This is a genomic window from Devosia sp. Root413D1 (assembly GCF_001425235.1).
Classification (GTDB): domain Bacteria; phylum Pseudomonadota; class Alphaproteobacteria; order Rhizobiales; family Devosiaceae; genus Devosia_A.
The window spans coordinates 1-56,753 of the sequence record NZ_LMEA01000014.1 but is presented as its reverse complement, the minus strand read 5'-3'; the positions used below and the strand labels follow the sequence as shown (position 1 = coordinate 56,753).

General features: G+C 66.3%; 51 protein-coding genes. 26 read left to right on the top strand and 25 right to left on the bottom strand.

Annotated features, from left to right (window positions below):
* Positions 1–69 precede the first annotated feature (69 nt).
* The 10 genes from ASC89_RS27210 to ASC89_RS27165 form a co-directional block, all read right to left on the bottom strand.
* Positions 70–1,134 carry an LLM class flavin-dependent oxidoreductase gene (locus tag ASC89_RS27210; RefSeq protein WP_056004049.1) on the bottom strand — a complete coding sequence of 355 codons (1,065 nt, stop codon included), beginning with the start codon at positions 1,132–1,134 and terminating at the stop codon, positions 70–72.
* Positions 1,131–2,204 carry an NAD(P)-dependent oxidoreductase gene (locus tag ASC89_RS27205; RefSeq protein WP_056004047.1) on the bottom strand — a complete coding sequence of 358 codons (1,074 nt, stop codon included), beginning with the start codon at positions 2,202–2,204 and terminating at the stop codon, positions 1,131–1,133. The genes ASC89_RS27210 and ASC89_RS27205 overlap by 4 nt, the downstream gene beginning before the upstream one ends.
* Positions 2,205–2,216: 12 nt before the next feature.
* Complete coding sequence (locus ASC89_RS27200; protein ID WP_244488574.1) at positions 2,217–3,605, bottom strand: NAD-dependent succinate-semialdehyde dehydrogenase; 1,389 nt, start codon at positions 3,603–3,605, stop codon at positions 2,217–2,219.
* Positions 3,605–4,459, bottom strand: a complete 855-nt coding sequence (locus tag ASC89_RS27195) for an amidohydrolase (RefSeq protein WP_056004044.1) — start codon at positions 4,457–4,459, stop codon at positions 3,605–3,607. Before ASC89_RS27195 ends, ASC89_RS27200 begins: the two co-directional genes overlap by 1 nt.
* Before the next feature lie 6 nt (positions 4,460–4,465).
* Complete coding sequence (locus tag ASC89_RS27190; protein WP_056004041.1) at positions 4,466–5,590, bottom strand: mandelate racemase/muconate lactonizing enzyme family protein; 1,125 nt, start codon at positions 5,588–5,590, stop codon at positions 4,466–4,468.
* Positions 5,587–6,120 (bottom strand): VOC family protein, encoded by a 534-nt coding sequence (locus tag ASC89_RS27185; RefSeq protein ID WP_056004038.1) that lies wholly within the window; start codon positions 6,118–6,120, stop codon positions 5,587–5,589. The genes ASC89_RS27190 and ASC89_RS27185 overlap by 4 nt, the downstream gene beginning before the upstream one ends.
* An 11-nt stretch (positions 6,121–6,131) precedes the next feature.
* Complete coding sequence (locus tag ASC89_RS27180) at positions 6,132–7,388, bottom strand: Gfo/Idh/MocA family protein (protein WP_156384799.1); 1,257 nt, start codon at positions 7,386–7,388, stop codon at positions 6,132–6,134.
* 26 nt (positions 7,389–7,414) lie between these two features.
* Positions 7,415–8,242 (bottom strand): carbohydrate ABC transporter permease, encoded by an 828-nt coding sequence (locus tag ASC89_RS27175; RefSeq protein WP_056004032.1) that lies wholly within the window; start codon positions 8,240–8,242, stop codon positions 7,415–7,417.
* Positions 8,239–9,189: a carbohydrate ABC transporter permease gene (locus ASC89_RS27170; protein WP_056004031.1), complete on the bottom strand. Its 951-nt coding sequence runs from the start codon at positions 9,187–9,189 to the stop codon at positions 8,239–8,241. The genes ASC89_RS27175 and ASC89_RS27170 overlap by 4 nt, the downstream gene beginning before the upstream one ends.
* A gap of 102 nt (positions 9,190–9,291) precedes the next feature.
* A complete protein-coding gene (locus tag ASC89_RS27165; RefSeq protein WP_056004027.1) occupies positions 9,292–10,641 on the bottom strand; it encodes an extracellular solute-binding protein in 1,350 nt (449 codons plus the stop codon).
* A 506-nt stretch (positions 10,642–11,147) separates the two neighbouring features.
* On the opposite strand from ASC89_RS27165, the gene ASC89_RS27160 reads away from it, so the two are divergent.
* Positions 11,148–11,468 carry a nuclear transport factor 2 family protein gene (locus ASC89_RS27160; protein ID WP_056004024.1) on the top strand — a complete coding sequence of 107 codons (321 nt, stop codon included), beginning with the start codon at positions 11,148–11,150 and terminating at the stop codon, positions 11,466–11,468.
* Between the two features lie 11 nt (positions 11,469–11,479).
* Here the strand turns inward: ASC89_RS27160 and ASC89_RS27155 are convergent, their stop codons facing one another.
* The 5 genes from ASC89_RS27155 to ASC89_RS27135 all read right to left on the bottom strand — a co-directional run bounded on the left by ASC89_RS27155 (position 11,480) and on the right by ASC89_RS27135 (position 16,543).
* Entirely contained in the window at positions 11,480–12,643 is a 1,164-nt protein-coding gene (locus tag ASC89_RS27155; RefSeq protein ID WP_056004021.1) for a serine hydrolase, read from the bottom strand.
* A gap of 202 nt (positions 12,644–12,845) precedes the next feature.
* Entirely contained in the window at positions 12,846–13,613 is a 768-nt protein-coding gene (locus ASC89_RS27150) for an ATP-binding cassette domain-containing protein (RefSeq protein WP_244488572.1), read from the bottom strand.
* Complete coding sequence (locus tag ASC89_RS27145) at positions 13,613–14,656, bottom strand: ABC transporter permease (protein WP_244488571.1); 1,044 nt, start codon at positions 14,654–14,656, stop codon at positions 13,613–13,615. The genes ASC89_RS27150 and ASC89_RS27145 overlap by 1 nt, the downstream gene beginning before the upstream one ends.
* A gap of 132 nt (positions 14,657–14,788) precedes the next feature.
* Complete coding sequence (locus tag ASC89_RS27140) at positions 14,789–15,781, bottom strand: substrate-binding domain-containing protein (protein WP_056004014.1); 993 nt, start codon at positions 15,779–15,781, stop codon at positions 14,789–14,791.
* Positions 15,782–15,892: 111 nt separating this feature from the next.
* Complete coding sequence (locus ASC89_RS27135; RefSeq protein WP_055877595.1) at positions 15,893–16,543, bottom strand: GDSL-type esterase/lipase family protein; 651 nt, start codon at positions 16,541–16,543, stop codon at positions 15,893–15,895.
* Positions 16,544–16,694: 151 nt separating this feature from the next.
* Here ASC89_RS27135 and ASC89_RS27130 point away from each other — a divergent pair, with 151 nt between their 5' ends.
* The 3 genes from ASC89_RS27130 to ASC89_RS27120 are packed head-to-tail and all read left to right on the top strand — an operon-like array spanning position 16,695 to position 19,013.
* Positions 16,695–17,435, top strand: a complete 741-nt coding sequence (locus ASC89_RS27130; RefSeq protein WP_055877593.1) for a FadR/GntR family transcriptional regulator — start codon at positions 16,695–16,697, stop codon at positions 17,433–17,435.
* Positions 17,436–17,467: 32 nt separating this feature from the next.
* On the top strand, positions 17,468–18,460 hold the full coding sequence (locus ASC89_RS27125) for an XdhC family protein (RefSeq protein ID WP_056004011.1): 993 nt from the start codon (positions 17,468–17,470) through the stop codon (positions 18,458–18,460).
* Positions 18,453–19,013, top strand: a complete 561-nt coding sequence (locus ASC89_RS27120) for a nucleotidyltransferase family protein (RefSeq protein WP_162248004.1) — start codon at positions 18,453–18,455, stop codon at positions 19,011–19,013. The genes ASC89_RS27125 and ASC89_RS27120 overlap by 8 nt, the downstream gene beginning before the upstream one ends.
* A gap of 184 nt (positions 19,014–19,197) precedes the next feature.
* Here ASC89_RS27120 and ASC89_RS27115 read toward each other — a convergent pair whose 3' ends face one another.
* From ASC89_RS27115 to ASC89_RS27105, 3 genes are read right to left on the bottom strand one after another with little or no spacing between them, the layout of a single operon-like run.
* A complete protein-coding gene (locus tag ASC89_RS27115) occupies positions 19,198–21,315 on the bottom strand; it encodes a xanthine dehydrogenase family protein molybdopterin-binding subunit (protein ID WP_056004005.1) in 2,118 nt (705 codons plus the stop codon).
* Positions 21,312–22,265 (bottom strand): xanthine dehydrogenase family protein subunit M, encoded by a 954-nt coding sequence (locus ASC89_RS27110; RefSeq protein ID WP_056004002.1) that lies wholly within the window; start codon positions 22,263–22,265, stop codon positions 21,312–21,314. The genes ASC89_RS27115 and ASC89_RS27110 overlap by 4 nt, the downstream gene beginning before the upstream one ends.
* Positions 22,262–22,786, bottom strand: a complete 525-nt coding sequence (locus ASC89_RS27105) for a 2Fe-2S iron-sulfur cluster-binding protein (protein WP_082533643.1) — start codon at positions 22,784–22,786, stop codon at positions 22,262–22,264. Before ASC89_RS27105 ends, ASC89_RS27110 begins: the two co-directional genes overlap by 4 nt.
* A gap of 311 nt (positions 22,787–23,097) precedes the next feature.
* On the opposite strand from ASC89_RS27105, the gene ASC89_RS27100 reads away from it, so the two are divergent.
* Genes ASC89_RS27100 through ASC89_RS27085 form a run of 4 tightly spaced genes read left to right on the top strand, consistent with a single transcriptional unit; the run spans position 23,098 to position 29,292 of the window.
* Positions 23,098–25,098 carry a DUF5107 domain-containing protein gene (locus ASC89_RS27100; RefSeq protein ID WP_056003996.1) on the top strand — a complete coding sequence of 667 codons (2,001 nt, stop codon included), beginning with the start codon at positions 23,098–23,100 and terminating at the stop codon, positions 25,096–25,098.
* Positions 25,098–25,958 carry a hypothetical protein gene (locus ASC89_RS27095; RefSeq protein ID WP_056003993.1) on the top strand — a complete coding sequence of 287 codons (861 nt, stop codon included), beginning with the start codon at positions 25,098–25,100 and terminating at the stop codon, positions 25,956–25,958. The genes ASC89_RS27100 and ASC89_RS27095 overlap by 1 nt, the downstream gene beginning before the upstream one ends.
* Complete coding sequence (locus tag ASC89_RS28300) at positions 25,958–28,003, top strand: ROK family protein (protein ID WP_082533640.1); 2,046 nt, start codon at positions 25,958–25,960, stop codon at positions 28,001–28,003. Before ASC89_RS27095 ends, ASC89_RS28300 begins: the two co-directional genes overlap by 1 nt.
* Positions 28,000–29,292 (top strand): class II D-tagatose-bisphosphate aldolase non-catalytic subunit, encoded by a 1,293-nt coding sequence (locus tag ASC89_RS27085; protein WP_056003988.1) that lies wholly within the window; start codon positions 28,000–28,002, stop codon positions 29,290–29,292. The genes ASC89_RS28300 and ASC89_RS27085 overlap by 4 nt, the downstream gene beginning before the upstream one ends.
* A 163-nt stretch (positions 29,293–29,455) precedes the next feature.
* Here the strand turns inward: ASC89_RS27085 and ASC89_RS27080 are convergent, their stop codons facing one another.
* Positions 29,456–30,394, bottom strand: coding sequence for a threonine/serine dehydratase (locus ASC89_RS27080; protein WP_056003985.1), 939 nt, complete (start codon positions 30,392–30,394; stop codon positions 29,456–29,458).
* Positions 30,391–31,413 carry a succinylglutamate desuccinylase/aspartoacylase family protein gene (locus ASC89_RS27075; protein ID WP_056003981.1) on the bottom strand — a complete coding sequence of 341 codons (1,023 nt, stop codon included), beginning with the start codon at positions 31,411–31,413 and terminating at the stop codon, positions 30,391–30,393. Before ASC89_RS27075 ends, ASC89_RS27080 begins: the two co-directional genes overlap by 4 nt.
* A gap of 174 nt (positions 31,414–31,587) precedes the next feature.
* On the opposite strand from ASC89_RS27075, the gene ASC89_RS27070 reads away from it, so the two are divergent.
* Complete coding sequence (locus ASC89_RS27070; protein ID WP_056003977.1) at positions 31,588–32,514, top strand: IclR family transcriptional regulator; 927 nt, start codon at positions 31,588–31,590, stop codon at positions 32,512–32,514.
* A gap of 188 nt (positions 32,515–32,702) precedes the next feature.
* Here ASC89_RS27070 and ASC89_RS27065 read toward each other — a convergent pair whose 3' ends face one another.
* The 5 genes from ASC89_RS27065 to ASC89_RS27045 form a co-directional block, all read right to left on the bottom strand.
* Positions 32,703–33,059: an L-rhamnose mutarotase gene (locus tag ASC89_RS27065; protein WP_055877047.1), complete on the bottom strand. Its 357-nt coding sequence runs from the start codon at positions 33,057–33,059 to the stop codon at positions 32,703–32,705.
* Complete coding sequence (locus ASC89_RS27060) at positions 33,056–33,931, bottom strand: carbohydrate ABC transporter permease (protein ID WP_055877045.1); 876 nt, start codon at positions 33,929–33,931, stop codon at positions 33,056–33,058. The genes ASC89_RS27065 and ASC89_RS27060 overlap by 4 nt, the downstream gene beginning before the upstream one ends.
* Positions 33,928–34,857 carry a carbohydrate ABC transporter permease gene (locus ASC89_RS27055; RefSeq protein ID WP_055877041.1) on the bottom strand — a complete coding sequence of 310 codons (930 nt, stop codon included), beginning with the start codon at positions 34,855–34,857 and terminating at the stop codon, positions 33,928–33,930. Before ASC89_RS27055 ends, ASC89_RS27060 begins: the two co-directional genes overlap by 4 nt.
* 245 nt (positions 34,858–35,102) lie before the next feature.
* A complete protein-coding gene (locus tag ASC89_RS27050; RefSeq protein ID WP_055877038.1) occupies positions 35,103–36,389 on the bottom strand; it encodes an ABC transporter substrate-binding protein in 1,287 nt (428 codons plus the stop codon).
* 367 nt (positions 36,390–36,756) lie between these two features.
* The gene (locus tag ASC89_RS27045) at positions 36,757–37,848 is read right to left on the bottom strand and encodes a Gfo/Idh/MocA family protein (RefSeq protein WP_055877036.1); all 1,092 of its coding nucleotides are present in this window, start codon (positions 37,846–37,848) and stop codon (positions 36,757–36,759) included.
* Between the two features lie 175 nt (positions 37,849–38,023).
* Between ASC89_RS27045 and ASC89_RS27040 the strand changes: the two genes are divergently transcribed.
* The 17 genes from ASC89_RS27040 to ASC89_RS26960 all read left to right on the top strand — a co-directional run bounded on the left by ASC89_RS27040 (position 38,024) and on the right by ASC89_RS26960 (position 56,613).
* Positions 38,024–39,613 carry a hypothetical protein gene (locus ASC89_RS27040; protein ID WP_056003974.1) on the top strand — a complete coding sequence of 530 codons (1,590 nt, stop codon included), beginning with the start codon at positions 38,024–38,026 and terminating at the stop codon, positions 39,611–39,613.
* 8 nt (positions 39,614–39,621) lie between these two features.
* Entirely contained in the window at positions 39,622–40,518 is an 897-nt protein-coding gene (locus tag ASC89_RS27035) for an amidohydrolase (protein ID WP_056003971.1), read from the top strand.
* Between the two features lie 44 nt (positions 40,519–40,562).
* Positions 40,563–41,600 (top strand): LacI family DNA-binding transcriptional regulator, encoded by a 1,038-nt coding sequence (locus ASC89_RS27030; RefSeq protein ID WP_056003969.1) that lies wholly within the window; start codon positions 40,563–40,565, stop codon positions 41,598–41,600.
* 414 nt (positions 41,601–42,014) lie between these two features.
* Complete coding sequence (locus ASC89_RS27025; protein ID WP_244488570.1) at positions 42,015–42,695, top strand: RraA family protein; 681 nt, start codon at positions 42,015–42,017, stop codon at positions 42,693–42,695.
* A complete protein-coding gene (locus tag ASC89_RS27020) occupies positions 42,695–43,726 on the top strand; it encodes an ABC transporter permease (protein WP_056003966.1) in 1,032 nt (343 codons plus the stop codon). The genes ASC89_RS27025 and ASC89_RS27020 overlap by 1 nt, the downstream gene beginning before the upstream one ends.
* Positions 43,727–43,793: 67 nt before the next feature.
* On the top strand, positions 43,794–44,774 hold the full coding sequence (locus ASC89_RS27015) for a substrate-binding domain-containing protein (RefSeq protein ID WP_056003963.1): 981 nt from the start codon (positions 43,794–43,796) through the stop codon (positions 44,772–44,774).
* Positions 44,775–44,841: 67 nt separating this feature from the next.
* Positions 44,842–45,609, top strand: coding sequence for an ATP-binding cassette domain-containing protein (locus ASC89_RS27010; RefSeq protein ID WP_056003960.1), 768 nt, complete (start codon positions 44,842–44,844; stop codon positions 45,607–45,609).
* Between the two features lie 429 nt (positions 45,610–46,038).
* Positions 46,039–46,830 carry an IclR family transcriptional regulator gene (locus ASC89_RS27005; RefSeq protein ID WP_056003957.1) on the top strand — a complete coding sequence of 264 codons (792 nt, stop codon included), beginning with the start codon at positions 46,039–46,041 and terminating at the stop codon, positions 46,828–46,830.
* Between the two features lie 17 nt (positions 46,831–46,847).
* Positions 46,848–47,153, top strand: a complete 306-nt coding sequence (locus tag ASC89_RS27000; RefSeq protein WP_082533639.1) for an L-rhamnose mutarotase — start codon at positions 46,848–46,850, stop codon at positions 47,151–47,153.
* A gap of 7 nt (positions 47,154–47,160) precedes the next feature.
* Complete coding sequence (locus ASC89_RS26995) at positions 47,161–48,042, top strand: amidohydrolase (RefSeq protein WP_200940493.1); 882 nt, start codon at positions 47,161–47,163, stop codon at positions 48,040–48,042.
* Between the two features lie 42 nt (positions 48,043–48,084).
* A complete protein-coding gene (locus ASC89_RS26990; RefSeq protein WP_056003948.1) occupies positions 48,085–49,269 on the top strand; it encodes an enolase C-terminal domain-like protein in 1,185 nt (394 codons plus the stop codon).
* A 222-nt stretch (positions 49,270–49,491) separates the two neighbouring features.
* Complete coding sequence (locus tag ASC89_RS26985) at positions 49,492–51,273, top strand: ABC transporter substrate-binding protein (RefSeq protein WP_056003945.1); 1,782 nt, start codon at positions 49,492–49,494, stop codon at positions 51,271–51,273.
* Positions 51,274–51,644: 371 nt separating this feature from the next.
* Entirely contained in the window at positions 51,645–52,649 is a 1,005-nt protein-coding gene (locus tag ASC89_RS26980) for an ABC transporter permease (RefSeq protein WP_056004442.1), read from the top strand.
* Positions 52,646–53,506: an ABC transporter permease gene (locus ASC89_RS26975; RefSeq protein ID WP_056003943.1), complete on the top strand. Its 861-nt coding sequence runs from the start codon at positions 52,646–52,648 to the stop codon at positions 53,504–53,506. The genes ASC89_RS26980 and ASC89_RS26975 overlap by 4 nt, the downstream gene beginning before the upstream one ends.
* Complete coding sequence (locus tag ASC89_RS26970; protein ID WP_200940492.1) at positions 53,506–54,540, top strand: ABC transporter ATP-binding protein; 1,035 nt, start codon at positions 53,506–53,508, stop codon at positions 54,538–54,540. Before ASC89_RS26975 ends, ASC89_RS26970 begins: the two co-directional genes overlap by 1 nt.
* Positions 54,537–55,559 carry an ABC transporter ATP-binding protein gene (locus ASC89_RS26965; RefSeq protein ID WP_200940491.1) on the top strand — a complete coding sequence of 341 codons (1,023 nt, stop codon included), beginning with the start codon at positions 54,537–54,539 and terminating at the stop codon, positions 55,557–55,559. The genes ASC89_RS26970 and ASC89_RS26965 overlap by 4 nt, the downstream gene beginning before the upstream one ends.
* 28 nt (positions 55,560–55,587) lie before the next feature.
* The gene (locus ASC89_RS26960) at positions 55,588–56,613 is read left to right on the top strand and encodes an aldo/keto reductase (protein WP_056003940.1); all 1,026 of its coding nucleotides are present in this window, start codon (positions 55,588–55,590) and stop codon (positions 56,611–56,613) included.
* Positions 56,614–56,753 lie beyond the last annotated feature (140 nt).

The following is a 56,753-nucleotide window of genomic DNA, read 5'->3' as shown; positions in this document are numbered from 1 at the left end:
CCTCCACCAGCTTCGCTGGTCCCCCTCCCCCGCCACGCGGGGGAGGATTGCCGCACCGCCCGTGCACAGTCACCGAAACCCCGGCGCGACCTCCTCCATGAAATACGCCATCCCATCCGTCTCCGGGGCATCCATGAACCACAGCATCAGGTGATCGACCCCCTGCCCGCGCAATTCGGTGATCCGTGCCTTCGCCTCTTCGGCGGTGCCGATGATCCACGGCCCGGTCATCGCCTCGGGCAGCCGGTCGACCCGGCCGGCGACGAAGTCCACCACCTCCGGCTGCGGCTCGCCCGACCTGGTCTCGACCATCCGCTCGACCAGCCCCGCCACCTTGCGGCGCAGCGTTGTGAGATCGGGTGCGACGAGGATCTGCGTCTCGAAGCTGATTTCCACCTCGGCGCGCGAGCGGCCGGCCTTCGCCAGCGACGCGTCCAGCAACGCCAGGCGGCGGGCCAGCTCGGTCAGCGTCACCGGCGTCGAGTTCCAGCCATCGGCGATGCGGCCGCTGAGTTCGATTACCGGATCGAACGCTTCGCCCAGCCAGACCGGGATCTGCGCCTGTACCGGCTTCGGCGCCAGTTGCGCCCCCTTCAGCTGGTAGAACTTGCCGTCGAAATCGATCGGTTTATCCGCGGCGTAGAGCGCCTTGATCAGGGTTATTGCCTCTTCGAGCCGCTCGACCCGCGCATCGTGGTTGTCGTCCCAGTCGAGGCCATAGGCCACCTGCTCGGGGCGGCCCATGCCGGCTTCGAAGAAATGGATGAAGCGCCCGCCCGAGAGGAGGTCGAGCGTCGACATCATCTTGGCGGCGATCTGCGGGGGGCGGAACAGGTTGGCCTGGTGGATCAGCCCGAGCTGCGCCCTGCTGGTGGCGCCGGCAATCATTGCCAGCGTGGTCCAGCCCTCGAGCACCGCCTGCTCGCGCCCCAGCATCAGGTGGTCGCACACCCACAGCGAGTCAAAGCCCAGCCGCTCTGCTTCGCGGGCATTGCCGAGCACGTCGACATCCTCGATCCGCGCCACATTGGGCACCCGGAACAGCCCCGGGCTCGGCATGGCGAAGGCCGGCACGCAGTAGCCCATCTTGAGCGTCCCCGCCTTGCGGCGGGCGGCAAGCTCGGCCGAAATCATGGTTTCACTCCGGCGCGCGGCACCAGGTCATGCCGGGTGCGATGCCCGGCGAATTTGCGGGCGATCTCATCGGCGGCAAGCGTCAGGAAGCGCGGACCGCAGGGCGCCGTGACCCCAGCGATATGCGGGGTGAGGAACACATTGTGCATGGTCCGGAGCGGCGAATCCGCCTCGAGCGGCTCGGGGTCGAACACGTCGAGCGAGGCAACCACGTCGCCCCGCACCAGCCGGCGGATCAGCGCTGCCTGGTCGACCACCGCCCCGCGCGACACGTTGACGAACACCGAGCGCGGCCGGAGGAGGTTCAATTCCTTCTCGCCGATCATTTGCTTCGTCTCCGGCGTCAGCGGCACCAGAGAGATCACCACGTCGCATGCCATCACCTGCTCCAGCGAGGTCAGCGTGATGTCGTAGATGTCGGCGAGGACGCGCGGCGCATAGGGGTCGAACGCATAGATATCGGCCTGGAACGGCTGCAGCAGCTCGATCAGCCGGCGGCCGATATAGCCGGCGCCGATCAGCCCGACGCTGCGGCCGGTGAGCTCACCGTTGAAGCCGGGGTCGGCGACGCGCTCTGCCCATTTCTGGAACAGCACTTCGCCATCGATCATCCGGCGGAACAGCGCCCCGGCATTGCGGAGCCCGATCATCGCCATGGCCAGCGCCCATTCGGCTACCGGATAGGACGAGCCATTGGTGGTATCGACCACGGTGACGCCGCGCTCGGAGGCGGCGTTGACGTCGATACGCTGGCTGAAACGATCGCCTTCGACTTCGGCAATGAACTTCAGGTTCGGTAGCCGATCGAGAATGGCGCCGGTGAGCCGGGGCGAGCCGTGGCAGACCAGGAGCGCATCGAGGTTGCTGGCAAAGGCCACCAGCTTGTCGATCGCCGCGGAATTCTCCGGCGGCGCCTCGTCCCAGCTCGAGGGCTCGTCGCACAAATGATGCTCGAAACTGCCGAGGCTCGACAGCGCTTCGATCGCCTCGGCATCGGCCATCCGCGCAAAAGTATCGGCGTTGCAGGCAAAGCCGACGCGCAAGGGTCTCGGCAGGTTGTAGATCGTCATAGTATTGCCTCGTCAGCCAATCCACACGGTCTTGGCGTTGGTGAATTCGGTGATGCCGACCTGCCCCAGCTCTCGGCCATAGCCGGAGGACTTGATGCCGCCGAACGAGATATGCGCGTCCGAGCGCACCATGTCGTTGATGAACACCGCGCCCGCTTCGACCGCCTGCTCCATGCGGCGCGCCCGATCCTCGTCGCGCGTCCACACCGCCGCGGCCAGCCCGAACTCGGTGCCGTTGGCGATGCGCAGGGCTTCGGCCTCGTCGGCGAACGGGAAGATCGGCGCCACCGGCCCGAACAGTTCTTCACGCGCCGCGACATTGTCGTCCGCGACATTGGTGAGCACGGTCGGCGCGAAGAAGAAGCCCGGCCCATCGACGGTGCCGCCCGCCAGCGCCACCCGCGCCCCACCGGCGACGCTGCGATCGAGCTGATCCTGCAGCCCGGCCCTGAGGTCGGCGCGCGCCAGGGGACCGAGCCCATGCTTTTCGTCCAGCGGATCGCCATAGCTCAGCTTGCGGGTGCCCTCGACGAAGGCCTCGGTGAAATCGGCGGCGATCGATTGCTCGACCAGGAAGCGCTTGGCGCAGACGCAGCTCTGCCCCGAATTATTGTGCCGCGCCGCCACCGCCAGCTTCACCGCGGCGTTGAAATCGGCATCGGCAAAGACGATGAACGGATCGGAGCCGCCGAGCTCCAGCACCGCTTTCTTTCCCGCCGCGCCGGCGAGCCCGGCAATGGTCCGCCCTGCCCTGACGCTGCCGGTCACAGTGACGCTGCGGATGCGGCTGTCGGCGATGAGCTTTCCCACCGTCGGGTGATCGACGCGCAGGTTAACCAGCACGCCATCGGGCATGCCGGCTTCGGCGAACACCTTTTCCAGCGCCTCGGCCGAAGCGGGCACGTTCTCGGCGTGCTTGACGATGGTGGTGTTGCCCGCGAGGAAGGCCGGGGCGAAGAAGCGGATCACCTGCCAGAACGGGAAGTTCCACGGCATGATCGCGAGGATCGGCCCCAGCCCCTCATAGCGCACCCGGCTGCCGCGCGCCGGGCTCTGGACCTCGAGCGGCTCAAGCCAGCCCGGCCCGAGCTCGGCCGTGGTGCGGCAGGTTGCGGCGCACTTCCTGATCTCGCCGCGCGCCTCGTTGATGGGCTTGCCCATCTCCAGCGTCATCAGCCGCGCGAAGGCTTCGAGATTGGCGTCGAGCCGCTCGGCCAAGGCGAGCAGCAGCTGGGCACGTTTTTCGACCCCTGCGTCGCGAACCCTGCCCCAGGCGACGAAGCTGCGCTCGAGCGCCGCTTCGACTTCCGAGCCGTTATGCAGGCGATAGCTGCCGAACTGCTCGCCGGTGGCCGGGTTGAGCGAACGGAACATGGTCTCGGGGCGCGCGGGCGCGTTCATCAGAAAGTCCTCGTTGGCGCGGCACTATCGAGCAGCCGCTTGAGCGTGCCGCCGAGGATCGGCTCGAGATCCCCCGGTTGCAGGAAACGGCAATGGAGGCGCACGATTTCGAGCGCCTGCTTGTAGGTCATGGCACGGCTCAGCGCCGGGAAGTCCGAGCCCCAGCACAGCCGGTTGGCGCCGAACGCGGCATAGAGCCCCTCGGCGATCCACATGGCGCTCGGGTGCGGATAGTCCCAGCCATTCTCGAGCCCCACCGCATAGTGAAAGCCGGAGAGCTTGATGTGGACATTGGGGTGCTTGCTGAGCGTCGCAATCGCTTCGAGGTCGGAGCGCGGCGCACCCGAGCCAATGCCGCCCATATGGTGCAGCAGCACCACGAGATCGGGGTTCTCGGCACACACGGCCCCGAGGTCTGCCGCCCAGGCCGGGCCCATGGCGATCGAGGCGATCAGCTTCCGCTCGGCGGCGAACTTGAAGAACGCCCGGCCCTCGTCGGAGCGGAACCAGCCGTCATTATCGCCCACATAGTGGGTAAAGCCCGTTATTGGCAGCGTCTCCGCCGCCGTGCGCAAGCGCTCGACTGCACCCGCCGTGTGATACTCGGGCGACCACACACAATCGACATCGGCAAACTGGTAGAGGCGCCTGGGGTAACGGCGCACCGCCGCCGCCCCATAGGCGTTATTGTCGGGGTTCTTTTCGATCCGCGCCGAGACGATCACCGCCTCGGCGACGCCGTTCTGATCCATCTCGTGGATCAGGTGCTCGACGGCGCCCCTGGTGGCCTCGTCGGGCACTGGGGGCTCGTAGGGCCAGCGCGCCCAGGCGTGAGTGTGGCTGTCGACGATCACGGGCGCCTACCGGAATGCCACCGAGCCATCGGTCTTCAGCGAGGTCGGCGGCACCTTGTTGATGACAGGGATGGTCTTCAGCCCCTCGTGGTCGAGTTCGACGCCGAGGCCGGGAGTCTCGTTGGGCAGCCAATGGCCGTTGATGACCGGGACGATCGCCTTCACTGCCTTGGTCCAGGGCGCACGGTCCTGCAGCATATGCTCGGTCACTTCCCAGTTCGGCACGGCAAAGCCGAGCTGCACCTGCGCCGCGGTCGCCACCGGGCCGGAGGGCACGGCGTGCGGGATGATGCCCTGGTGATGCGCCTCGGCCAGCGCGCAGATCTTGCGGGTTTGGGTGATGCCGCCGGCAATGCCGACATCGGGGCGGATATGGTGCACCCCGCCATGCTCGACATACTCGCGGAATTCCCAGATCGAGGTGTTGCGCTCGCCCGCCGCCATCGGCACGCGCGACTTCTGCGACACCTCGCCGAAGCTCAGCACGCTGTCGGGCGGAATCGGGTCTTCGACGAACAGCGGCCGGAACTGCTCGAACTCGCGGATCGCCGCAATGGATTCGCCCAGCGCCATGTTGCGGTGCAGCTCGATGCCGATCTCGACATCCCAGCCCACCACGTCGCGGATCAGCGCCAGGCGCTCGACCATGTCCTTCACCTTGGCGCCGAACGCCATCAGGTGGTGCTCGGGCTGGTAGACCATCACCTTGAGCGCGGTATAGCCGTCCTCAGCGGCGGCCTTGCAGCTCGCCGCGACTTCTTCGGCCGTGCCATAGGGGATCACCAGCATGGCGCGCACCTTGTCGCGCACCCGGCCACCCAGCAGGTCCCAGACCGGCGCCTGGTAGTGCTTGCCCTTGATGTCCCACAGCGCCTGGTCGATCGCCGAGATGGCGCCGCCAATGGCCATGCCGCGCATCGAATAGGCCCGATAGAGGCTGAGATTGTGGTACTCGATGCGCAACGGATCTTCGCCGATCAGCCGCTCGCCAAAGCCCTTGGCCACCGATGCCGTCGCCTCGGGAAAGCCGAAGAAGGTGGATTCGCCCACGCCTTTCAGCCCGCTATCCGTCGTCACTTCGACGAACATCCAGTTATGCGCGACGTAGGTATCGATACGCTCGATCTTCACTTTGCTTCCTCAGGGTAGACGAATAGCGGTGTGCGGCGGGTCGCCGGCGGGCTGATCAGCTCGAGCACGAGGCCGTTGAGCTTCTCGGAGGTGAAATAGACGAAGGCGCCGCTGCCATCGCCGCCAAAGCCCCGGGCGGACTGCAGGCGGGTGAAGCCGGCAGCTTCGAGCTCGGCAACCGCCTCGGCATGGTTCTCCATCACGTGGATGCCGATGTGGTTGAGGCCTTCGCCGGAGCTCGCCAGCTGATCGGCAAAGAACGATGGGCCGGTGGTGGGTTCGACCAGTTCGAACTGCACGCCATCCTTCCAGGCGAGCGCGTGCTTCAGCCCGAACTGGGCCGGAGCACCCTTGTAGGTCATATCCTTCAGGATCTCCGGCGTGTATTCCCACGCCGTCCAAGGTCCGATGCGCAACAGGTCCCACCATTGCCTCGTCGCGGCCTCGAGGTCGCGCACCACGAAGGCGATCTGCTTGGGGCCGAGCTTCTGGACGATCAGCGGGATAGCGGCAAAAGCTGCGTCGGTCATGGCGTTCCCCTTCAGGCCGCGTTCGACTTGGGCAACAGCCCGAGATCGGCGTCAATCTCATCCTGGTAGGTCGAGACGGCGCTGGTCAGCACCTCGTCCATGCTCACCGCGCGACCGGCAATGCCGCTCTCATAGGCGGCGAGCACCGAGGCGACGGCGGTGAGGCCGCCCTCTCCATCAACTTCCGGCGGCCGGCCTTCCATGATGGCGGCGGCGAAATCGTGGATCTCGATGGCGAGAAGGCCCGAGTCCGTCTCGGCCCAGTCGAGTTCGTAGGACACCCCGCCATAGAGCGTTTGGGTCAGCTCATCGAGGGCAAAACCGACCTTGTCGGCCAGCGCCTGTCCGGTGAGGTCGCCCTCCGCCGTGTGGAGGATCGGCGCCTTGCCGGTGCGATCGTTGAAGATTTCGAGCGAGCCGCGCTGTCCGTGCACGGTGCGCTGGTTGTAGCCCTTGCCCGGGCCCGAGGCGACGTACGACATCTGCACCATCAGGCCCGACTGCATGGTGAAGGTCGCGGCGAACGAGTCCTCGCCCGTCGCGGTAATCTGCTCCGGGATTTCGAGGAAGCGCTTCAGGTAGGCCTCGGTCTGCATCTCCGGCTTTTCCTGCCGGCGGCGGATCGGCTCGGCGATGAAGCCCTTGCCGAACGCCGAGTGGAACGGCCCGAAATAATACTGCACGATGTCGGTGAGGTGCGCGCCCATGTCGAGCCCGATGGCGCCCTTGTCCTTGAAGTGCCGCCACGGCGTGATGATGATCCGGTCATTGCCGCCGATCATCGTCTGCACCATCAGATGAACAGGCCCCAGCACGCCGGAGTCGATCACCGCCTTGGCCAGCCGGTTGGTCGGATCGCGCCGATAGTTCTCGGCCGTCGCCAGCACCGCCCCACCCGCCTTCGCCGCATCGATCAGCGCCTGGCAGGAGCGCACCGTCAGCGCCAGCGGCTTCTCGCAGAGCACATGCTTGCCGGCCCGCAGCGCCGGCAGCACCACCGAGAGGTGACTGAACGCCTCGGTCACCACGTCGAACGCCGCGATCTCCGGATCAGCCACCGCGTCGTCGATGGCGAGGTGGATCTTCGGCCGGTAGCCGAGCAGCTTTTCGGCTTCGCCGGCCACCCGCTCGGCATTGTCCTGCCGCACGTCGCACACCGCGACGAGCCGGACATTGCTGAGGCCCGAGCGCTGCAGCCGGGCAAAGCCCTGCACATGCCGGCTCCCCATGCCCCCGCACCCGACGAGGCAGACTGGTACTGTAGTCACGTTTAGCTCTCCAGCGAGATGGACGGCTATTCCTTCAACGAGCCGCCGAGGCCGTTGATGAAATAGCGTTGGCAGAGAATAAAGAAGATGATGATCGGCAGCGTCGAGAGCAGCACCGCCATCATGGCGATGTTGGGCGGCGTCTGCGAGAAGGATTGGCCGAGCCCGGCCAGCGCCAATGGCAGAACCCGCATGTCCCGCTCGGTCGTCGAGATCAGCGGCCAGGCATACATGTTCCAGGCGGTGAGCACCGTCACCGCGGTATAGGCGGCGATCGGCGGGCCGGAGAGCGGCAGCACGATCCTGACGAAGATCTGCCCCCAGTTGGCGCCGTCGATCTTGGCCGCATCGAGAATCTCGTTGGGCATCGAGATGTAGAACTGCCGGAAGATGAACACCCCGAAGCTGGTCTGCGCGATGATGGGGACGCAGAGCCCCATGAAGGTGTCGATCCAGTTGAGGTTGCGCACCAGGATGAAGGTCGGGATCGTCGCTACCTGCCCCGGCACGAACAGCGTCATGATGAACAGGCCCAGCAGCGCGCCGCGGCCGAAGAACTGCATCTTGGCGAGCGCGAAGCCGGTCATCACCACCAGGGTCAGCTGGGTGATGGTGATGACAGCGGTGAAGATCACCGAGTTCACGATGGCGGTGCTATCAAGGAAGGTGAGCGCCGCGAAGACGTTCTCGAAGTGCCACTCGGTCGGCCACCAGGTTGGCGGATAGGCGACCACCTCGCGGCTCGATTTGAACGAGTTGATCACCATCCAGTAGAACGGCGCGGCCATCAGCAGGCCGAAAAAGACCACCGTGGAAACATGGAAGCGGCGGCGCCAGTGGTGTCCTGCACTCATAGCGGGTCTCCGTTGGTCGGGCGCCGGCGCGGCGGGTTGAAGATCAGCGCGAGGATGGTGACGATGACGAACAGCACGGTCGAGAGCGCCGAGGCATAGCCGAGCCGCAGCTGGGCAAAGGCCAGGTCGTAGATGTAGACCGCGAGAATATCGGTCGAGTTGAGCGGCCCGCCCTTGGTCATCACGAAGGCAATGTCGAAACTGTCGAAGATGATGCCGCGCAGCGTCAGTACCAGGATCAGCAGTGTCACCGGCATGACGTTGGGCCAGATGATGTGGCGGAGCTTCTGCCACGGGCCGGCCCCGTCGATCTCGGCGGCTTCCAGCAATTGCGGGTTAATCTGCTGCAGCGCCGCGAGATAAAGGATGATGCCGAGCGGCAGCCGCAGCCAGACGATCACCAGTGACAAAGCGGGCATCGCCCAGGTGGTATCCTGCAGCCAGTTGGGCCCGGAAACCCCAAAGAAGCTGAGCAATTGCGCGATCGGGCCGACACGCGGATCGTACATGAAACGCCAGAGCACCGCCGAGGCGACGAGCGAAATGACGATCGGCAGCAGGTACATCGTGCGGAACACGCTGTAGCCGGGGAAATTGGTGTTGATCAGCGCCGCGAGGATGAACGACAGGAACACCGTCGGCACCACGCCGAGGACCAGCAGATAGGCGGTCTTCCACACCGAGTTCACAGCGCGGGCGTCGTTCAGCAGCGCAACGTAATTGTCGAGCCCGACGAAGCGCGGCTCGTAGATCAGGTTCCAGTCGAACAGGCTGAGCGCCAGCCCCCAGACGATGGGGATGACCATGAAGGCGGTGAACAGGACCACGTTGGGCCCGACGAACAGGGCGGCCCAGAACGGGGAGTCGGTGCGGCTCGTCCTGCGGCGCGGCGCGGGCCGCGCCATCGCAGACATGCCGGCCTCGTCGGCGGTGTCGGTCTTGCTCAAAAGGGTCGATCCCGTTGTGGAAAGGAGAACCGGCTGCGGGAGGACACAGCCGGTTCCTGATTGCCGCCGCTGAAGGAGTGCGGCGGCATGTCTTGTCGGTGATCAGCCGCCAGCGGCCAGAACGCGGGCCATCGCCTCGTTGATCACCGCCTCGGCGGCCTTCAGCGCGTCGGCCACCGGGACGTTGTTAAGGACGACCGACTCTTCGGCTTTCGCCAGTTCGGTATCGACCACCACCTGCACGTCGGCCGGGATCGAAGTCGGGTTCATCGCGCCATATTGGATGGACTCGGCGAACACGCGGTTGTCGTAGGGTGGGCCCGGCAGTTCGGTCCAGATCGGGCTGTTGTAGAGCGCCTCGACCGGCGGCACCGTGCCGTAGCCCGCGGCAAGGATCTTCATGCCGCCGTCTTCGGAATAGAACCAGTTGAGGTAGTCGTAGGCGAGCTCCTGGTTGTTCGCCATGCCCTGCGGGGTGATTGCCTGGGCGATCGAGCCCATGCCGGTCTTGCGCACGCCGTTGATCTTGGGCTCGAGCGCCACATCCCAATCGTCGGTGGTGACCGAGCGGATCAGCGGGGTCAGCGCCCGCACCGACTGCAGCATCGACACCGTGCCGGCGCCGAAGGCCTGGTAGCCGCCGCCGAGCTGGGTCTGCTGCGGCGAGGAGGCGATGATGCCGGCCTTCACCTGGTCCCAGTACATGGTGAAGACCTTGATCGCCGCTTCGGTCTGCAGCTTGTACATGTTGTTTTCGTCGAGCAGCGTATCGCCGAAGGCTTCGATGCCCGGCACGTAGGTGGCGTGCCACGGCACCGAGGCGGCGAGGCCGTAACGGGTGGTGACGTTGCCGTTCTTCTGGGTCAGCTGGGTCGCGACCTCGATCTGCTTTTCAAACGTCCAGTCGTCGTTCGGGTACGGGATGCCGGCGTCGTCGAAGTGCTTCTTGTTGTAGTAGAGCACCACGGTATCGGCGCCGATCGGCAGGCCGAAAATGCCGTCCTTGTTCGGGCCCGAGGTGACCAGGTACTGGTCGAGGAAGGGCTTCGCGAGCGAGGTCATGGTGATCGGGCCGCCCGAGGTCAGGAACGGCCGCATGTCGGCGGTGACCTGCGCATTGGCGAACTGCGTGGCGAAGATATCGGCCAGGTAGGTGATATCGGGCAGCTTGTTGGCGAGGCGGCGCGACAGCAGCGCCTGGCGCAGGCCCGGGCCATCGCCGGGCAGGATCGAGTAGTCGATCTTGACGCCCGGACGGGCGGCCTCATAGGCGGCAAACACCGGCTTGATGCCGGTTTCGGCCCAATCGAGAATGCCGATCGACAGCGTGCCGCTGGTCGGCTGCGCCATAGCGAAATGGCTGCCGGCGGCAAGCGCGAACGGCGAGGCGGCGAGACCGGCAAGAACAGCACGCCGGCTGGGCGTGAACTGCGTTAGGGTGGTCTTGGACACGTTGTTTTCCTCCCAAGGAACACGAGCGGGTCATCGCTTCCCGGGCATCGGGAGGCGTGATGATCGGTCGGGGACAGGCGAGACTTCGTGGCCGGCGTCTTGTGCGCCGTCGTTCACTATGTTGAACGCCTATCCATAGGCTGAACGATGACACGGGTAGCGACACCCGGTCAAGCGGCACGCTGGGACTCGCCGTTGCGCAAAAAGTCGTAGGGATTTGGGACCGACGGTCGGTCGGTTATGGGGGTGTGGTGCGAGGCCGGTGCGCTTGGCGCCCCTCACCCCGCGGTGAGGCCTTTGGCCTCATCCGCTGCCCTCTCCCCAGAGGGGCGAGGGCGCGTTGTGGCACCGGCGGTACAAAGTGCGTCCCCTCGCCCCTCTGGGGAGAGGGTCAGGGTGAGGGGCGCCAAGCACGCCGACGCAGACGGCCAGCCCGTCGCACGACTGGCCTGTCGCTCACCAACGCCGGGCGCTACAAATCCAGCATACCCGCCCGGAGCCCTCGCATGAGCACCACCCCGCCCGTCATCCAGCGCTTCATCGCCGCCACCAATGCCGGCGACACCGCCGCCTTCCTGGAAGCCTTCACTCCGGATGCCTTCCTCAGCGACTGGGGCCGCGACTTCACCGGTCGCGACGGCATCGCCAGCTGGAACGAGACGGACAATATCGGCGTGCAGTCGAAGTTCCGGCTGCTCGAGGTCGAGCCCAGTGGGGCCGATGCGTACCGGGTGCGGCTGGCGGTCAGCGGCAACGGCTACAACGGCGAAGGGACCATGGCGTTCACGCTTACGGGTGGGCGGATTTCGCGGTTGGTGATAAGTTAGTCCGCCTCTCCCTACCTCACAATCTCATACAACCGCTTCAGCACATGCCGTGACCTGAGATCCTCCGGGTCCCCGCGCATCTGGTTCATGGTGTAGCTGAACCCCATCTGCTCGGTCGGCCACCCCGCATGGATCGAGCCACCTGCGCCGGAATGGCCGAACGCGTCGGGGGCCGGACCGAAGCGGCCTTGCGGCGTCTGCAGCGCCCAGCCGACGCCGAACGCCATGGCTTCGGCGATATAGGGGTCCATGAACCGGCTCTGTTCGGCCCGCCCCAGCGCGACTGTCTCGGGCTTCAGGATCTCGACCCCATCGATGCTGCCGCCCTGCGCCATGCAGCCATAATAGCGCGCCATGGCCCGCGCCGTGGCGATGCCGCCGGCGCCGCCGATCTCGGCCGCGTGGTAGGCGCGAGTGTTCCAGGGGAGATCCTCGGGGAACAGCGGCGGGTTACCCCAGATCGAATGAAACACCGGGTCGGCCCGCTGCTCCGGCCCGAACGCCTCATCGTAGGGCAGCATGCCCGGCCCCACCTCGATCCGCCCCACCCGCGGCTCCAGCGCCTCGGGCAGCCCGATATAGGCATCGAGCCCCAGCGGCGTCGCGATCTCCTCGGCGAAGAACCGGCCCAGCGTCCGCCCGTCGACACGCCGCACCAAAGCGCCCACCAGCCAGCCGATGGTCACCGCATGGTAGCAGTGGAAGGCGTTCGGGTCGGCGGCCAGCGGTTGCGCCGCCAGCAGCGCTTCCATGCGGGCGTAGTCGGTGTAGTCGGCGGCGCGCAGCGACGTCGCGATCCCCGGCAGGCCGGCCGAGTGCGAGGTGACATGCCGCACCAGCACCCGGGCCTTGCCGTTCTGCGCGAATTCCGGCCAGTACTTTGCCACCGGTGCGTTCAAATCGAGCTGCTCGCGTTCTACCAGCTTCAGCACGCACCCGGCGAACAGCCCCTTGGTGCCCGAATAGATCACCTGCAGCGTATCGGCCTGCCACGGCCGCCCCGGCGCCGCCATGCCGCCCCAGAGGTCGACGACGAGCGTCCCCCTATGCACCGCCGCGAACGCCGCCCCGACATCGCCGCGCACCGTGAAGTTGCGCGCAAACTCCTCCGCCACCGCCTCAAAGCCCGGCGCCACATACCCCATGACCGGCGCCGACTGCGATTGATAGTTCATTGGCTCCCCCGCCTAACCCGTTCCTCTGGTGGCTCCCCACCCCCACCCTTGATCCCTCCCCACAAGGGGGAGGGAGACGCTAGCTGCACGTACTCGGTTCTCGCCTCTCCCTCCCCCTTGTGGGGAGGGCAGCAAAGCTTGTGAGCGAAGCGAACTAGCGTCGCTGGGGGGGGGGTGGCCCCACGCTCGGCCCTAGTCGTCATCAATCCCCATGCCCCACGGCATCGAACGCTTCGCCACCAGCCATCAGGTTGAGCACCTCTTCGCGGCTCTTCTCGCCGCTCCTGAACTGGCTGGCGACCCGGCCCTGGATCAGCACGGTGAAGCGGTCGCCGACGCTCAGCGCATGCGTCGCATTGTGGGTGATGAACACCAGCGCAATGCCCTGCTCGCGCGCCTGCTTGATCAGGTCGATGACGATCTTGCTTTCCTTCACCCCCAAGGCCGCCGTGGGCTCGTCGAGGATCAGGAGCTTCGCCCCGAAGTAGAGCGCCCGGGCGATGGCAAGCGCCTGCCGCTCGCCGCCCGACATGGTGCCGACCAGTTGCTCGGCATCACCGATGCGGCGGATTCCCATCTGCCGAATCTGCTCGAGCGCGATGCGGTTCGCCGTCTGATGGTCGAGCCGCCGGAACGGCCCAAAACCCTTGGTCGGCTCGTTCCCGAGAAAGAAGTTGCGCGCCACCGAGATCAGCGGGATCGAGCCCACATCCTGGTGCACGGTGCCGATGCCATGGGCCTGCGCGTCGCGTGGCGAGCGGAAGCTCACCGGCTTGCCGTCGAAGGTCAGCGTCCCGATGGTCGGCGGCGTCACCCCCGACATGATCTTGATCAGCGTCGACTTACCGGCGCCATTGTCGCCGAGCAGGCAATGCACCTCGCCTGGATGCGCTTCAAGGCTGACGTCGTTGAGGGCGATATTGTTGCCGAAGGTGCGGGTGACGCCTTCGAGCGTCATGAGCGCGGTCATCAGAGTTTCTTCTTTCCCCGGTTCAGCGCCAGCTCGCGGATCAGGTTGTTGGTGAGCACCGCAATGACCAGCAACCCGCCGATAAAGGTGGCCAGCCAGTCGGTGGGCCAGCCGGTGTAGAACAGCCCGAGGCTGACGATGCCGTAGATGAAGGTGCCGAGCACGATGCCGATCACCGAGCCGAAGCCGCCCTGCAGCAGCACCCCGCCGATGACCGCGGCGATGGCGGTCTGGAACACATAGCCCTGCCCCGAGGCGGCGTTGCCCTGGTTGTACATCACCGCCGACATGATGCCGACGAATGCCGCCGACACGGCCGTCCAGATGAAGAGGATGAGCTTGACCCGCGCCACCGGCACACCGGCCCGGCGTGCCGCATCGGGGTTGCCGCCGGTGGCAAAGATCCAGTTGCCGAAGCGGGTCTGCTTCAGCACCCAGGCGGCGAGGATGGCGGCGACGAGGTACCAGAGCACCGAAACGTTGAAGAACATCCATTTTGAGCCCAGCACCGCCTCGGCCCAGCCGGCATCTTTCAGCGAGACGTTGGACGAGCCCGAGATCAGCCGGCTCAGCCCCAGCGCCGTACCGGCGAGGATGAAGTTCGAGGCCAGCGTCACGATGAAGCTCGGGAGCTTGGTGGCATTGACCAGCAGCGCGTTGAAGCAACCGACCCCGACGCCGAGGCTCAGCGCCATGACGATGGTGAGTTCGATCGGCAACCCATAGAACCCGGTGCCCAGCGCCACGATGATCGAAGCGGCGCCGACCACCGAGCCGGTCGAAAGGTCGAACTCGCCCGAGATCATCAACAGCCCCACCGGCAGCGCGATGATCCCCAACTCCGCCGCGGTGTTGAGCCAGCCGGCGGTGCCGGGGATCGAAAAGAACCCCGAGGCGCCGCCGACGATGACGAAGAAGATGTAGATCACTAGAGCCGCGATCAGCGGCCCGATCCACACGATCCTGAGCAGGCGCTCCAGGAGCCCGAAACGGGTCGGAGGAGCAGGCGGATCGGCGATGGTGGTTTCCATGGCAGTGGTCATTTCATCAGGTCCGTCGGAGTTCGAAGGCTAGCGCGGATCGTGGAGATGAGGCGAGGCTCTGCTCCCCTCCCCTCAAGGGGGAGGGGAGCCAAGGGCGGGGTTGCGTCCAACTCCCCCGCCCCGCCCTGCCGGTCAGTTCGCGCCGCGCGAACCCGGAATGGACTTGTTCACCTCGAGCACGGCGGCGGCGTTTTCCTGCGTCACCATGTAGGGGCCGACGCTGATCACGCCCGAGGGGGCCATCTTGTACTTGTTGTACATCAAGGGGATCATCACCCCGTAATAGCCCTGCAGGAACGGCTGCTGGTCGGAGGCAAAGCTCATCTCGCCGGCGGCCACCGCCTCGAGCACGGCATTGCCGAGGTCCATGGTGCCCAAGTCGACAGCGCGGCCGGTGGCGCGCACCTGCTTGACCGATTCCAGCGCATCGACACCCACCGCCACGCCCAAGGTCACGATGCCGTCAATCGTCTGGTCCTGCATCAGCATGGCGCTGACCGCGGCCTGCACCTTCTGGCTGTTGCCGATATCCTCCGACGCGAGGATCACCATCTTGGCCTTGCCGCCCGCCTCGGTGACAGCATCGATATAGCCCTGGCAGCGCTGCTCCAGCACCGGGTTGGCGGCGATCTGGTTGATGCAGAGGCCGTTCTTCACGCCCTTCCCGACCGCCACTTTGCCGCCCTGGTAGCCCATCTGGTAGCTGTCTTCACCGATAAAGCCGATGGCGCCCAGCTCCTGGTACTTGAACCCGCCCGAGTTGATGATGATCACCGGGATGCCCTCGGCCGCCGCCTGCTTGATCAAGGGCTCGGTCGGCTCGGGAAAGAAGTTGCCTACCGCGATAGCGGCCGGCTTCCGGGCGATCGCCGCTTCGAACATCTTGGTATACACCGGCACGATGTCGTTGAAATCAGCCGGCGCCGTCCACTGCGTCTTGACGCCGTAATCCTTGGTGGCCTGGTCGAAACCCTGCTGCACCGCGCCCCAGAACGGATCCGAGCTCGGCCCGCCCAGCATGATGATCACGTCTTCCTGCGCCTGCGCAGCGAGCGGCGTCGCGGCAGCCAAGCCTACGCCAACCATGGCGGCGAGCGCCAGCGCGCTCAGTTTCCTCAAATTCATTATGTCCTCCCAATGGCAACGGCCCGCATCCTCCCGACGCGCGCCTGCCGCGAGGCGCTCACTGCGCCTTCCCCTCCACGACTATTAAATAATATGTATGATGTAAAGCACTCAACGCAGGTTTCGCATCGAGAGGATGGCGCGCACCTCCACCGCCAGGGCTTTGCCGAGCACTTCGTGCGCCGCCTCATCCATGTGGATGCCGTCGATCCCGGCCCGCACCACCTTGTTGGCGTCGAAATGGAAGCACCCGGTGCGGTGCGCCACCTGCTCGAGATAATGCGCGTGGTCGCGGCAGCGCTGGTGGCCGACGCCCCACATCGCCGGCTCGGCATCTTCGGTGATGGCAGGCGGCGTCACCACCAGCACCTCGGGCGGATGCTCCACCATGGCGAAGTGCCCCTTGATCATCTGGATCAGCGTCAGCGTGCCGCGCGCCGAGTTATAGGCGGTGATCGACAGCTGGTCCTTGAAGTCGTTGGTGCCCAGCATGACGATCAAGACGTCCATCGGCGCATGCGATTCGAGGATCGGGATCAGCGTGCGCGAGCCGTTCTTGTGCACGCCCTCGATCGGATCGTCGAACACCGTGGTGCGGCCGCTGAGCCCCTCCTCGACGATCCAGCTGTCCGGCCCGAGTTCGCGCCCCAGCACATTGGCCCAGCGCCGCGCCGGTACGATCCGGTCCGGCGTCTGGGCGATATTGGCGAAGGGCGGGCAGCCCCAGGTATTGGAGTCGCCGAAGCAGACGATGGTAGGCATGTGAAGCGGTTCCCTCGAGTCGCGACGCACCGGCATTGCCTTGGCGACGCAGCCTGAGGTATAAATCCTACCTAATGAGAATGACAACCGGGTGGATTCGCCTTCCTGTGGCGAGCCGACCCGGCATAATGCTGTTGGAAAGACCGCACGCGTGACCGTCTATCGCCGCCCGGACCCGATCCCCCTGCGCCACTCGGCCGTCGCCTCGCCCGGCGGGCTGAATACCGTCAAGCATGAGCCTGACGATCTCAATCGCCTGGTGGCGCGCGAGATCTTCCAGGCCATAGCGTCGGGCCACTTCCCCGTCGGCAGCATCCTCCCCAATGAGCATCAGCTGAGCGCCGATCTCGGCGTCAGCCGCACGGCGCTCCGCGAAGCGATCAAGGGGCTCGCCTCCAAAGGCCTCGTCGAAACCCGCCGCAAGCGCGGCACCCTGGTGCTCGAGCGCAGCCGCTGGGACATGCTGAACCCCGAGGTGATCGCCTGGTCGCGCAAGCTCGGCTCGGCCCGCGTCAGCGAGGAACTCTGGGTGGCGATCGCAAACACCCAGCCCGCCGTGGCCGCCGAAGCCGCCAGCCGCCGCCATGCCGGCCGGGTCGCCGAAGTGGTGCGCAGCCTCGCCGCCGCCGGCACGCCGGAGGCCAAGCGCACCGGGCTTGCCGCGCTGCTGCTCGAAGTCGCCAATGCCAGCGGCAACCGCTTCCTCACCTCGTTTACCGCCGCCTGCGTCGGCAGCCTGTTGACCGACGATGCTGCCTTCCTCGATCGCCTCGTCACGACGATCGACCTCGCAGCCCTCGCCCGCCTCGCCCCCCTGCTCACTGCCGGCAATGGCGAGGCCGCCGCAGAACTGCTGCGCCGAGCGCTGGTCCGCGAGACGATCTCGGCCTAATCTCCCCTCGAAACGCCTTTGGAGGAGAGTGCATGCTGGCCAGGGCCGAGCATGGCGAGGACGATCTCGCGCCGGCAGCCTTTGCGGGGATGGATCGCGAACTCGCGCCGTTCGTGTTCCTGGCGCGCGCCGGGGCGCTCGGCATTCCCGGCGCCCTCGTCACGCTTTCGGCCATCGATGGCGGCGCCCCCAAGGCGCTCGGCACCCATATGGCGGTGCTGGCCGATGGTCGGCACCTCGGCCATGTCTCGGGTGGCTGCGTCGAGCCCGCCATCGCCGCCGAGTTCGCGGCGCTGATCGCAGCGGGCGAGGATCAGACCTTCCGCTTCGGCCGCGGGTCGCGCTTCATCGATATCCGCTTTCCCTGTGGCGGCGGCGTCGACCTGATGCTGCACGCGCAACCGCAGGCCGCGTTGCTCGCCGAAGCCATCGCCCGCTTCGAGCGACGCGAGGCCTTCGCCATCGCCTTCGATCCCGCGCATTCGGCCGCCACGATTACCGACAGCCCGGCCCCTACCGGTTGGCGCGACGGGGTATTCATCCGCTGCTACCAGCCGCGCACCAGGCTGCTGCTGGTCGGCCGTGGCCCCGAGTTCGAGGTGATGGCCCGCGTCAGCGCTGCCGCCGAGTTCGACCTGCGGCTCGCCACCCCGGACGAAAGCTCGGCCCACGCCCTCGCCGCGCTCAATGTGCCGATCGAAATCCTCACCACCCCGGCGCAAGCCTTCGAGCTGCCGATCGACCCCTGGACGGCGACGGTGCTGCTGTTCCACGAGCACGAATGGGAAAACGCCATCCTCGCCCGCGCCGCCGTAGCCGATGGCTTTTATGTCGGGGCGCTGGGCAGCGTCAAAACCCACGGCCTGCGCCGTGCCCGGCTTGCCGCCATGGGCCTCTCGCCCGCCGCCATCGACCGCATCCACGGCCCGATCGGGCTGATCGACCGGGCTCGCGACCCCGGCATGCTGGCGCTCTCGGTGCTGGCCCAGATCTCAGCCACTCGCGCCCAGCTTGACCGTGCCTGAGCCCATCGCCGCGGTCGTCCTCGCGGCCGGCCTCTCGACCCGCTTCGGTGGCGACAAGCTGCTCCATCCCTATGCCGGCAAGCCGCTGGCCGCCCACATCGCCGATACGCTGGTGGGAATGCCCCTCAGCTGGCGCATCGCCATCGTCCCACCCGAGCCGTCGGCACGGCGGCAGCTGTTCGAGGACCGCAGCTTCGAGCTGGTCGAGAACCCCGACCCGTCGCAGGGCATGGGGTCGTCGCTGGCGCTCGGCGCCCAACGCGCGCTCGAGCTCGGCGCCGAGGCACTGCTGGTCTGCCTCGCCGATATGCCCCATGTCAGCGCGGAGCACCTCGGCAGGCTGCTGGCTGCTGGCGATACTGATGTGGTGGCGACAAGCTTCGATGGCTCACGCGGCCCACCCGTGCTGTTTCCGCGCCGGCTGTTCCTCGATCTGGTCGCGCTGTCAGGCGACCATGGCGCCAGGCATTTGCTGGCCAACGCCGGCCTGGTGGTCGCACCTCCAGGCCTCGCCCGCGACTTCGATGTACCCGGAGATTTCGATCCGACGTGAAGCACTGGTGTGCTTGGCGCCCCTCACCCTAACCCTCTCCCCAGAGGGGCGAGGGGACGCACTTTGCACCGGCAGTGCCCCAACGCCCCCTCGCCCCTCTGGGGAGAGGGCGGCGGGGAGGCCGAAGGCCTCACCGCGGGGTGAGGGGCGCCAAGCGCGCCGCCCCCTCATGGCGCCTGCACCGTCAGGGCAACCCCGGCAACAGCTTCGCCAGCGTGATCGGAAAATCCCGCACCCGCACGCCCGTGGCGTTGTACACCGCGTTGGCCACCGACCCCCCTGTCCCGCCGGCCCCCAGTTCGCCGATCCCTTTCACCCCCAGGTGGTTGGCCTTGTCGTCGAAATCCTCGAGCATGATGGCGTCGATCGCGGGGATATCGGCATGGGTCGGGATCAGGTACTCGGCGAAATCGCCGTTGACCCAGTGGCCGTGGCGCGGGTCGAGCACTCCGGCTTCCTGCAGGGCGGCGCTTACCCCCCAGATCATGCCGCCGATCAGCTGCGAGCGCGCCGTCTTGGCGTTGAGGATGCGGCCGGCCGCAAACACTCCGAGCATCCGCCTCAGCCGCACTTCGCCGGTGTCGATATCGACCCCGACCTCGGCGAAGGACGCGCCATAGGTATATTGCGCGTGGGTGCGGTAGTTCGGGTCGTCCTTGTTATCGAGCGTCTTGCCGATCTCTTCGATGCCGTCGGGGAAATGCCGGCGCACCTCCGCAAAGATGTCGTTGTAGCCAGTCCCCGCCACCACTGCGATCCGCGCTCGCAGCTCGGCGGCGGCCCGGTCGGCGGCGACCGTGGTGTTGGCTGCACCCCACGAGCCGCCGGCGCCATTGCCCTTGGGGTGCTTGGTGTGCGCCAGCTCCACCTTGATCTGCGACATCGGCACGCCCAGCGCCTCCGCCACCACCTGCGCCACGATGGTGTAGGTGCCGGTGCCGATATCGGTCATGTCGGAGCGGACGATCACAAAACCGTCCGGCTCGATCCGCACCAGCACCTCGGCTGACGTCTGGTAGTGCCCGCGCATCGACGAGGCGACGCCGTAACCGACCAGCCAGCGCCCATCGCGGCGGCTCGCCGGGCGGGTCGGCCGGTCGCGCCAGCCGAACTGCTCGGCCCCTTCGCGGAGGCAATCGGCCAGCCGCCGCCCGCTCAGCGGCAGCCGCTTGTCGGGGTCGATCTGGGTGTCGTTCCTGAGCCGCAGCTCGATCGGATCCATGCCGAGCTTTTCGGCCAGTTCGTCCATCGCCGATTCCAGCACCATCAGCCCCGGCAGCTCGCCGGGGCCGCGCACCGGCTCGCCCGGCTGCACATCGAGGGCCTGGTGCGCCTGCCGGGTGAGCCGGTTGGGCGAGGCATAGAGGGCTTTGCCCACCGATGAGACGCCTTCGTCCCAGGCGTCGTCAGTGCGCACCTGGATCAGTGCATCATGGCCGAGCGCGGTCAGCCGCCCATCGGGTGTCGCCGCGAGCCGCACCCGGCTGATCGAGGCCGGCCGGTGCCCGACCAGCGTAAAGATTTGCCGCCGGGTCAGCATCAGCTTGACCGGCTGGCCCAGGGCCATCGTCGCGAGCGAGGCCAGCACCGCCTCGCAATGCAGCACGATCTTCGAGCCGAAACCGCCGCCGACATAAGCGCTGTCGATGCTGATGGCGCCGGGGTCGAGGCGCAAGGTCTTGCCGAGCCCGGTGGTCAGCTGGTTCACCATCTGGGCGGTGAGATAGAGATGGAGGTGCCCGTCGCGCCAGTCGGCGATACACGCGTGGAGCTCCATCGGCTGCGAGAAGTGGTAAGGCGTGCTGTAGGTCTCCTCGAGGGTCACCGGCCCCTCGCGCATCGCCTGGTCGATATCGCCCGCCTGCGACGGCCGCCGCCAGTTGAGGTCCGGCCCGAACCCGCTGAGCGTAAATGCTCCGGGTTCGAGCTCGTATTCCACCGCGATCAGCCCGGCCGCCGCCCGCGCCTCCTCAAAGCTCTCGGCCACCACGAAAGCGATCGGCATGCCGTAGTAGTTGATCCGGTCGCTGGCGAGCTCGGGCCGCGTCCGGTCCATCATGTCGCCTTCGATGCCCTCAGCCGGCCCCTGCTCGGGCGCATTCTCATGCGTCCAGACCAGCCGCACGCCCGGTGCCGCCTCGGCCGCCGCGATGTCGATCCGCGCCACCCGACCCCGGCCGATGCCGGCGCCGAGGATGTAGCCATGGAGCGTCGGTCCGGCATCCTGCCGCTCGGCCGAATAGGCGGCCCGACCGGTGACCTTGATCGGCCCATCGGTGCGGCTGATCCCCTGCCCGATCATGACCGGACCTCCGTCGCCTGCGCCAGCGTCGCCTTCAGGGTCCGTCGCGCCAGTGGCAGCTTGTAGGCGTTGTCTTCGGTGGGCGTCGCCCCTGCCAGCGCCAGGTCCGCCGCGAGATCCGCGTCGTCTCCGCCCTCCGCCACCTCGACCCGCCAGGGTTTTGCCGCCAGCCCACCAAAGGCCAGCCGCACGATCTGCCCCTCCTCAGCCACCAGCGCCACCGTGAGGTTGGCGAAGGCATAGGAGGCCCGTTCCCGCACCTTGCGGTAAAGCTGCACCCCGCCAAGCGGCGCTGGCAGCGTCACCGCGGTGATCAGCTCGCCCGGCTCGAGCGCCGTCTCGATATCGGGCCGGTCGCCCGGCAGCCGGTGGAACGCGGCGATCGGGATCGACCGCGCCCGCCCGCCCGCTCCCACCGTCTCGACCGTCGCATCGAGCGCCCGAAGCGCCACGCACATGTCCGAGGGGTGGGTGGCGATACAGGCATCGCTCACCCCGAGCACCGCGAGGTTGTGAGTCAGGCCACCAATGGCAGCGCAGCCCGAGCCGGGGCGCCGCTTATTGCAGGGCATATCGGTATTGTAGAAATACGGGCACCTTGTGCGCTGCATCAGGTTGCCCGCCGTCGTCGCCTTGTTGCGCAACTGCCCCGAGGCGCCCGACACCAGCGCCCGCGCCAGCACCGCATAATCGCGCCGCACCCGCCGGTCCGCCGCAAGGTCGGCGTTGCGCACCAGCGCCCCGATGCGCAAGCCGCCCTCCGCCGTCGGCTCGATGGTATCGAGCCCCAGCCGGTTGACGTCGATCAGGTGCTGTGGCGCTTCGATCCCGAGCTTCATCAGGTCGAGCAGGTTCGTGCCACCGGCGATGAACCGCGCCCCCGGCCGCGCCGCCGCGGCCTCCACCGCCTCGCCCGGGCTCGCCACCCGCTCATAGCTGAACGGCTTCATGCGCCTTCTCCCAGATAATCGCGGATCGCCGCCATGATGTTGGGATAGGCGGCGCAGCGGCAGAGATTGCCGCTCATCCGCTCGCGGATTTCTGCGTCGCTCAACGGGATCGGCGCTTCGAGATCGCCGGTGACATGGCTCGGCACCCCCGCCCGGATCTCTTCGATCACGGAGAGCGACGAGAGGATCTGCCCCGGCGTGCAATAGCCGCACTGGAAGCCGTCATGCTCGATAAACGCCGCCTGCATCGGGTGCAGCGCCTCGGGCGTCCCCAGCCCTTCGATGGTCGAGATCTCGTCGCCTTCATGCATCACTGCGAGGCTGAGGCAGCTGTTGATCCGCCGCCCGTTCACCAGCACCGTGCAGGCGCCGCACTGCCCCTGGTCGCAGCCCTTTTTGGTGCCGGTGAGCAACAAATGCTCGCGCAGCGCGTCGAGCAGCGTCACCCGTGGATCGAGCGTGAGCGTGCGGGTTTCGCCGTTGACGCTCAGCGTCACCGGCAGCCGGGGCGTGGCAGTCATGGATTCCCCCCTCAAGAAAAGCACCGGTGAGCCTAGAGCGGTTTTGGGAAAAAGCCAGTGCTCGTGGAGGAATTGCGAGGACGGTGTTTGCGGCCTCCCCCCTCCCAACCTCCCCCACAAGGGGGGAGGTGCCGCTCTGCGTGTATGGCACGATCCAGCCCAACTCACCGGCCCCACACCTCCCCCTTGATGGGGGAGGCCGGGAGGGGGTGGGGCCGCAGGCACAGGCGGATGTAGTTTCACAAACATCGATGTTGCAAAACTACAAACACCGTATACTTTCGCCGCGCTTGCACGACCGGGAGGCGCCAATGACCAAGACCAAGATCACCAGAACGTCGCACGCATTACCGATGTCGAACCTGGGCGGGCCGAGCACCCTGCCCCGTTTCCGCTGGCAGCAGCCCACCCTCGACAAGAATACCCCGCCCAATCGCGGCCTCACCGACGAGGAAAACGCCCACGGCTTCAACTGGGGCAAGGATTCGATCCTGCCCTACCGGGTCTACGACGATTACGATCGCTCGCAGGAGCCGGGCGAGATGCCGCTGGTGACGCTGGAGAACGGGCGACTGCGCGTTTCGGTGGCGCCGCAATATGGCGGCCGCCTGATGGAGCTGCACGACCTGAAGCTCGGCCGCGACCTGGTGTTCACCAATCCGGTGTTCCAGCCGGCCAACCTCGCCGCACTCAACGCCTGGTTCTCGGGCGGCATCGAGTGGAACGGCCTGATCCCCGGCCACACCCCCTTCACCACCGCCCAGGTCTTTGCCGGCAGCATCGAAACCGACCGCGGCCCGGTGCTGCGCATCTACGAGTTCGACCGCATCGTCGAAGCCACCTGGCAGATCGACCTGTTCCTGCCCGATGACGACGACCGGCTCTATGTGCATGGCCGCATCGTCAACAATACCGATGCGACCAAGCTCGCCTATTGGTGGACCAATGTCGCGGCGCCGATGTCGAAGGGGATGCGCGTCCTCGCTCCCGCCGATTACTCGATCGAGCACGTGCTGCCCAATAACGAGCTGGCCCGTTTCCCTTTCCCCGATCCCGATCGTTTCGACGGCTCCTATCCGGACAAATGGCGCGACTCGACCTCGGTATTCTTCCGCAAGCCCGATGCGGAGCGGCTGTTCATTGCCGGGCTCGATGCCGATGGCGTCGGCCTCGCCCAGACCGCCACCTCGGCGCTGCAGGGCAGAAAATTCTTCTATTTCGGCACCGGCGCCGGTGGCCAGCAATGGATGGACTACCTGGCCAAGCCCGGTGAGGGCGATTATATCGAAATCCAGAGCGGCATCGCCCCGACGCAGAACCAGCGCTTCGAATTGCAGCCCAACAGCGAAGTGCACTGGACCGAGGTCTATGGCGCGCTGAGCGTCGACCCCACCGACGTGCATGCCGCCGATTACCAGCGCGCCGTCGGCGCTGCGGCCAGGGCGATCGACACCCGCTTTCCCGCGACCGAGCTCGCCGATGTCGACGCCTTCCTCACGGCAGTGTCGCGCCAGCCGCTGACCCGGCGCCTGAGCGACGGTTCGCCCTGGGGCGCGCGCCAGGAAAAGCTCACCGGCAGGCCGCTCGCCCAGGGCCTCGATTTCACCGTGCCTCACCCGACCGATTGCTGGGACGAACTCGCGACCAGCGGCCGCTTCTCCGAGGCAAGCCTCAAGCGCGTGCCGGCCGATTTCGCCGTCTCGCCCCTCTGGGTGGCGGCGCTCGAAAAGAGCCGCGACAAGCAGGGCGAGACCTGGCTCCACGCCCTGCTGCTCGGCATCGCGACGCTCGACAATGGCGATCGTGATGCGGCGCGCGCCCTGTTCGAGCGCTCCATTGCGCTTAAACCCACCTGGCTCGGCCGCCGCCAGCGCGCCCTGGTCACCAGCGATCCCGATGCCGCCGACCGCGATTATCTCGCTGCATGGGCCAGTGGCGACGCGCCGCCAGCATTGGCCGCCGAGATCGTCAGCCTCCTGGTCAAGCACGGCCGGCTGGAGCGGCTCCGCGCCTTTGCTTCGGGCCTGCCGGCCTCGGCGCTCACCGACGAGCGCGTGCATCTGGGCCGCGCCATGGTGGCGGCGTCGGAGGGCGATCTCGACCTGCTCGAACGGCTGCTCGACCGCCACTTCGCCACGGTGCGCGAAGGCGAGAACCTGCTCGACGAGCTCTGGGTTGCCCTGCAGCGCGGCCGCCTGCAGCACGCGCTGAAGCGCGCGCCCTCTCCGGCCGAGCTGGCCGAACGGCTGCAGCAGCATCCGGTGCCGGCGCATCTCAACTTCCGCATGCGGGCCGTCGACGAGGTGAAGTAATGGCGGCACTGGAGCCCACGGCCCCGACGTTGATCCAGTCGATCTCGCTGGGGCTCGGCGGCTACAACAAGGCGTTCCAGCTGGTGGGCGGGTACCTGCTCGCGTCGCCCGAGGCCTTCATCCGCGAGCCGCTGCAGGAGATCGCTCGCGCCGCCGCCGTGAGCGAGCCCACCGTGCTGCGCTTCTGCCGCCAGTTCGGCTTCAAGGGTCTGCCGGATTTCCGCATCGCGCTGGCCATGTCGCTGGCCCGCGAAGCGCAAGGGGCGTTCATCGACCCCGGCGTCAGTGACAAGGCCGTGGTGAACCTTGCCGCCAAGCGCGCCATTGCCCGCTTCGCCCTGTCGCTGGTCGGCGACGACCGCTCGATCATCATCGATTCCGGCTCGACCACCCAGCTCTTTGCCGAGAACCTCAGGGCCGCCAACCCGCTGGTGATCATGACCACCGGCCTCAACATCGCCGAGGCGTTCCGCGGCGCCAGCCAGCATACCGTCATGCTGCCGGGTGGGACGGTGCGCTTCGAATCCAACTCGCTGTCCGGCCGCATGGTCGAGAGCACACTCGGCGGCATGCGCTTCGACACCATCTATCTGGGCGCCGACGCCATCGACCCGGTACTGGGGCTTTCGACCTTCAACGAGGCCGAAGCGCACCAGAACGCCGCCATGGTGGCGGTAAGCCAGCGGGTGATCGTCCTTGCCGATTCCACCAAATTCCGCGCTCCGGCCCTGCACCGGATCTGCGAACCCGACCGTATCCACGCCGTGATCACTGACACTGGCCTTGCCGATGACACCGCCGCCCTGCTCGAGCAGCATGGCGTCGCCGTTCACCGGGTCGAGCCGGAAGGAAGCACCTGATGACCAACGCCGCATTTCCCGCCACCGACCTCGACCGTTGGGCCACCACCCGGGAGATCAAGCGCCAGCCGGCGATCTGGCGCAGCTTCGGCCCGCGTCTCGCGACCATCGCCGCGGAGGTAACGGCCTGGATCGCCGAGCGCCGGCCGGATGAGGTGTGGTTCTGCGGCGCCGGTACCTCGGCCTTTGTCGGCGAGACGCTGGCGAGCTACCTCAACACCGCGCCCGGCCCGATCCGCTTCCGCGCCATCCCCTCGACCGACCTGATTGCCGCACCACGCAACTACCTCAGGCCCGGCATAAAGCTCCTCGTGGTGTCGTTCGGCCGCAGCGGCAACAGTTCCGAGACCATCGGCACGCTCGACCTGCTCGCTGCGCACGCGCCGGAAGCCGATCGCCTGCACATTACCTGCAACGCCAATAGCGCGCTGGCCCGCACCGACAATGCCGGGCCGGGAGAGCTGCGCAACATCGTGCTCCCGCCCGAAACCGACGACAGCGGCTTCGCCATGACGTCGAGCTACACCACCATGCTGCTGACGGCGCTCGCCGTATTCGACCCCGCCCCGCCGGCACCGGTTGCCGAGCTCATGGCCCGGCTGGCCGACGGCGCCGAGGCGCTGCTATCAGGACAGCTGGAGCGGCTGATCGCATTGCCCATGCCGGAACGTGCCGTGTTCCTCGGCTCGGGCCCGCTCACCGGCTCGTCGCGCGAGAGTGCGCTGAAGGTACTGGAACTGGCGGCCGGCCAGATCCCCACTTCATGGGATTCGACCCTCGGCTTCCGCCATGGCCCCAAGGCCATCACCAATGGCCGGACGCGGGTCTTCGTGCTGCTCTCCTCCGACCCGCACACCCGCCGCTACGACACCGACCTCGCCACCGAGGTCGCGGCGCAGTTCGGCGCCGATGTGGTGCTGCGGCTCGGCGACCCCGCTGATGGAGCCGACATTCCGGTGCCGTCGGTCGGCAACGATGCCTGGTCGTCGGTGCTCTACGTCATGGTGGCGCAGCTCTTGTCGGTGATCTGGTCGCACAAGCTCGGGCTGACCGTCGACAACCCCTTCGCCTCGGGCAACCTCACCCGGGTCGTCGCCGGAGTAAAGCTTTACCTGCTGCCCGCGACTGGCCCGCAGCTGTTCGGCGCCCTCGATGTCGGCGGCACCAAGATCGAGGCGCGGCTGTTCGATAACAAACTGGACGTCATCGAGCGCCAGCGCTTCCCCACCGCCAAGGGCAGTTATGACGAACTGCTGCAGGCGCTTGAAGGCGCGGTCGGCTGGCTCGACCAGACTGCCGGCACCAAGGTGCAGCTCGGCGTCGGCCTTCCCGGGTTGATCGATCCGGCCACCGGCATCTCGATGACTTCGAACGTCCCGGCCACAGGCCACACCCTCAGCGCCGACCTCTCGGCCCGCATCGGCCGCGCCATTCCAGTCGAAAACGACTGCAAGTGCTTTGCCCTCTCCGAAGCCAATGGCGGCGCCGGGGCGGGTTATCGCACGGTGTTCGGCCTGATCCTCGGCACCGGCGTCGGCGGTGGCGTCACGGTCGATGGCAAGCTCGTCGTCGGCCACAATGGCCTGCCCGGTGAGGTCGGCCATTTCGGCCTCCCCGCCGAACTGGTGCAGCGGCACAACCTGCCGATCGTCGCCTGCGGTTGTGGCCGCACCGGCTGCTACGAGACGCTGCTCTCCGGCCCCGGCATGGGCCGCATCGCCAAACACCTCACCGGCGAGACGGTCGACTCCGCCGCCATCGTCGCCCGCGCTGCCGCCGGCGACGCAGCGATGCGCCAAGTGCTCGACATCTGGTTCGATATCCTCGGCGAACTGATCCACACCATCCAGCTCACCATCGACGCCGATTGCGTGGTGATCGGCGGCGGCCTCTCCAATATCGATGGCCTCGTCATCGAACTGTCGCGGGTCTTCGCGCCCAAAATGCTGCCAGGGGTACGCCAGCCGGCCTTCGCCACGGCCCGCTTCGGCGATGCCAGTGGCGTCCGCGGCGCCGCCATGCTGGTGGCGGGAGCTCGCAAATGAGGGAACTCCGCGATCTCATCGCCCGCAACCGCAGGGGCTCGGGCGAGGCCTTGCCCTCGGTCTGCTCCGCCCATCCGGATGTGCTCGCCGCCTCGCTGCTGCTGGCCGATGAATGGGACGTGCCGCTGCTGATCGAAGCCACCAGCAACCAGGTGAACCAGTTCGGCGGCTATACCGGCATGACGCCGCCGGACTTCATCAGCTTCGTCCGCGGGATCGCCGCGCGCAGCGGCGTCGACGCCAGCCGCGTGCTGTTCGGCGGCGATCACCTGGGCCCGCAGGCCTGGCGCGACCAGCCCGCCGACATCGCCATGGCCAATGCCCGCGATCTCGTCGCCGCCTATGTGAAAGCCGGCTTCACAAAGATCCATCTCGATTGCTCCGAGGGCTGCGCCGGCGAGCCCGCCGCGGTCGGCGATGCGCTGAGCGCGGCACGCGCCGCCGACCTCGCCGCGGTCTGCGAAGCCGCGACCACCGCCCCCTCGTCGCTGAGCTACATGTTCGGCACCGAAGTGCCGCCCCCCGGCGGCGCCCGCGCCGAAGAGGGCCCCATCGGTATCGCCCCCACCGAGCCGGCTAATGCCCGCGCCACCATCGCAGCGCATCGCGACGCCTTCGCCGCGCTCGGGCTCGAGCACAGTGCCTGGCAGCGCGCCGTCGGCCTCGTGGTGCAGCCGGGCTTAGAGTTCGCCCCCGACCACATCCACCGCTTCGACACCACGTCGCCCGACCTGCTGTCGCCGGTGCTCGAGGGCCATGACGGGCTGAGCTTTGAGGCGCACTCCACCGACTACCAGTATCCGGACGTCTTCCCGGCTTTGGCGCAGCGCCACTTCGCCGTGCTGAAGGTCGGCCCCGCCCTCACCTTCGCCTACCGCCAGGCCGTTTACGCGCTGGATGGCATCGCAGGCTGGCTGGCCCCCGATGCCACGCGCCAACCGATCGCCCCGGTGATGGAAGCACTGATGCTGGACAACCCCAGGAACTGGGCCAAGCACTATGCCGGCGACGCCGCGACGCTGAAGCTGCTCCGCCATTTCAGCTACGCCGACCGCATCCGCTATTACTGGGCCCAGCCACAGGCGACGGCAGCAGTCGGGCAGTTGCTGGCGGCACTGGGTGGAGACAAGCCACCAGCTCCGGTGCTCGAGCAGTACTTCGCGCCGGAGGTGATCGCGCGAGCCGAGCGGCTGGAAAGCCGGCCGCCCGATTGGGCCAGGGCGCTGATCTACGCAGAGGTGCAGACGGCGCTGGTGCCGTATTTCGCGTGTATCGGGGTCGCGACATAAGCCCAACACTTCCGCCGGTGCGGGCTGCCCCCCACCCTTGATCCCTCCCCGCAAGGGGGAGGGAGACGCAGACTGATATGCCGGTGTGAGGGTCTCCCTCCCCCTTGCGGGGAGGGGACAGGGGTGGGGGTCCACAGCCACCAGCGGCAGCAGCGACGAGCCGCTAAGCAATCCCCTCCGGCCCAGCCCCGCACACCAGCGCCCCCACCGACGTCCCGGCCCCATACGCCACCCGTCCGGTCATCAGCGCCGCCACTGCCGCTGCCCCGCTCAGATCCGCGGCAATGCCAAGTTCGAACCACAGCCAGCGGCTGGCTTCCAGCATGTCTTCGTCGCTGAGCAGCACCACGTCATCGACCACTGACCGCACCACGTCGAACACCGCGGGGTCAGTTTCGGCGCAGCTCATCGTGGCGATGCGGCTCGTTACTTCCTTGAGCCGCACCACGTGCCCCGCATCGAGCGAGGCCTTGAGCGTCGGCGAACCCGTGGGCTCGATGCCGATGATTTTCACTGATGGCTTCAGCGCCCTGATCGCGACACCCATGCCCGAGACCAGCCCGCCGCCGCCGATGGCGACCAGCACCACGTCGAGATCGGGCACATCGGCGAGCAGTTCCAGCGCCGCCGTCCCCTGCCCGGCCATCACCGCCGCATCGGCGAAGGGGTGGAAATACGCCGCGCCATGGGTTTCGGCGAAGGCGAGCGCGTGGAGGTTGGTCTCGTTCCACACCGCGCCCGTGATCTCGACCGTCGCACCCCAGCGCTTCAGCTTTTCGACCTTCGCCGCCGTGATGTTCTCGGGCACATAAATCGTCGCCGTCACCCCGGCCAGCTTCGCCGCCCGGGCTACGGCCAGCCCGTGGTTGCCGCCCGAGGCGGTGACGATGCCACGCGCTAAGGCTTCCGGCGGCAGCGACAACAGCTTGTTGGTGGCGCCGCGCGCCTTGAACGAGCCGGTGGCCTGCAGGTTCTCAAGCTTCAGCGACAGCTTTGCCGGCGTGAGCGGCGCGGACAAAGCCCGCACCTCGATGGTCGGGGTGCGCCGCACATGCGGCGCGATGCGGGTGGCAGCGGCGTTGATATCGGCGAGCGTGATCATGCTGCTGGCGCCGTGTACGGGGAAGCAACGACGAAGCAGCAATTGCCCGGCCGCACCCGGCCCGGCTGGCGGCGGCCATAAAGGATGCCGCTGGCCCGGTAGTGCAGTTCAACCGGCGTGCGCCCCGGATTGGCGAGGAAATGGATGCGGCCGGCCAACTGCCCCGCCTCCACCGCGGTGCCGAGCTTATGCAGCGGCTCATACACCCCGTCATCCTCGGCGATCACATGCGCCCTGGGGCCGAGATCATAGAGTTTCGGCTCGGCCGCCACCGGGCTCGCCATCCTCGCCGGCAGTACGCCCAGATGCGCCAAGACGTTGCGCACGCCGCGCCGGCAGAGCGCCAGGGCATCGACCGACACCGTGCCGCCGCCGGCCATCTCGGTGCCGATCACCGTCATCCCCTGCAGCGCCGCCGAAGCGGTGGCAGTGCGCGGGTCGCCACGATTGTCGATCACCACAGCGATTTCGGTGCCGAACGCCTTGGCCGCCGCGACGTTGGCCGCATGCTGCTCGGGCGTCGCGCCCGGCTCGATCACCGAGCTCGGGATGATATCGAGCGAAGAGCCGCCCGAATGGAGGTCGATGAACGCATCGCCCATCGGGAAGATCACGTCGTTCACATAGGCCGCGATCTGCCGCGTCGTGGTGCCGAGCGGGTCGCCCGGGAAGGTACGGTTCATGTTGATTTCGTCGATCGGCGAAGTGCGCCGCGCCGCGTTCACGGCCGGCAGGTTGATCGCCGGAATGAAGATCAGCCGGCCCTGGACATCGGCCGGGTCGAGCTCGCGGATCAGTTCGCCCAGCGTGATCGGGCCCTCATATTCGTCGCCATGGTTGCCGCCTTCGAGGATCACTGTCGGGCCCACCCCGTTCTTGATCACCGCCACCGGCACCGGCACCACGCCCCAGGCATCGTCATGCACCGACAGCGGGATGTGGAAAAACCCGACCTGCTTGCCCGGCTTGTCGAAGTCCACCGTCGCGGTGGCCAGCTTCTGTGAAATGTTGCGGTCCATGTTCTGCTCTTGGTCGTGATGTCGGGGTTGCCCACGGCCCCTAAAGCCTGGACAAATTTTACAGGTGATAGTCTACGTTCTCTTGTGATAGTCGATGCGCCGTGCGCCGTGCCGTCCCGGCTCTTGCGCTGCAGCATCGGCTCTGCCACCAGAATGCCGAGGGAGACCAATTGAATGGCCAGAACCGGACGCCCTGCCGCGGCAGCGACGACGCCCGAAAAGCCCGTGAAGGCAGCGCGCGCGAAGCCGGCGACCAAAGCCGCCGACAAGACCGCCGACGCCGGCGACAAGCTCGCCTATGGCGTGCCGGCGCTGGAAAAGGGGCTCGACGTGATCGAGCTCCTCGCGACGCAGTCGAAGGGCATCACCCAGAGCGAGATCGCGCAGCTGCTCGGCCGCTCGCTGCAGGAAGTCTACCGCGTGGTGATGGCGCTCGAGCGGCGCGGCTACATCCAGCGGCGGCCGGGCGAGGATGGGTTCTTCCTCTCCAACCACCTGCATGTGCTGGCCAACCAGTATCCGCCGATGCGCCGGCTGCTCGATGCGGCGCTGCCGATCATGTACTCGACCTCGATCGCCGCCTATCAGGCGCTGCATATTGCCATTCTCGATCGGCTGGCCATCCGCGTCGTGGCGCAGGTCGATAGCCCCGCCCCTCTCGGCTTCCGCCTGCGCGTCGGCACCCAGAACCCGGCCGCGTCGACCGCTTCGGGCCGCCTGCTGCTGGCCTTCCAGCCGCCGGCAATCCGCGATTGGGTGATGGCCGAGATCGAGCGCACCGCCCCCGAAACCGACATGGTGGCGCTGAAGCGCCGGGTCGAAACGCTGCACCGCACCGGCTACGAAATCATCGCCGGCGAAGGCCTGCAGGGCATCACCGATGTGAGCTTCCCGATCCTCGACGCCAACGGCCATGCGCTCGCCGTGCTGACCATGCCGTATCTGCCCTCGAGCAAGGAGCGGGTGTCGCTGGAAACGGCCAGCCGCGCCCAGTTCGCGGCCGCCAAGGCCATCACCCAGCTGTTCGACGGCACGCTGATCGAGCCGAACTTTCCATTGGCTCCGATCCGCGAAAAACGGCCGCCGGCGCGGCCGACTTGAGAGGCTATCGATGATGGCGTGGGGATAGTTCTGTTCGCACAGAGTGCCCCCCACCCTGTCCCTCCCCCGCAAGGGGGGAGGGGACGCCCCCACCGGCGCCAGTGTTTTGGTCTCCCTCCCCCTTGCGGGGAGGGGACAGGGGTGGGGGTACGTTTCCCGCACCGCCCTATCAGCCGCGATTACACAACTCATCGCGTCGTCTCCCCGACCCGATGCGCGAACACCTCGTCGAGCCACAGCGGCTCGCCCGCGGTATCGCCGATCTCGAGGAATATCTCCGCCATCGAAGCCGTCCAGGCCCGCTGCACGTCCGACACAGCAGTCGCCGCCGACGCAGCACGAAATCCGTCGCGTGCCCGCATGCGGCAGACAACGATCTCCGCGTGCCGCCAGATCTGGTAGTCATAGATCCCGGCCGCATCGATCAGCTCCAGGATCTCCGGCCACACCGCGCGGTGCTTTTCGTCATAGGCCGGGCCCATGCCGGGCTTCAGCCGGTAGATGTAGAGGAACGCCTCACCCGGCGCCGTATCGCGAGCCGTCATTTCACCGCCCCCGCCAGCGCGCCCGACAGGATCTGCCGCTGGAACAGCAAGTAGACGATCATCACCGGCAGCAGCGCAACGATCAAACCGGCGCTGATCAACGGAATCGACACGTCATACTGGCCCGAGAGCAGTGCCACCCCGACCATCAGCGTGGTCTTGTCCGAGCCGCCCATGATCACCAGCGGCAGCAGCAGGTCGTTCCACATCCAGACGAAGTTGAGGATCGAGAGCGCGGCGATTGCCGGGGTCGAGATCGGCAACATCATCTGGAACAGGATGCGCAACTCCCCTGCCCCGTCGATGCGGGCAGCCTCGATCAACTCATCGGGAATGGCGCGGAAGAACGCCGCCAGCATGTAGGTGCTGATCGGCAGCCCGAACGCCGCATAGGAAAAGATCAGCCCCTGGTAGGTACCGCCCAGCCCCAGATCGAGGATGGTCTCGTAGAGCGGATAGATTACCACCTGGCTGGGGATCACCAGCATGGCGATGATGAACAGGAAGATCAGGTTGCCGCCTTTGATGCGGAGCTTGGTCACCGCATAGGCGATGAACAAGGCCGCCACGGTGGAGAGCAGCAACCCGCCGCCGGTGGTGATGATGCTGTTGAACAACAGCCGCGGCACATCCATGCGCACGAACGTCTCGGCATAGTTCTCGAAGCTGATGTCGAGCGGCAGCCCGAGCGGGTTCTGCGCATAGCCGATGCGGGTTTTCAGCGAGTTGAGGACGGTGAACACCAGCGGGTAAAGCGCCACCACCGCCACCACCACGAGGATGAAGGTCACCAGCCACTTGACGATGCTGCGAACCAACGGGTTGCTGCCCGGCGCGACTTCATCGGTGGCGGCGTCGGAAACCAGGCTCATTTGCTGGCCTTTCCTTCGGCATACATGCGCCGGACCACGAAAGCCGAGACGATGGCGGCGAACACGAACAGCGCCATGCCGATCGCCGCGCCCTTGCCGCGATTGAGGAACTCGAAGGTGGTGGTGAACACCAGGTATTCGGGCAGCATGGTGGCGCTGCCCGGCCCGCCGCGCGTCAGCGCATAGATCAGCGGGAACATCCAGATCAGCATCGATGAGGTGCAGAGCACCGTCCAGTAGCCGATCACCGGCTTAAGCAGCGGCGTGACGATCTCGATCAGCAGCCGCCAGAACCCGGCGCCATCGAGCCGCGCCGCCTCGATCACCTCGTCCGGAACGGTCGAAAGGCCCGAGAGATAGGTGAGGACGCCGAGCCCGAAAAAGCTCCACAGCGCCACCGCGGTCAGCGAGAACAGCGCGCTCGTCGCCCCATTGAGCCACTCGATGGCGAGAGGCGCGAGGCCGATGAAAATCAGGAAGGCATTGAGCGGCCCATCGGGCGCGAGGATCTGCCGGAACATGATGCCGACGACGATCGGCGCGATCATGTAAGGCAGGAAATACACCGCCCGAAACAGCTTCCAGCCGGGCGAGCGCTGGAAGATTAACAGCGCCAGCACCAGCGGCAGGAAGATCCATACCGGCAGCGTCACGAACACCAAGGCCGCGTTCTTGAACGAGGTGACGAACACCGGGTCTTTGAACATCGAGGCGTAGTTGGCGAGGAAGGCAAACTTCGGCTCCTCGAAGCCGCGCGTATGGTAGAGGCTGAGGATGAACGCCCGGACCAGCGGCACCAGCTTGAAGACCACCGCCAGCGCAATGCCCGGCACCACCAGCGCGATGCCGAGGATCAGCTCCGGCCGCATCCGCCGTTTTTTCGCCCGCGTCAGGCCGCTGCTCGATGACTGGTGGATCTGGGTCATGGAATGTCCGAAGGCCTGGGAAGACGGAGCCGGGTAGCCGGCTCCGAAGGTCGTTGGTTGGACTGCAACTGCCTGTAGTGGGCTCATCCCCAGCCCACCCACCGGCTGTCATCCCTGCGAAAGCAGGGATCCATTTCACAGCCCGCACCAGCTGATAGTTGGGTCCCAGCTTTCGCTGGGATGACAGCTGGTGGGTGGGGTGAGGGCCGGGCCAACACAGCGGCCCCGGCCCACTTACCAGCCCCTTACTGCGCCTTGCTCGGGCTCTCCTCGAGTGCGGTCTGCATCTGCGCCGTCCAGTCCGCCACCGTAATGGTGCCCAGCGTCACTTCCTGCCAGCCGCGCGCCAGGGCGTCGGCTTCCTGGCCGGAGAGCAGCACGCCGACATGCAGGGTCGGCGTCTTGATGATCTCCTGGATCTGCGCCAGCGCTTGCGATTTCGGCAGCGCGTTCGGATCGACATTCTTGTTGAGCGAGATGCCGCCCGCGACGCTGGCGAGGAGGTTGGCGTTCTCGACCCCGGCAACGAACTTCACGAACTTGAAGGCCGCTTCCTGCTTGGTGCTCCACGGCGTGACGCCGAACACCGAGCTCTCGGTACCGCTGAAGCTGTGCGCCAGCGGCGCATCGGCCACCAGCACCGGCCAGCTCATCGCGCCAACATTCTCATCGCCCAAAGCTGCGCCGAACGCCGCCCAGTTCACCGCGTCGGCGATGATGGTCGAGGCGAAGGCGGCGTTGCCGCTCTGGAAGATATCGGCGCCATCGGGCAGCATCGAGATCGACGGCGAGCTCGAGTTGATCCAGCCGCGCGTCGTGCCGATCGAGGCCATGGCTTCGAGGATCGACACCATCTTGGGGTCGGTCCAGGGGAGCTTGCCCGCCATGATGGCGCGCATGTCGTCTTCGGTGAGGAAGTTGCGCGCCACTTCCGGGAAGTTCCAGTAGGCAGGGAACACCCCGGTCATGCCGTGCGCGAGGCAGGTCTTGCCGATGGCTTTCACCGCCGTGCAGGCGGCATCCATCTCGTCCCAGGTCTTGGGCGGGTTGGCCGCATCGAGCCCGGCTTCGGTGAGCACCGTCTTGTTGTAGTACATCACGTTGCCCTGGTAGCCGAACGGCAGGCCGTAGCAGGGCTGGGTGGTGTCGTAGTTGAGGCAGCCGCCCGAATAGGTGATCAGGTCGCCCGCTGCGGCGAGCACGTCTTCGGGCAGCTGCACATAGGCGCTGCGCCGATCGAACAGCTCGAGGCCGGCATTGTTCTCCATCACATCGGGGCCGCTCTTGGTCGCGATGTAGGGGCCCTGGACGCTCGGATAGCGATCGAACGGCACGGTCTCGAGTTCGACCTTCACATCCGGGTTGGCCTTCTCGAACGCCGCGACGAGCTGCGTCCAGTAGTCCGGGCCGCCCGGCTGCCAGTTGAGCACCCGAATGGTGGTGACATCCTGCGCCAGCGCCGGCCCCATCATTGCCGCCAGCGCCACGGCGCCCGCCGCAATGCGCCAGCCCGCTTTCAAAACAACTCTCATCTGAAAATCCCTTCCTCTGATGCCCGGCGCCGGCTGAAGCCCGTCACGCCGCTATCCCCTGTGGGCGCCGGGACGGCGCCCCGCCGCCCCGATCACCCCATCGACACACCCCTCGGACGCGCATCCTCACGTCCCGTGTCAGTGCCCTGACGCTAGCACGATAGGTTTCCAATATGAAAGTGTAATTTCTTATACAAAAGTTACGTGGGTAGCTGTTGAGCCGGTGCGGGCTGACCCCCACCCCTGTCCCCTCCCCCTCAAACAGGGGGAGGGAGACGATGACCTCGATATCAGTGTGAGGGTCTCCCTCCCCCTTGCGGGGAGGGGACAGGGGTGGGGGTCAGCCCGCGCCAGCCTCACGTCTCGGTCACACCGCCTCAGGCACCACCCCGCCCTGCCGGCTCGACTTCAGCGCCGCATCGACCAGCGCCATGGTCCTGATCGAGTCATGCACATCGGTGTCGAGCACCTGGTCCTCACCGGCGACGAAGCGCTGGAGGTTCGCCATGACGAAGCCGAAGGCGTCGGGCACCCGCTCGCCGCCAATCAACGGCACCGTCGTCCACGGCACATCGGCAATGGTCATTTCCAGCGTCTCGGGCACCGGCTTCACGTAGTCGACGAGGTAGCCGACGGTGAGGTGGGCGCAGCCCGCCGTGCCCTCGACCCGGATCGTCGCTTCGATATGCTCGGGGCCGTAATTGTAGGTGTGGTTGAGCGACAGCGCGCAGCGCACCCGGTCGCCATAATCGAGGATGATCGAAGAGCGCGCATCGGCCAGCGTCGGGTAGCGCGGGTGCTTCACCGCCTTGGCATAGACGCTCTCCGGCTCGCCGAGCAGCGAACGGATCCAATCCATATAGTGGATCGAGTGCAGCGGGATCTCCACCGCATCGAGATGCGGAATGAAGCTCCAGAGTTCCCACGGCATATAGACGGCGAGCCGCACCTCGACCTCGACGATCTCACCCAACAGGCCCTTGCGTGCCGCATCGCGGATCGCCAGCATCGACGGGGTGAAGCGCAGCTGGAAATTGGTGGCGGCGGTGATCGAACGCTGGTCGAGCGCCGCAACGATCTTGCGCGCCGTCGCGAGATCCGGTCCCAAAGGCTTCTGCAGCAGGGCCGCACTGTTGGCGGGCAGTTGCTCGACCGTCCCGAGCAGCACCGCTGGCGGCAACGCCAGGTCGAAAATCCCATCGGTGCCGCAGGCGGCGATCGCCGCCTCGAGGGTCGGGTGCACTACCTCGACGCCGAAATCCGCAGCCAGGGCCTTGGCCGTCTCCGGGTTCACGTCGAAAATCCCTGCCACCGGCAGGCCCATTTTCCGATAGGCCGGCAGGTGCCCGTCGCGGACGATGCCGCCGGCGCCGATAATGGTGATCGGCCGCGGCCGGCTCGGCATCGGCCAGACCTGCTGCAGGTCGGCAAGGGCGGCGGGGAGCGTCTTCGAGGTCATGCGGTCTCCATCACGCGTTCGCTTGCAGCGCCCCGAAGAGGCATCGGTCGAACACGTCAATTATCACTGGCGATAGTTGATGTTGATATTTGATAGAAGCGCTGCTTAACTCTGTCAAGGATCGCTGCCATGCTGCGGCAGCTCCGCATGACCACCAACGGGAGGATTTCACGCAATGGCCATCGACGGCGAGGACCATCACCCACACGCGGCGCGACGCCTGCGCGAAAGCTTCGGCGCCGAGCTGCCGAACGTGCGGCTGGTGCTTGATCCCGCCCTTGCTGAAGGAGAGTTCGCGATCGCGACGCGCGACGGCACCCTCGAAATATCGGGTGGCCCGTTCTCCGGCGTCATCTATGGCGTCGAGGAGATCATCCAACGCTCGGCCGGCAGGCTCGATCTTGCCGCCTGGGCCAGCGCGGTCACCGGCAAGCCCGGTCTCGCCTATCGCACCTTCTGGACCTGGGATCACTCGACCAACTGGGAGCTGTCGCAGATCGGCCAGCAGGAGATCGGCGTCTTCAACCCGTTCCAGAAGCCGCCCGGCGGCTTCCTCGCCGATTACAAGCGGCTGGTGGATTTCTGCTCGATCAACCGTATCGGCGGCATCACCGTCTATGGCTTCCTGCGCGACAGCCATGGCGGCATCGAAGCGGCCAGGGAACTCTGCCGCTATGGCAATGAACGCGGCGTGCGCATCATCCCCGGCATCGCCATCGGCGCCTATGGCGGCGTCTATTGGGAGGGCAAACACAAGTACAACCTCTCCACCTGGCTGAAGGCCAACCCGCAGCATGCGGCCAAGATGGAGAAGGATGTCGGCTTCCAGATCGCCGACCTCGCCTTCCCGCTCAACTTCCCGCATTCCGATTACACGGTCAGCGCCTGCCCCAGCGCCCCCGAGGTGATCGCGTGGATGGAAGAAGCTGTCGCCTGGCTGGCAGAGACTTTTGAGATCGGCGGCATCAATATCGAGAGCGGCGATTATGGTGTCTGCGGTTGCGAGCGCTGCGTCGCCCGCCGCGCCAACGATGCCGAGGCCGCGCGCCGCAAGGATGACCACGGCGATTCCTGGTCCCACACCGACATGGCCGAGAACTTTCCGCGGCTCTATCGCGCCGCCAAGGCCAAACGCCCCGACCTCTGGATCTATTGCGAGATGCAGTGGGACAACCTGCTCGATCCGGTGGCGACCGAGGCGCAGCATCGGCTGCCGAAGGGCGCCATCTACCAGCACACCGCCAATCGCAGCTTCTGGAAGCGGCTCCGCACCGAGCTCGCGACCGACTATGTGCAAAGCCTCCCCACCCAGCCCAACGTGCTGCGCTGCCAGTTCGCCTGCCAGTGGAACGGCGACGAGCGCACCGAGCGCTATGCCTTCAATGCGAAAACCTTCGCCGATATGTCGGTTCGCGGCCGCGAGCTCGGCATGGAGGGACTGACCGTCTGGGGCGAGCCGTCGGATTACACCGCCACGGTCGAACTCAGCTATCTCGCCTTCTCACGCTTCGGCTGGGACCCGACGCTGCGCTGGGACGACTTCGTCGCCAGCGAACTGGCGCCGCGGCTCGGCGGCCAGCAGCAGGCGGAGCACTTCATCGCCATTGCCGAGGAAGTCGATGCCAACCAGACCCTGCCGGTGGCGCGCCTCACCGAATTGCAGGGCGAAGCACTGCGGATCATGGCATTGCTGGAAGGTGAGCCCGCCCGCCGCTGGCTGACGCTGGGCGAGCAGATCAGCCGCCGCCGCTATATGGGACGCTGACCGAACCGATGCGCGACGCCAACGGACTTTACACCGGGCCGATCATCGACCCGCACCACCATCTGTTCGACCGCTCGCTCGACAAGCACCCCTGGCTGCGCGGCGCCACGGGCGTGCTGGCTCAGAGCTGCTTGCCGGCCGACTATCTGCGCGATACCTCCGGCTACAACATCGTCGGCACCGTGCATGTCGAAGCCGGCTGGGAGCCGGGCGAACCCTTCGCCGAACTCAGCTGGCTCGATGCGCTCGAAAAACCCGACTGGATGGCGCGCCGCTATGTCGGCACCGCCGTCCTCGACGCGCCCGAGACGCCTGATATCCTCGAGCGCTACGCCGCGCACGGCAAGGTCGTCGGCATCCGCGACATCCTCAGCTGGCACCCCGATCCGGCGCGCTCGTTCTCCCGGGACCGCCACCGGATGAGCAGCCCGGCCTGGCAGGCGGGGCTCAGGCACCTCGATACGCTCGGGCTGTCCTTCGACCTGATGATCTCGCCCTGGCAGGCCGCCGAGGCGCTGCAGCTGGCGCGGGCCTTCCCAAACCTCAGTTTCATCATCAACCACTGCGGCTCGCCCTTCGATCGCACCGACGAGGGCATGGCGCATTGGCGGGCCGGGCTCACCGCTCTCGCCAGCGCCCCGAACGTCGCGATTAAGGTCTCGGACCTCGTGTCCTACGACCCGAACTGGAGCCTCGACAGTCTACGCCCCGTTGTGTTCGATTGCCTCGCAGCCTTCGGCGCCGACCGCACCATGCTGGCGAGCGACCATCCGGTACTCGGTCTGGCCGCAACGTTCGATCAGGCCTACGGGGCCTTCAAGCTGATCCTCAAGGCGCTTTCCGATGAGGAGTCGGAGGCGGTTTTCTGGAAGAATGCCAACCGGCTCTATCGCATTGGGATGTAACGATATATGTATCTCGTCAGTATTCCGATGAGGTGATTTCCGCGATGAGCGGTGACGAGCGGCGGCCGCGGGCAACCATCAAGGATGTGGCGAAAGCCGCCGAGGTTTCACCGATGACGGTATCCAACGTCATCAATGGCCGCATGCAGTTCGTCAGCGCCGCCACCAAGAAGCGGGTGGAGCGCGAGATCGAGCGGTTGGGCTATCGCCGCTCCTCCAATGCCCGCAGCCTGCGCGTCTCCGAGCAGCGCTCGATCGGCATGGTGATCGTCGACGAATCCCCCGCTTTCCTCGCCGATTTCTTCACCTGCCAGGTGGTGGCGGGGCTGGCCAACGTGCTGAACCATGCCGATTACACCCTCACCATCCAGGGCATGCCCGGGGCCGAGCTGGCGCAATCGATGATCATGCGCAATTTCGAGGTCGCCGGCTTCTGCGCCATGATCTCCGGGCCGAAGCCTGAGCGTCTCGCCGCGATCGAACGGCTGGCCGATCTCAACCAGCCGGTGGTGGTGTTCCAGCAGGAACTGCCTGATGCCGGCGCCGATATCTGCACGGTGCGCCAGGATGATCGGGGCGGCGGCCGGCTGATCGGCGATCATCTCCTCGCCCGCCGGGTGACCAAAATCCTGGCGGTGGTCCCGCGCCAGCCCTGGCCCGCGGTGGAAAACCGCGTCGCCGGCGTCAAGGACAGCATCGCCGCGGCCGGCAGCACCGCCGAGGTGACGGTGCTCGAGGCCGCCAGCGAGTCCTTCGCCGACGTGCAGGCGGCGTTTGCCGCCTATCTCGACAGCCACCCCCTGCCCGGCGCCGTGGTCGGCGCCAACGACCCGGTGGCGACCGCGGCGATGCTGCTGCTGACCGATCGCGGGGTGCGCGTACCCGAAGATGTGAGGGTCGTCGGCTTCAATGGCTTCGAGGCGCATCGCTATGCCCGGCCGCACATGACCACGGTGCTCTCCCCCGCCTATGCCGTCGGCGAACGCGCCGGCGAAGCCATGCTGGCCCGCCTCAAATCCGGCAGCTTCGCCCATCGCGACCACGTGTTGCCGGTGGTGTTCGACCCAGGGTTTACGACCTGAGGGCTGGGTCATTTGCAGAGCTGGTGTCTGCCACTGTTCGCTCAAGTGGCTCCCCGCCCCTCTTGCGAAAACTAAGGACTTAGCTGCGCTAAGCCCAAGTTTTCGCTTTCTCCCCCGCCAAGGGGGAGAGTCCCGACTGAAACTCCGGCGCAAGTGGAAGGCACGGATCATCTCCCCCTTGGCGGGGGAGAAAGCAAAATCTTAGGTTTAGCCGTTTGGCTAAGCCTTAGATTTTGCAAGAGAGGGGGTCTTGGAGGGCACGAACCCCAGCATCGTTACATCTCCCTCCCACCCCCATGTTCACACCCCTCACAACCCCGCTTGACTCGCCTCCTACATTTAACGTTACATGTATCAACACGTACCGCTGCACCGACTGCCGCGATCAACCTCCTTAGAAAGGGCGTTATCCCCGTGACTTCCGAGTTTACCCCGCGCCACAACCCGCCGCTGCCGGAGGGCTGGCAACAGCTCTACTCCGCCGTGCTGAGCGATGCGCTCGATGCCATCGGCATCTGGAACCAGGCGATGTCGCCGCGCATCCGGCCGCTCGACGAGAGCCTGAAGCTCTGCGGCCGGGCGCGCACCGGCCAGTACATGGAAGTGCCGTTCGTCGCCGAGGGGTCGAACCCCTACGAGCTCGAGATCGCCATCGTCGACGACCTGAAGCCGGGCGACGTGGCGGTGTTCTCCTGTGGCGGCTCCTCGCGCATTGCGCCCTGGGGGAGCCTGCTCTCCACCGCCACCCATGCCCGCGGCGCTGCCGGATGCATCACCGATGGCTTCGTGCGCGACATCCTCGGCATCCGCGAGCTGCAGCTGCCGGTGTTCCATGCCGGCATCGCGCCGCTCGATTCCAAGGGCCGCGGCCAGATCCAGGCGGTCGATGTGCCGGTGATCGTCGATGGCGTCCGGATCGAGCCGGGCGACCTGGTGTTCGGCGATGCCGATGGCGTCGTCGTGGTGCCACAGGCAGTCGAAGCCGAAGTGCTCAAACGCGCCTTCGACAAGGTCAATGGCGAGCACCATTCGATGAACGAGCTGCGCGCCGGCGGCTTCCTGCGCGACGTCTACGCCAGATACGGGGTACTCTGATGTCTGCCGGAGCCCATGTAACGCCAACACGCTCCAACCCGGTGGCGAGCTTCTTCAAGATCGAAGGCACCGCCACCGCTCTGGTTTTCGTGGTGCTGATCGTGGTGTTCATGCTCACCGCACCGCGGGCCTTTCTCGGCTACCGCGTCTATATGAGCTTCATGGCCTCGGTGCCGCCGCCACTGATCATCGCGCTCGGCCTGACGCTGGTGGCCACCGCCGGGGAGATGGATCTCAGTTTCCCCTCGGTGGTGGCGTTCGCCAGCTACGTCTTCGCCTTCCTGTTCCAGCAATACGACATGACCTGGCTGGCGCTGCTCGCGGCACTGCTGACCGGCACGGCCATGGGCTTCGTCAACGGTCTCGTGGTCACCAAGCTCGGCATCCCCTCGATGATCGCCACCTTGGCCATGATGTTCCTGTGGGGCGGCCTCTTGACCGTGGTGTCGAACGGCCTGACGGTTGCCATCCCCGCGATCGATGGCACGCTGATCCAGTCGATCATGGTCGGGCGCGTCGGCGGCATCGTGCCGATGCAGATGATCTGGGCCATCGGCATCTCGATCTTCGTCTGGCAGCTGCTCAACCGTCACCGCTTCGGTGAGAACATCCTGTTCATCGGCGACAGCCTGAAGGTCGCCAAGGTCGTCGGCATCCAGATCGACCGTGAGAAGATCAAGCTGTTCACCCTGATGGGGTTCCTGTCGGCGCTCGCCGGCGTCTTCCTCACCGTTGAGACCACCACCTACTTCAACCAGCAGGGCCAGGGGTACCTGCTCACCGTGATCGCCGCCGTGTTCATCGGCGGCACCTCGATCTTCGGCGGCTCCGGCAAGGTGGTGGGCACGGTGTTCGCCTCGCTCATCGTCGCCGTCATCGAGGCCGGTCTGGTCGCCAGCGGCGTGCAGGGCTTCTGGACCCGCTTCTTCATCGGTCTCGTCTTCATCATCTCCGTGGTGATGAACACCGCCATCGAGGACCCCGACAAGGTGCCTCTGATCAAGTCCGTGCGCTCGCGCCTGCGGCAGTGAAAGCAGCCCGGCCGGGGCGGGGGTTAAGGCTCCGGTCGGGACCACAAAAATAGGGAAAGGAACAATCATGAAGTCTATTTTCAAAGGCCTCGCCGGCCTCGCCATGGGTGCTGCGCTGGTCGCGGCCCCGCTCGCTGCCATCGCCCAGGAGGCGGTCGACAGCGGCATGACCATCTACTTCCAGCTCGGCGGCAACCCCGGCGACAGCGCGACGCTCGCCCGTGAGCTCGGCGCCCGCGACGCCGCCCGCATCCTCAAGGTCGACCTGAAGGAACAACATGCCGGCTGGGACCCGCAGAAGATGCTGGTGCAGGCCAACGAGGCGCTCGCCGCCGCGCCCGACGCCATCATCGTCATGGGTCACCCCGGCACCGATGCGATGACCTCGTTCATCAACAAGGCGAAAGAAGCCGGCATCGTCGTGGTGGTGAACAACAACGCCCTGCCCGGCACCTCGATGAGCTATTTCGGCCTCGACAATTACGGCGCCGGCAGGAACCTCGCGAGCCTTACCATCGAGAAGGGTGGCCTCAAGGAAGGCGACAAGGTCGTGGTCTATGGCGCCTTCATCGAAGGGGCTCCAGGCAGTGACGTCGCCAAGGGCACCTCGGAAGTGCTGACCGAAAACAAGATCGCCTTCGACGCCCTGCAGTGGTCGAACGAGGCCGTGGCCGACCCCTCGCTCTCGGTGCCGGTGCTGGTCGCCTATCTCGAAGCCAACCCGGAGACCAAGGCGATCATCGTCCCCGGCCATAGCGGCATCACCGCCGTGCTGGGCAAGGTGCTCGCCGATGCGGGCAAGCAACCGGGCGAAGTCGTGGCCTCGGGCTTCGACATCTCGGCCGGCGCCATCCAGGGTTTGAAGGACGGCTACATCACCGTAGTGCTCGACCAGCAGCCTTACCTGCAGGGCTTCATGCCGGTGGTCGCCGCCGTGCTCGAGAAGAAATACGGCCTCGCCGGCCTAACCCTCAACACCGGCGGCGGTTCGGTGACCAAGGACAATGTCGAGGCGCTGGAAGCCCTGGTGAAAACCGGCATCCGGTAACTCCCGGTGGCGCCGTTGCTGACCCGGCGGCGCCACTCCCCTACCCCCTGTGCACTGGACCCACGACATGACATCCACCCCGATCGTCCGGCTCGAGAACGTTCGCAAGCAGTATGGCAAGGTCGTCAGCCTGAAGAACGTCACGCTCGAGATCGGCTCCAACGAGATCGTCGGGCTGATCGGCGATAACGGCGCCGGCAAATCGACCCTGATCAAGGTGCTGACCGGCGTGGAGCAGCCTTCGAGCGGCACCATCTATGTGCGCGGCCAGAAGATCGATGCGGCGAGCTACTCGGTGAAGGAAGCCCACAAGCTGAAGATCGAGACCGTCTACCAGGACTCTTCACTGGGCGAGAAGCAGCCGCTATGGCGCAACTTCTTCGTCGGCCGGCCGCTCACCAACCGCTTCGGCTTCATCGACGTGAAGGCCGAAAAGAAGATCGCCAACCAGATCATGCGCTCGACTATCGGCTTTCGCGGCGTCGGCATCGATGTCGATACCCCGGTAAGCCGGCTCTCGGGCGGCGAGCGCCAAGGCGTCGCCATCGGCCGCGCCATGCATTTCGACAGCGACCTGATCGTGCTCGACGAGCCGACGGTGGCGTTGGCGCTGAAGGAAGTGAACAAGGTGCTGGACTTCATCCGCTCGATCAAGGCGGGCGGCCGCAGCTGCATCTATATCGAGCACAACATCCACCACGTGCACGAAGTCTGCGACCGGCTGGTGGTGCTCGACCGCGGCGAAATCGCCCTCGATGCCCCGACCTCGTCGCTGACCTACACCGAACTCACCGATTTCCTGATGTCGCTGCACAAGCCTGCCGTCGCGAGCTGACGTGCATCAAAGCTTGCAGTCAGGACTCCCTCTCCCGCCTGCGGGGGAGGGAATCCCGACTGCCAGTTCCACGCTTATCAGACACCCGTTCCACATGGCCGAACGAGCCCTGCCGCGCAGCTCGAATAATACAATAACTTCATGACCTTACCCCGCATCCCGACCTAAGTCGTAGCCCGTTCTCGGTTGACTCGCTCCCGTTCAAGGCGTTCACTATTGGAACGCTGCATTCCACCCATGGAACAATAATCGGGGGTCTGCGGCTCTGAGGAGAGGGAGGCCGGTCAGCGGCAAGCCGTGCGGTTCAGCACGCACCTGCGGGAGCGGGGGCGTGAACGCCGGAGGTTTGCCTGACGTCCGGTAGGCACGACTGTGAACACGCTGCTCGAGCGATGTATCGACGACACCGGCGACGGCACGGTGCGCTAGATGTCGAGCATCAAGCGCGCCATCCAGGTTCTCGACCTGCTTGCCCGCAAGGGCGGGCTAGGGGTGCGCGCCGTGGCCCAGCAACTGGCCCTGCCGGTCGGCTCGGTGCATCGGCTGCTGATCGACCTCGCCGACGAAGGCGTGGTCGAACGCAATGCCGAGGGCGGCTGGCAGCTCTCCTACCGGCTGCTGGCGATCACCGACCTGCAGCTCGATGGCGTCGCCTTTCCGCGGCTGGCCCGGCCGTTCTGTGAATCCATCGCCGAAAAGACCCGCGAGACGGTGAACGTCAATGTGCTGAGCGGCGAAGGGTGCGTCTGCATCGACAAGGTGCGCGGCAACGAGGGCATGCAGCTCGATTGGCGCATCGGCTCGCGCGGGCCGCTCTATTGCGGCGGCAGCGCCAAGGCGATCCTCGCCTTCCTCGGCGAGGCCGACCAGCAGCGCGTGCTGGAACAGCCGATGACCACCTTCACCCGCTACACCATCACCGACCCCACCGAGCTGCGGGCCGAGCTCGCCCGCATCCGCAAGCGCGGCTACTCGATCGACAACCAGGAAGTGGTGGTCGGGGTGTTCTGCGTCGGCGTGCCGATCGTCGATCGCCTCGGCCGTCCGGTCGGCGCCATGTCGATTTCCGGCCCCGCTCCCAAGGCACCCGGCGCGGCGATCCAGCCGCAGGTGGATCTCCTGAACGAAGCAGCGAGCACCGTGAGCAAGCGGCTCGGCTATGGCGGCCAGTGGCCGCCGCAGCAGGCCGGCGAACGGGCGCTGGCCACATCAACAACCTGACTGAGGATTTTACGACGATGCGATCCGCATGGGTGATGAAGCTGAAGCCCGGCCAGGAAGCCGAGTACAAGCGCAAGCACGACGAGATCTGGCCCGAGATGGTGGCGCTGCTGAAAAGCCAGGGTGTCTCCAACTACACCATCTACCGTTACGACCTGCTGCTCTTTGCCTACCTCGAAAAGCCGGACAACGCTCCGAGCCAGACCGAGGGCGTCGATCCGGTGGTGCTCAAGTGGTGGACCTGGATGGAGCCGCACATGGAGACCCACGAGGACGCGCGGCCGAAAGCCTGGCCGGTCGAAGAAATGTTCCGGCTGGATTGAGGGCAAGATGCTGAAAGTCGTCGATCCGCATATCCACCTGTGGGACCTCTGGACCCGCATCTACCCGCATTTCGAAAAGCCCGGCAAAGGCGGCGCCAATGCCGCGATCTCACGCAGCTACCTGCTCGAGGAGTATCTCGAGGAAGGCGCCGACGAGGTCGAGATCACCGGCGCGGTGCATGTCGAGGCCTTCCCCACCGACCCGGTGAAGGAGAGCGAAACCCTGCAGGCGGTGGCCGATCGCAGCCCGGTGCCGATCGTGCTGGTGGCGCATGGCGACCTCGCGTCGCCGGATTTCGGCGCCCTGCTCGACCGGCATTCCGGCTTCCCGATCATGCGCGGCATCCGCCAGGTGGTGAACCGGCACGCCGATCCCAAGCTCAACTACATAACCCGCGACCTGATGGATGAGCCGGGCTGGATCGGCGGGTTGCAGGAACTGGGCCGCCGCGGCCTGAGCTTCGACCTGCAGCTCTACCCGCACCAGATGGCGCAGGCGGCAAAGCTCGCCGGCGTTGCCTCGAACACCCAGATCATCCTCAACCACGCCGGCATGTGGGCCGACCGCGACCTGAGCGGCTGGAAAGCCTGGAAGGCGGGGATGCGCGAACTCGCCGCCCGCCCCAATATCGCGGTCAAGATCAGCGGCCTCGGCATGCTCGATCGCCAATGGACCACCGAAAGCTTCCGCCCGCTGGTGCTGGAGACACTCGAGATCTTCGGTCCGGAGCGGGCGATGTTCGCTTCGAACTTCCCGGTCGACAAGCTGACCAGCGATTTCCCGACCTTGTGGAAGGCCTTCGCCAAAATCACCGAAGGCGCCTCCGAAGCCGAGCGCGCCGGGTTGTTCCGTGAAAACGCGCAAAAATTCTACCGCATCCCGGGCTGAGGCCGCCCGACCGACCGCATGAGACGACCAGGAGATTTCTGAGTGAAGATCAAGAGTATCGAAGCCTTTGCCATCACCAACCCGATTGCCGGCGGCATTTACGACGAGGGCAAGGACAAGGTGACGGCGCGCCGGCCGCCCTGGACCAAGGACGCCGAAGTCGCGAACCCGATGTCGCGCTACCCGCGCTACAAGGCGCTGCGCTCGAGCTGGAACAACGCCTTCCCGGCAGTCGGCGTCATCGTCACCGCCGATGACGGCTCCTGGGGTTTTGGCGTCACCGGCTACGGCCAGCCCACCATCAGCCTGATCAACGACCATATCGGCCCGCTGCTCACCGACGAGAACGCTCTCGCCACCGAGAAGCTGTGGGACATGATGATGCGCATCACCTCGCCCTACTCCTCTTCGGGCCTCGCCTCCTATGCCATCAGCGGCATCGACCTGGCGCTGTGGGATCTGAAGGGCAAGGTGCTGAAGCTGCCGGTCTATGAACTGGCCGGCGGCGCCGCCCGCGACAAGCAGTTCTGCTACGCCACCGGCAACGACACCGACTGGCACATGGAGCTGGGCTTTAAGGCCACCAAGCTCGCCTGCCCCTACGGCACTGCCGATGGGCTCGAGGCGCTCGACAAGAACGAAGCCTTTGTCGGCAAGGCGCGCGAGCTGATCGGCCCGCATGTCGAACTGATGCTCGATTGCTGGATGGCCTTCGACGTCGAGTTCGCGGTGCGCCTCGCGCACCGGCTGAAACCGTTCAACCTCAAATGGATGGAAGATTGCCTGATCCCCGAGGATCATACCTCGCACAAGGCGCTGCGCGAGCGCCTGCCTTGGCAGACTCTGGCCACCGGCGAGCACTGGTACACGCCCTACACCTTCTTCGAAGCGGCCAAGGACCGCGTCGTCGATATCTTCCAGCCCGACATCAACTGGGTCGGCGGCTTCACCGCGGTGCAGAAGATCACCGCCATCGCCGATGCCTCGGGCCTCGAAGTGATCTGCCATGCCGGCATGAACACGCCCTATGGCCAGCACTTCAACTACTCGGCGCCTAACTCGCGCTGGGGCGAGTATTTCGTCGGCGGCGCCCCCGGCATCCCGCTCAAGCACACCAACAACTACCCCGGCATGGCCGTCCCCCAGGACGGTTACGTCGTGGTCAGCGACGAACCGGGCTTCGGCCACGGACTGAGCAAGGACGCCATCGAGAAGATGGCGCTCTGAACCCGAGCCCGGTGGGCGGGGTCGCCCCCACCCACCGGGTCATTCCCGCGAAAGCGGGGACCTCTGTTTCCTGGCCTTTGCACCATCGCAAACGGAGATCCCCGCTTTCGCGGGGATGACCCGGTGAGGGGGCCAGACGAGGCCAAGACGATGCGTGGCGAGGCCCTGCCCCGCCTCGGAAGAAATCAACGAGTGGCCGGAACCGGCCGGAGGAGGACCATCATGAACCGTAGATCCCTGAGGCAGCATCTGCTTGGCGGCGCTATCGCGCTGCTGGCAGCGCCGCTCCTGGCATCGACTGCCTTTGCCCAGGTGGCCGACATGCCGCGCAACGAAACCCTGGTGCTGACGCCGTGGGGCGACCAGCCGGCGCAGTTCGCCAATACCGAGAACTGGCACCCGTATTTGAGCTCGATCACCCACCAGCGCGACGTGATGCAGATCACTATCAACGAGGCGCTGTTCTACACCAACCTCAACGACGGCACGCTGATCCCGTGGCAGGCCGAAAGCTTCGAATACGCGCCCGACTTCATGAGCGCCTCGATCAAGCTGCGTGACGGCGTCGAGTGGTCGGATGGCACCAAGTTCACCGCCGACGACGTGAAGTTCACCCTCGAAGCGGTGCGCGACGCACCGCCGGAAATCGGTGGCTCCGCGGCGTTCAAGGAGTGGATCAAGGATGTCACCGTCGTCGATGCGCTGAACGTCACCATCAACTTCAACAAGGCGGCGCCGCGCTTCGTCCGCGATTTCCTGGCGCTCGGGCACGAGAACCACTACCCGATCCTGCCCAAGCACATCTGGGAAGGCCAGGATATCGCGACCTTCACCAACTACGATCCGGCCAAGGGCTGGCCGGTCGGCACTGGCGCCTACAAGCTGGTCTCGACCACCAACCAGCAGGAAATCTTCGATCGCCGCGACGACTGGTGGGGCGCCAAGGTCGGCTTCCAGGATCTGCCGGCACCCAAGCGCATCACCCTCGTGCCGGTATCGAGCGACGACGCGATGGGCCAGCTGCATATCGCCAACCAGATCGATGGCGGCCGGCAGCTCTTGATCGGCACGTTCGAGGCCGCCCGCGCCCAGAACGACAAGCTCAGCTCGTGGAATCCGGAAGGCCCGAACTGGGGCGCTCCCGATGGCTGCGACTACTCGCTGGTGTTCAACCAGATGCGTGAGCCGTGGAACGACGTGAACGTGCGCTACGCGCTGAACTATGCCATCGACCGCGCCGCCATCAACGATATCGGCTACGAAGGCGGCCAGAAGCCGGTGACCTTCGCCTTTTCCAACTACATGGCCGGCACCTGGCTCGGCGAGGGCAGCCCGCTCAAGGCCGTGCTCGACAAGTACAATCTCGACAATCCCGATCCGGCCAAGGTCGAGGAGTATATGGGGAAGGCCGGCTACGCCAAGGACGCCAATGGCCTGTGGGCCAAGGACGGCAAGCCGCTCACCGTGACGGTTCGCACCCCGGCCTTCATCCAGCCGACGCTGGCCCCGCTGACCCAGCAGTTCAAGAACGCCGGGTTCGACGCGGTGCAGGCTCCGGTGGACGATACCTGGCTGCCGGACATCCAGTCGGGCAACTTCGACACCATGATCTTCGTCCATTGCGGCAGCCTGTCGGAACCACTCGAGACGCTGCAGCACTACCATTCGAAGTTCGCCCGGCCGCTCGGCGAGAACATCCCGAACGCCGTCGCCGCCTCGCGTTACATGAACCCGGAATACGACAAGCTGATAGACGCCATGGACGCCGTCCCGGCCGATACCGATCCAAACTCCGAGTACATGAAGAACGCCGTCGCGGCCCTCGATATCGCCCTGCGCGACCTGCCGCAGATCGACCTGCTCGAGGAATACCATGTGGTGACCTTCAACAACACCTACTGGACCGGCTGGCCGTCCGCGGCCGACCCGTACGTTGCCCCGTACACCCCGTGGGAAGCGTTCAACGTCGTCATCCACAACCTGAAGCCGACCGGCGCGCAGTAAGCGCCGGGCACTGATCGCGCGGATGGCGGCTTCGGCTGCCATCCGCAACCACTCTCCACCAGGACTCTGCCCGTGACACCAAGCGTTGCCCCACCCACCGGGTCATTCCGGCGAAGGCCGGAACCCATCCTGAGATGCGGACTGTGGCACGTGTCTGCGCCAGGCACCCTCTTGCCTTCTCCCCTTGTGGGAGAAGGTGCCCGAAGGGCGGATGAGGGGTCCGCGCAACGAAGTGTAGCGCGATCGGAGCGTAAGCGACGAGCGATCCGGTACGCGGAGAGAACCCCTCATCCGGCCTTCGGCCACCTTCTCCCACAAGGGGAGAAGGCGCTCGCTCAACGGCCCGTGGCTTGGCTACGATCGGTGTCTCGATGAGCCGCGAACTCCTCCGCTACCTCCTCACCCGTTTCGGCCAGCTGCTGCTGATCGTCTTCGTCGCTGTGAGCATCAATTTCATCATTCCGCGCCTGCTCCCCGGCGACCCCGTACAGACGGCTCTGGCCCGGCTGCAGGCCACCGGCGGCGCGCAGAATGTCGATATCCAGGCGGTCTCGGCCGCCTATCGCGCCAAATACGGGCTCGATGCGCCGATCCTCGAGCAATATCTCAACTACTGGCTCGACCTGTTCCGGCTCGATCTCGGCGTGTCCTTCGCCAACTTCCCCGAAAAAGTCTCGACCATGATCGGCAATGCGCTGCCCTGGTCGGTGACGCTGCTGGCGGTGGCCACCCTGATCGCCTTCAGCGTCGGTTCGCTGCTCGGCGGGCGGCTCGCCTGGCCGGGCTCGGGGCGCACCATCAAGTCGATCGTGCCGCTGATGATGATCCTCACCTCGATCCCGTTCTACCTCCTGGCGATCATCCTGATCTATTTCTTCGCCGTGGTGCTGAAGTGGTTCCCGCCCGCGGGCGGCGTCGACACCACCCGCATCATGCGGCTCGACTGGGCCACCACCGAGGATATCCTCAGGCACGCGTTCCTGCCCTGTCTGGCCATTATCCTCGGCAATGTCGGCTTCTGGGCCCTCGGCATGCGCAGCCAGATGGTCTCGGTCCTGGGCGAGGATTACATCACCTTCGCCGAGGCCAAGGGCCTCCACCCGAACCGGATTTTCGTCTGGTACGGCATGCGCAACGCGCTGCTGGCGCAGGTCACCGCGCTGGCTTTGTCGCTCGGTTCGGTGGTTTCCGGCGCCGTGCTGGTCGAGGTGATCTTCAACTATCCGGGGCTCGGCTCGCTCCTCTATGTGGCGATCCGCGGACAGGACTATTTCGTCATCCAGGGCGTGGTGCTGATGCTCATCGTCTCGTTGGCGGTGCTGCTGTTCCTCGTCGACCTGATCTACCCCCTGCTTGACCCGAGGATCCGGCGATGAACATTCTCAGCTCCCTTCGCCGTAACTACGAACAGGGCCGGATCAGCGGCGTGCTGCTGCTCGGCCTCGGCATTCTTGCCGCGATCTTGTTGTTCAGCGCCATCGGTCCGTTCTTCGTCGATGCGGTGAATGCCCAGGTCGGCGCGGTGCGGCCACGCAAGCCCCCCGGCCCCGAGTATTTCCTCGGCACGGATTCGCAGGGCCGCGACATGTGGACCCTTTTGATCTACGCCACCCCCAACACGCTGAAGATGGGGCTGATCGCCGGCTTTATCGGCGTCGGCTTCGGCACTGCGCTCGGCCTGATCGCCGGGCATTTCGGCGGCATCGTCGACGCGGTGATCCGGGTGATCTCCGATGCGCTGCTGACCGTGCCGGCCATCGCCATCCTCGTCATCATCGCCGGCAATATCGACCGCATGACCACGCTGGTCATGGCGCTGGTAGTGGCCTCGCTCGGTTGGATGTTCACCACCCGCACGGTGCGCGCCCAGGTGCTCACCATCCGCGAGAAATCCTATGTCGAGGTGGCGCGGGTCAACGGCGAGAGCCAGTGGGAGATCCTCTTCACCGAGATCATGCCCAACCTGATGCCCTATATCGTCGCGAGCTTCGTCGGCACCGTCTCGGGCTCGATCCTCGCCGTCATCGGCCTCGAGGCGCTGGGTCTTGGCGCGCTCGACGAGATGACGCTGGGCAACACCATCTACTGGAGCCAGCAATCCTCGGCGGTGCTGCGCGGCTATTGGTGGTGGTGGGGGCCGCCGATCGTGGTGATCGCCGCGATCTTCATTGGTCTGTTCCTGACCTCGGTCGGCTTCGACCGCTTCGCCAACCCCAAGCTGGCGAGGCGCTGATGTCTGTCGCTCAAGACGCCAAACCCATCCTCGTCGTCGAGGAACTGAACGTCCACTACGACACCGGCAAGGGTCCGGCCAAGGCGGTGAACGATGTGTCGTTCTCGCTCCGACCCGGCGAACGGCTGGGGCTGATCGGCGAGAGCGGTTCGGGCAAGACCACCATGGCGACGGCGCTGATGCGCCTGACCCGGGCGCCCGGCCGCATCGCCGGCGGCTCGGTGAAGCTCGATGGCCGCGACATCCTGAAGATGAGCACCAGGGAGCTGCGCGAGACCCGGCTGCGCGACATCGCGCTGATCCCGCAGGGGGCGATGAGTTCGCTCAACCCGGTGATGCGGCTCGAGGAGCAGATGATCGACGCCATCGTCGCCCACAAGCCGGGGATGCGGCGGGCCGAGCTCGACGCCCGGGTGCAAGAACTGTTGAAGAATGTCGGCCTCGCTCCCGAAGTCGCGCGCCGCTATCCGCATGAACTCTCGGGCGGCATGAAGCAGCGCGCCGCCATGGCCATCGCCACCTCGCTCGCGCCCAAGGTGATCGTCGCGGACGAGCCGACCAGCGCCCTCGATGTGGTGGTGCAGCGCCAGGTGATGCAGACGCTGGGCCGCCTGCAGGATGGGCTCGGCGCCGCCGTCGTCCTCATCGGCCATGACATGGGACTGATCGCCCAGTTCGCCGATACGGTGGGCGTGATGTATGCCGGCAAGCTCGTCGAGATCGGGCCGGTCCGCCAGATGATCGAGAGCCCCAAGCACCCATATACAAGGTTGCTGGTCGATAGCCTCCCCGGCATCGAGGTGAAGCGCGAGCTCACCGGTATCCCCGGCCTGCCGCCGCCGCTGGTGGATTTGCCGCCGGGCTGCAGCTTCAACCCGCGCTGCCCGCTCGCCTTCGATCGCTGCGTCCGCGAGACGCCGCTGCTGCAGCAGGTAGCGCCCGGCCAGAGCGCCGCCTGCCACCTCTATCCGGAACATGCGGCACTGCCGCCACTGCCGCCGATGACACGTGCCCACCAGGAGCTCCGCCCGTGACCGCACTCATTGAAATGCGTGGCGTCACCAAGACCTATGGCGCCTTCACCGCGCTCAACGACGTCACCCTGTCGCTGTCCGATACCAGCCCGTCGATGACCGCCGTGGCCGGCGAAAGCGGCAGCGGCAAGACCACCCTGGCGCGCATGATGCTGGGCTTCATCAACCCATCGCATGGCCAGGTGCTGTACCAGGGCAAGGACGTGGCCAGGATGACCGGCGCCGAGCAGCGGCAGTTCCGTCGCGAGGTGCAGCCGGTATTTCAGGATCCGTTCGACGTCTTCAACCCGTTCTACCGGATCGACCATGTGCTCGAGACCCCGGTCAAGCGCTACAAGCTCGCCGACAGCGAGAGCGCCGCCCGGGCGATGATCGAGGACGCGCTGAAGCGCGTCGGCCTCAGGCCACAGGATACGCTCGGCCGCTTTCCGCACGAGCTGTCGGGTGGGCAACGCCAGCGCATCATGGTGGCCCGCGCCGTGCTGCTCAGGCCCCGGCTGATCGTCGCCGACGAGCCGGTTTCGATGGTCGATGCGTCGCTGCGCGCCACCATTCTCGACGAGCTGAAGACACTGAACCGCGAGCTCGGCATTTCCATCGTCTACATCACGCACGACCTGACCACCGCCTTCCAGATCTGCGACAACATCCTGATCCTCTATCGCGGCAACGTCTCGGAGGCCGGCGCGGTGGAGCGGGTGATCGGGGCGCCCAAGCACCCCTACTCGCAGCTCTTGGTCTCCTCGATCCCGCTGCCCGACCTGAGTAAGGCCTGGGGCGGCGAGGAGATCCCGGTGTCGGAAGCTTCGGCGGCGCGCGCCAACCCCGGCTGCAAGTTCGCGCCGCGCTGCCCGCATGTCATGGAGATGTGCTGGGACAACCTGCCGCCCAAATACGTGCCCGACAGCGAACGGCTCGCCACCTGCTTCCTCTATCGCGACGCGCCGGTCTCGGCGAGCGACGACGTCGCCTCGGTGTTCCGGCCGCCCAACCATTCGATCACCGCTACTGCCCCCTGATTTTCGTCCCCAACCGATTGCCACGACCATGTCCATCAAACTCACCGACCGGCATCGCGTCGGCTCCACCGCCCTCGAACTGCCGCCCATGGGGTTCGGCGCCGCGCATCTGGGCGGCATGTACCACCGCGTTTCCGGCGAGACCGCACATGCGACGCTGAAGGCCGCCTGGGATGGCGGCGTGCGCTATTTCGACAGCGCCCCGTTCTACGGCCGCGGCCTCAGCGAGCATCGGGTCGGCGATTTCCTCATCGACCAGCCGCGCGCTGAGTTCCTCCTGACCACCAAGGTCGGTCGCTTCTTCCGGCGCCCCGCCGACCCCAAGACCTTCGACCGCACGCCGTGGGGCGGCGGGCTGAACATGGAGATCGTCTGGGACTATTCCTATGACGGGGTGATGCGTTCCTATGAGCAGAGCCTGTTGCGGCTCGGCCTCGACAGCGTCGATGCGCTGTTGATCCACGATCCTGAAGCCTCGCTCGGCAGCAACCCCGATGGGCCGCGCATGGAAGACATGGTGCGCAGCGGCATCAAGGCGCTCGAGGAGCTGAAGGCCTCGGGCCAGATCAAGGCCATCGGCATGGGGCTCAACGCCGCCCCGTCGCTGCTGACTTTCGCCTCACAGGTGCCGCTCGACTTCTCTATCGTCGCCATGCCCTACACCCTGCTCGACCAGTCGGCGCTCGGCACCGGCCTGAAGCGCTGTCTCGAGCACAACATCTCGGTGATCATCGGCGCCCCCTATGCCTCTGGCATCCTCGCCACCGGCCCCGGCCCCAATGCGCGCTACGGCTACGGCATCGCGTCCGACGAAGTGCAGGACAAGGTGCGGCGCATCCAGGCGGTGTGCTTGACGCATGGCGTGTCGCTGCAGGCCGCAGCGCTGCAATTCCCGCTGGCCCACCCCGCAGTGGTCTCGGTCATCCCCGGCGGGGCGAGGCCGGAGGAAGTGACAAGCAATATCGGGTATTTGCAGGAAGCGATCCCGGCGGCGTTCTGGGGTGAGCTCAAGGCGGCGGGGTTGATCGATGCCGGGGCGCCGGTGCCGGGGTAGGCGACCGCGATCTCTCCGTGATCCTCCCCCGCGTGGCGGGGGAGGGGGACCGCCGAAGGCGGTGAGGGGGCGGCAAGAGTCGACGGTTAGTTTGGCTCCCCCCTCCACCAGCTTCGCTGGTCCCCCTCCCCCGCCACGCG

Excerpts from the sequence above, each read along its gene's own strand:
- ASC89_RS27210 (WP_056004049.1), bottom strand. The coding sequence starts at position 1,134 with ATGATTTCGGCCGAGCTTGCCGCCCGCCGCAAGGCGGGGACGCTCAAG.
- ASC89_RS27205 (WP_056004047.1), bottom strand. The coding sequence starts at position 2,204 with ATGACGATCTACAACCTGCCGAGACCCTTGCGCGTCGGCTTTGCCTGC.
- ASC89_RS27200 (WP_244488574.1), bottom strand. The coding sequence starts at position 3,605 with ATGAACGCGCCCGCGCGCCCCGAGACCATGTTCCGTTCGCTCAACCCG.
- ASC89_RS27185 (WP_056004038.1), bottom strand. The coding sequence starts at position 6,120 with ATGACCGACGCAGCTTTTGCCGCTATCCCGCTGATCGTCCAGAAGCTC.
- ASC89_RS27175 (WP_056004032.1), bottom strand. The coding sequence starts at position 8,242 with ATGAGTGCAGGACACCACTGGCGCCGCCGCTTCCATGTTTCCACGGTG.
- ASC89_RS27160 (WP_056004024.1), top strand. The coding sequence starts at position 11,148 with ATGAGCACCACCCCGCCCGTCATCCAGCGCTTCATCGCCGCCACCAAT.
- ASC89_RS27155 (WP_056004021.1), bottom strand. The coding sequence starts at position 12,643 with ATGAACTATCAATCGCAGTCGGCGCCGGTCATGGGGTATGTGGCGCCG.
- ASC89_RS27150 (WP_244488572.1), bottom strand. The coding sequence starts at position 13,613 with ATGACCGCGCTCATGACGCTCGAAGGCGTCACCCGCACCTTCGGCAAC.
- ASC89_RS27145 (WP_244488571.1), bottom strand. The coding sequence starts at position 14,656 with ATGACCACTGCCATGGAAACCACCATCGCCGATCCGCCTGCTCCTCCG.
- ASC89_RS27140 (WP_056004014.1), bottom strand. The coding sequence starts at position 15,781 with ATGAATTTGAGGAAACTGAGCGCGCTGGCGCTCGCCGCCATGGTTGGC.
- ASC89_RS27135 (WP_055877595.1), bottom strand. The coding sequence starts at position 16,543 with ATGCCTACCATCGTCTGCTTCGGCGACTCCAATACCTGGGGCTGCCCG.
- ASC89_RS27125 (WP_056004011.1), top strand. The coding sequence starts at position 17,468 with ATGCTGGCCAGGGCCGAGCATGGCGAGGACGATCTCGCGCCGGCAGCC.
- ASC89_RS27115 (WP_056004005.1), bottom strand. The coding sequence starts at position 21,315 with ATGATCGGGCAGGGGATCAGCCGCACCGATGGGCCGATCAAGGTCACC.
- ASC89_RS27110 (WP_056004002.1), bottom strand. The coding sequence starts at position 22,265 with ATGAAGCCGTTCAGCTATGAGCGGGTGGCGAGCCCGGGCGAGGCGGTG.
- ASC89_RS27105 (WP_082533643.1), bottom strand. The coding sequence starts at position 22,786 with ATGACTGCCACGCCCCGGCTGCCGGTGACGCTGAGCGTCAACGGCGAA.
- ASC89_RS27100 (WP_056003996.1), top strand. The coding sequence starts at position 23,098 with ATGACCAAGACCAAGATCACCAGAACGTCGCACGCATTACCGATGTCG.
- ASC89_RS27095 (WP_056003993.1), top strand. The coding sequence starts at position 25,098 with ATGGCGGCACTGGAGCCCACGGCCCCGACGTTGATCCAGTCGATCTCG.
- ASC89_RS28300 (WP_082533640.1), top strand. The coding sequence starts at position 25,958 with ATGACCAACGCCGCATTTCCCGCCACCGACCTCGACCGTTGGGCCACC.
- ASC89_RS27085 (WP_056003988.1), top strand. The coding sequence starts at position 28,000 with ATGAGGGAACTCCGCGATCTCATCGCCCGCAACCGCAGGGGCTCGGGC.
- ASC89_RS27080 (WP_056003985.1), bottom strand. The coding sequence starts at position 30,394 with ATGATCACGCTCGCCGATATCAACGCCGCTGCCACCCGCATCGCGCCG.
- ASC89_RS27075 (WP_056003981.1), bottom strand. The coding sequence starts at position 31,413 with ATGGACCGCAACATTTCACAGAAGCTGGCCACCGCGACGGTGGACTTC.
- ASC89_RS27070 (WP_056003977.1), top strand. The coding sequence starts at position 31,588 with ATGGCCAGAACCGGACGCCCTGCCGCGGCAGCGACGACGCCCGAAAAG.
- ASC89_RS27065 (WP_055877047.1), bottom strand. The coding sequence starts at position 33,059 with ATGACGGCTCGCGATACGGCGCCGGGTGAGGCGTTCCTCTACATCTAC.
- ASC89_RS27060 (WP_055877045.1), bottom strand. The coding sequence starts at position 33,931 with ATGAGCCTGGTTTCCGACGCCGCCACCGATGAAGTCGCGCCGGGCAGC.
- ASC89_RS27055 (WP_055877041.1), bottom strand. The coding sequence starts at position 34,857 with ATGACCCAGATCCACCAGTCATCGAGCAGCGGCCTGACGCGGGCGAAA.
- ASC89_RS27050 (WP_055877038.1), bottom strand. The coding sequence starts at position 36,389 with ATGAGAGTTGTTTTGAAAGCGGGCTGGCGCATTGCGGCGGGCGCCGTG.
- ASC89_RS27045 (WP_055877036.1), bottom strand. The coding sequence starts at position 37,848 with ATGACCTCGAAGACGCTCCCCGCCGCCCTTGCCGACCTGCAGCAGGTC.
- ASC89_RS27040 (WP_056003974.1), top strand. The coding sequence starts at position 38,024 with ATGGCCATCGACGGCGAGGACCATCACCCACACGCGGCGCGACGCCTG.
- ASC89_RS27035 (WP_056003971.1), top strand. The coding sequence starts at position 39,622 with ATGCGCGACGCCAACGGACTTTACACCGGGCCGATCATCGACCCGCAC.
- ASC89_RS27030 (WP_056003969.1), top strand. The coding sequence starts at position 40,563 with ATGAGCGGTGACGAGCGGCGGCCGCGGGCAACCATCAAGGATGTGGCG.
- ASC89_RS27020 (WP_056003966.1), top strand. The coding sequence starts at position 42,695 with ATGTCTGCCGGAGCCCATGTAACGCCAACACGCTCCAACCCGGTGGCG.
- ASC89_RS27015 (WP_056003963.1), top strand. The coding sequence starts at position 43,794 with ATGAAGTCTATTTTCAAAGGCCTCGCCGGCCTCGCCATGGGTGCTGCG.
- ASC89_RS27010 (WP_056003960.1), top strand. The coding sequence starts at position 44,842 with ATGACATCCACCCCGATCGTCCGGCTCGAGAACGTTCGCAAGCAGTAT.
- ASC89_RS27005 (WP_056003957.1), top strand. The coding sequence starts at position 46,039 with ATGTCGAGCATCAAGCGCGCCATCCAGGTTCTCGACCTGCTTGCCCGC.
- ASC89_RS27000 (WP_082533639.1), top strand. The coding sequence starts at position 46,848 with ATGCGATCCGCATGGGTGATGAAGCTGAAGCCCGGCCAGGAAGCCGAG.
- ASC89_RS26995 (WP_200940493.1), top strand. The coding sequence starts at position 47,161 with ATGCTGAAAGTCGTCGATCCGCATATCCACCTGTGGGACCTCTGGACC.
- ASC89_RS26985 (WP_056003945.1), top strand. The coding sequence starts at position 49,492 with ATGAACCGTAGATCCCTGAGGCAGCATCTGCTTGGCGGCGCTATCGCG.
- ASC89_RS26980 (WP_056004442.1), top strand. The coding sequence starts at position 51,645 with ATGAGCCGCGAACTCCTCCGCTACCTCCTCACCCGTTTCGGCCAGCTG.
- ASC89_RS26975 (WP_056003943.1), top strand. The coding sequence starts at position 52,646 with ATGAACATTCTCAGCTCCCTTCGCCGTAACTACGAACAGGGCCGGATC.
- ASC89_RS26970 (WP_200940492.1), top strand. The coding sequence starts at position 53,506 with ATGTCTGTCGCTCAAGACGCCAAACCCATCCTCGTCGTCGAGGAACTG.
- ASC89_RS26960 (WP_056003940.1), top strand. The coding sequence starts at position 55,588 with ATGTCCATCAAACTCACCGACCGGCATCGCGTCGGCTCCACCGCCCTC.